This is a genomic window from Pedobacter sandarakinus (genome assembly GCF_026240095.1).
Lineage (GTDB): Bacteria > Bacteroidota > Bacteroidia > Sphingobacteriales > Sphingobacteriaceae > Pedobacter > Pedobacter sandarakinus.
Window position 1 is genome coordinate 173,015 of sequence record NZ_JAPIVG010000006.1, and the last position, 50,008, is coordinate 223,022.

The following is a 50,008-nucleotide window of genomic DNA, read 5'->3' on the forward strand; positions in this document are numbered from 1 at the left end:
TTATCGATGCTACGGGCAAACATATCACTGCAGGAATTATTGATGAGCATTCGCACATAGCAGGTAGTGGAGGCATTAATGAGGGTGCGCAGTCTGTTTCAGCCGAAGTTCGTGTTGCAGATATTATAAACTCTGAAGATGTAAACATTTACCGCCAACTTGCTGGCGGAGTTACAACGTCTCATATCTTACACGGCTCTGCAAACCCAGTTGGTGGTCAGTCGCAATTAATTAAACTGCGTTGGGGCAAATCGCCGGAGGCACTAAAATTTGCAGGCGCTGATGGATTCATCAAATTTGCATTAGGAGAAAACGTGAAGCAAAGTAACTTCGGTACCGGAGCCCGTTTCCCGGTAACACGCATGGGGGTTGAGCAAACTTTCGTGGATGAATTTACACGTGCCAAAGAATACGAAAAAGCAATGAAAGTAAAGGGTAGCAACACCCGCAGAGATTTAGAACTCGATGCAATTGTAGAAATATTAAACAACAAACGCTTTATTACTTGCCACTCTTATGTGCAAAGCGAAATCAACATGCTTATTCATGTTGCAGATAGTTTAGGCTTCAAAATTAATACGTTTACACATATTTTAGAGGGTTATAAAGTGGCTGATAAAATGAAAGCTCATGGTATTGCAGGTTCTACATTTTCAGATTGGTGGGCTTACAAGAATGAAGTAGCAGAGGCCATTCCTTATAATGGAAAAATTATGCACAACGTAGGCGTAACTACAGCCTTTAACTCGGATGATGCTGAAATGGCAAGACACCTGAACCAAGAGGCTGGAAAATCAGTACTGTATGGAAATGTGCCAGAAGAAGATGCTTTAAAATTTGTGACTTTAAACCCGGCAATAATGCTGCATATTGATGATAAAGTAGGCAGTTTAAAACCAGGTAAAGATGCGGATGTGGTTGTTTGGTCGGCAAACCCACTTTCTATTTATGCAAAAGCCGAAAAAACTTTTGTTGATGGAATAGCTTACTGGGACTTAGAAAAAGATGCCCAAATGATTAAAGCCCAACAGGCAGAAAAAGCCCGTTTGATCCAAAAAATGTTAGAAAGCAAAAGTAAAGGCGGGCGTACCCAACGACCAGTTGGCGATGCACCGCGTTTGTATAACTGCGAAACTTTAGAAAATTATTCTGCTGAATTAACCGAAAACGAACATGCACACTAAGATGAAACAGTATTTAATGAGTCTGGCTTTTTCGGCAACAAGCCTGATTTGTTTTGCGCAAGCAAACATTTCGCCAGCAAAGAAACAAAGCAGAACTATTGCTATTACAGGTGCAACGGTACATGTTGGTAATGGAACCGTTATCGAAAATGGAACCATTTTGTTTGGCAATGGCAAGATTATTTCTGTAATGGCAAATGGCCAGGTGCCGCAAGACGATGTACAGCGCATTGCTGCTAATGGAAAACACATTTATCCAGGTTTAATTGCAGCAACCACCACCTTAGGTTTAACGGAGATTGAGGCTGTAAAGGCAACCTTAGATTTCGAAGAAATTGGCGATTTCAATGCGCACATCAGAGCTCTTGTTGCTTACAATACCGATTCGAAGGTGCCAGCCACACTACGTAGCAATGGTATTTTAATGGCACAGCCAACACCCCAAGGCGGAACCATTCATGGAAGTTCATCAGTAGTACAACTTGACGCCTGGAATTGGGAAGATGCAGCCATTAAAACTGACGATGCTATGCACATGACCTGGCCAGTAACACCCCGCTTTCGTGGCGGCTTTGGAGGTTTCGGCAGGGCACAAGTTTCGCCAGAAATGCTGGCTGAACGTACCCAGGCTGCTATTGCGCAATTAACTTCCTTTTTTGCAGAGGCAAAAGCTTATGCTGAAGTAGATAAACCTGAAGTAATTAACACCCGTTTCGAGGCGATGAAGAAAGTGTTTTCAGGAGCTGAGAAATTGTTTATTGCTGCCGAAACGCAAAAGGATATTGTAGCGGCGGTTAATTTCGCAAAGAAATTTGGCGTTACCCCTGTTATAACCGGAGCAGATGAGGCTTACCTGGTTGTTGACTTTTTGAAAGAAAACAATATCAGTTTGGTGGTTAAACAGCCGCATGCATTGCCAAATAATAATGATGATGATGTAAACATGCCCTACAAAAATGCCGCTGTTTTAGCAAATGCTGGATTGAATGTAGTTCTAAGCATCGACGGATACTGGCAACAGCGTAACCTTCCATTTATGGCAGGTACGGTTACTGCCTGGGGTTTAGATAAGGAAAAAGCACTATCAACCATCACCTTAAACGCAGCGAAAGTTATGGGCATTGATAAAACTACCGGCAGTATAGAAGTGGGTAAAGATGCAACTTTCTTCATCTCTGCAGGCGACGCTTTAGACATGAGAACCAATAAAGTTGAACAAGCATTTATTCAAGGCAGGGATATCAATCTCGATAACCTGCATAAACAGTTGGATAAAAAATTCAGCGACAAGTACCAGGCGGATAAAAAGTAAGTAAGCAAAACCTGAACAAAAGCGATCAATATTAATTTATTGGTCGCTTTTTTTAGTTAGGCTACACCAATTTCTTTACATTTTTTAAATCATTTCATCATGTAAAAATTATATCCCCTTAACATGCTAAAGTGAATTTTGCGTCATAAAAATCAAAACCAATTATGATTAGAAATTTACTTATTGCGATAATGCTCTTAGTGTATGGCAGCATTAATATCACTCATGCACAAACTACTCAGGCTTCTATCTCTGGTATTGTGTCAGATCAACAGAAGAAGCCTATTCCTGGTGTATCGGTTCAAATTAAAAATAATGCAACTGGGTTTACCACCAGAACTTCTACAAATGCCCAAGGGGAATATACTTTTAAAGAACTCCCACTTGGGGGGCCTTATACGGTAACAGCAGTTTATGTAGGTTTCGGCGAACAAAACCGAACCGGCTACATACTGAATCAAGGCGATGCCGTAAGGGTTGCTATCACTATGCAGGAGGCTTCACAAAACCTTGAAGCAGTTCAAGTGGTAGCTTCAGGTTTAAAAAACAAAGTTAAGAACTTTGGCGCTTCGACTGAGATTTCCGCTAAAACCATGACACAACTCCCTGTAAATGGAAGAAACTTCTCTAACCTGATGGATTTATCGCCACTTACGCGTGGAGGCGGAATTTCTGGTCAGCTTGGCTCATCAACCAATTATACCATAGATGGAATGGGTGCTAAAAACCCAACTTCAGCAGGCGCTACAACCAGCAGAAGCGGTGCGCCGTATTCAATTTCAATGGAGGCAGTAAGAGAGTTTAAAGTAATCACCAATCAATACGATGTTACTTACGGCAGAGCAGGTGGTGGTACTGTAAGTGCCGTAACGAAATCAGGAACCAATACTTTAAGCGGAAGTGCTTTCATGTATGGAAGGGCAGACTGGTTAGCTTCACGTTATGATATCAGAGGTGTAAAAAGGGATAACGATTTCTCAACTTACCAATATGGCTTTACTTTAGGCGGACCCATCATTAAAGATAAATTACATTATTTTGTAGGCTGGGATCATCAGCGGGATGCACGCCCTTTAATTATCGCTGATATAAATGGCGCTACCGATGAAGCTAGGTTCCGAATTACCAATAATACGTTGCAACAATTTGTAGATATCGCCAGAACTAAATATGGTGTGGGCAACACGCCACAATATGGTACATTCGATAAAAAGCGTGGTTCTGATGCTGCCTTTGCTCGTTTAGATTGGCAAATTAACGATCGTAACTTACTTACGATTCGCGATAACTACACTAACGATAGAAACCCACTGGGTTTGGCCGACAACACCGCTATCAATTTTTTCGAAAGTTACGGAAATGATAAAAATGTCGATAATAATTTATTGGCAACATTGCGGTCTACCATCACCAGTAAAATCACCAATGAGTTAAAACTTCAGCATTTATATACTTACCAAGCCAGCACCCAAAATGAACAGCTAACAGGTGCCATCCCAAGAGCAGTTGTAAATAATATTGTATCTACTTTAACGGATGGTTCCACTGCTGCAACGGCTATTCAAATTGGCGGGCACCGTTTTGGTCAGGAGGGATTTACGAATAATGTTGTGCAACTGGTAGATAATCTGTACTACAATACAGATAAAGTTAAGTACACTTTCGGTATTGATTTACAGTACACCAATGCCAAATCTTTATATGGTAGTGAAGTTAACGGTCGCTTTGAGTACACTAGTGCAGGTACTACAACTGCCTTGCAAAATTTCAACAACTTGGTTCCAAACCGTTACTATCGTGAAGTTCCACTAATTTCCGATCCAAGTGTAAAAGCTGCTATTTGGAATACAGCAATATACGGACAAATGCAGACCAAGCTGGCCAAAGGTTTAGATTTTATAGGCGGCTTACGTTTAGATTACAGCTCATATCCAAAATCGCCTCTAAACCAACAACTGTTTGATGCAATTGGCGTGAGAACAGATCATGAGTTGAAACAATTTTTAATTCAGCCAAGGATCCAATTCGACTGGGACATCAATGAAAACCGAACCGATTTTGTTCGCCTCGGGGCAGGGATTTTCGGATCGGATGTAAACAACTATGTTACCATCAACAACCTTACTTTCGATGGAAAGCATCTGGCTACTGTTGATGTTTTTGGTGCAAATGTACCAACGCCAGATTTTATTGGCTACAGAAACGGAACGGTACTGGCGCCAAATCTGGCATCGCAACAGGTGCCAACCATTAACACATATGCAGAAGATGCGAAGATTCCTGTGGTATATAAAGCAAATCTATCCTATAGTAAATTAATAACAGATAAATTCAAAGTAGGTATAACTGGGTATGCAACTTTCGGACGGAACAATTACATGTACGTAGATCGCAATATGGCTGCAAATCCGTTTTTTACCTTGCCAAACGAAGCTAATCGTGGTGTTTTCGTACCTACTACAAGTATTACGGCAAATAACGGCGTGGCTGATTGGAAAGGCGGTAGGTTGACAAACCAATTTGGGAGGGTATTGGAATTGAATAGCCAGGGCAAGGTAAACCAGTTTGCAGTGGTGCTTGATGCAACCTGGAACTATTTTAAAGACGGCGAAATAACGGCAAGCTTCACCTATAACGATTCAAAAGATAATACTTCCTTTAACGGAAACGTGGCTAACTCTGCTACGCTATCGCTTCCTGTTAAAGATGATCCAAGGGATTTAAGCAAAATGTCATATTCAGATAACCAGTTCCATAACAAGGTAGTGATTTATGGAACGCTACCAACATTCTATGGGATAACTGTTGGGGTGCGCTACTCGGGTATTGGCGGCACACGGTATAGCTTGCTTGCAGGTGGCAATATCAATGGAGACTTTGTTGCCACCAACGATTTAGCTTATGTGTTTGATAGAAACAATCAAAGCGTTCCGGCAGCTATTCGTAATGGTATCCAGACCATTCTAGATAACCCATTGGCCAGCCAAAGTTTAAAAAACTACATTACGAAATATTCAGGCCAAATAGCAGAAAGAAATGGAGGGGTAAACGATTTCTTTGGTATTGTAGACCTAAGGATTAGCAAAAAATTCAAACTTTATAAAAACCATAATTTCGAATTATCTGGCGATGTGTTTAACCTAGGCAATTTGCTCAACAAAAAATGGGGCGTAAATGAGACGCTGGGTAACCAGGCGTTATATGCGGTAACTGCATTTGATGCCACCAACAGGGCCTACACTTACCGGGTAAATAATGCAGGCGTGGTAACTCCGTCTGGAAATCCATGGCAGATGCAGATTGGGTTAAGATATGGGTTTTAGTCATAGAAACATACGGCGTATCTTTCTAAAAAGTCATAAAAAAAGGGAATGGATTTTTATCCATTCCCTTTTTTTATGTTTGCACTTACAAACTACAAAACTTTAATGGGATTATTATTAAACTACCTGAAGAGCCACAAATGGATTGTGGCCTTAGCATTATTGCTTGCAGGCTTAAATATTGGTTTTTCTCTAATGGACCCGCTCATTACCGGTAAAATTTTAGATCGTTACATCAACAAAAAGGATAACCTAACTTATGCCGAATATCTTTGGGGATCTGTTGGTTTAATCGGATTAGCAATCGGGGCGGCAATGATTTCCCGTATTGCCAAAAACTTTCAGGATTATTTTACCAGTGTAATTGTGCAAAAAGTTGGGGCCAAAATGTATGCCGATGGATTGCAACATTCCCTAAAATTACCTTATCAGGTATTTGAAGACCAGCGTAGCGGAGAAACTTTGGGAATTTTACAAAAAGTTAGATTAGACTCTGAAAAATTCATCACCGCATTTATTAGTATTTTGTTTGTAAGCCTAATCGGGATGGTTTTTGTAATTGTTTATTCCTTTACTGTAAGCTATAAGGTTACGCTGGTTTATTTCTCTGCCATTCCGATTATCAGTTTCGTTAGCTGGTTTTTAAGTAGAAAGATTAAAACGATCCAACGATCTATTGTTGGTGAAACTACGGCATTAGCTGGCTCAACAACAGAATCATTAAGAAACATAGAACTGGTTAAGAGTTTGGGCTTGGCCGACCAGGAAATTGACCGTTTGAATAAAACAACGTATAAAATATTAGGGCTTGAACTTAAAAAGGTGAAATATGTTCGCAGTATGAGTTTTGTACAAGGCACTACCGTAAACTTAGTACGCAGTACGATGGTATTGGTGCTGTTGCTCTTAATTTTTGACAATACAATATCTGCTGGCCAGTATCTTACATTCTTATTTTACTCATTCTTCTTATTTGGACCATTGCAAGAACTTGGCAACGTAATTTTAGCTTGGCGTGAGGCTGAAGTTTCATTGGGTAATTTCAGAAAAATCTTAAGCAAACCAATTGACCAAAAACCCGTTAATCCGGTTTCCATAGAGAAAATTAAAGATTTAACCTTTGATTCCGTTGGTTTCAAACACCAAACCGCAAACAGAAACGCATTAGAAAACATCTCATTTAAAACATCTAATGGCCAAACCATCGCTTTTGTTGGCCCATCTGGGTCGGGGAAAACTACCTTGGTAAAGCTATTAGTTGGATTATATCAACCAAAAGACGGCCAGATTTTATACAATGGAACGCCAAGCGATAATATTGATCTGGATGCGCTGAGAGAAAAAATTGGCTTCGTAACGCAAGATACGCAGCTATTCTCTGGCACAATAAGGGAAAACCTATTATTCGTGAATCCAGCGGCTACAGATGAAGAATGTTTCAAAGTACTTAACCAGGCCGCTTGCCAAACACTTTTGGCCCGAGCCGAAAAGGGCTTAGATTCTCTGATTGGCGAGGGCGGTGTAAAGGTATCTGGCGGAGAGAAACAACGCCTATCTATTGCAAGAGCTCTACTTCGCCAACCAGATATTCTAGTGTTTGATGAGGCTACATCCTCTCTAGATTCCATTACAGAGGAAGAAATTACAAACACCATCAGGAATGTTTCTGACTTGACGGATCATATTACTATTTTAATCGCACACCGTTTATCGACTATAAAACATGCCGATGTTATCTACGTATTAGAAAAGGGGCAGATTATAGAGCAAGGTAAACATGAAGCCCTTATCGCACAAAATGGCCTATACCAAGCCATGTGGCGCCAACAAATTGGCGAAAGGATTGTTGAGGTTTAATAAACTTCATATTTATGTTAATGGCACAGATAGATAGTAATCAAATTGGTATTGTAATCATCATTGCAGGAGTGCTCTGGCTTGCCCTTATTTTAACAGCGCTATACCATCTTTCCCGGAGTACCTCGATGAGTTTTTTGGTGAAGCTGCTCTGGTTTATTATTATCTTAATGGCACCCTTCCTGGGTTCTATTATTTACCTTTTCTGGGGGAAGAACAGAAATTTTTAAGGCATAACTGCTACTCTAACAGAACTGTTTGTTTCGAGGGGCTAGCAATATTGCCAGGCGTTAAATAGCGTATTGTTATCAAAGTTTTACAGCCTGTTCGTTAATATCCTGCAAGCTGAGTTTGGTTAATGATTTGGTTTTCATCCAAGTGATAAAAGCAATTCCGATGGTCATGCTCCCCCCAAAAACCACCGCAGGAACTAAACGCATATATTTTGCTGTTAACCCAGATTCGAATTCTCCAATCTCGTTAGAGGAACCAATAAACATGCTATTTACTGCCGAAACTCGTCCACGCATTTCATCTGGTGTAAGCAGTTGCATAATGGTTTGTCTTATGACTACACTCACACTATCGAATGATCCCTCTAAAAACAAAAAGAATAAGGTTAGGTAAAAGTTTTTAGATAGGCCATAGCAGATTATACTTAATCCGAAACCGGTTACCGCTATTAGCAAGTTGCGCCACGGCTTACCCATTGGCGAAAAAAGAGTCATCAGTAACATGGTTAAAACAGCTCCAAAAGATGCTGCACCACGCATCATCCCCAAACCAAAAGATCCCAGGTGAAAGACGTCTTTAGCAAAAATGGGCAAAAGCGCTACGGCGCCGCCAAAAAACACTGAAAACAAATCCAGGCTCATTGCCCAAACCATCATTTTCGTTTTAAAAACGAAATTTATTCCTTCCTTCAAACTATAAAAAATATTTTCCTTTGGGATAAAAGTTGAAGGGTGCTTTTTAAGTGTGAGGATGCACAACAATGACACAGTAAGCAAACAAACAATCACCGCATACGCAGCTGTTATGCCATAACGCCAGTTTACTATACCCCCTACCAGCGGGCCAATAATAGTGGCCAATTGCCAGCTGCTGCTACTCCAGGTACTGGCATTTGGGTATAGTGATTTAGGTATAAGCTTCGCCATTAGTGAAAAGGTTGCCGGACCGAAAAACCCCCTGGCTAAGCCGATACAAAATACCAAACCATACATTAATAAAACAATCAGATCTTCCTTTAAGTGTAAATATTTGCTGGTGATAATCAGCATGATTACAGAAGCCAACCAAACTCCTGAAAATATTTTGATCAACAGCCCTCGCTTTTCACTCTTATCAGCAATATAGCCTCCGTACAATGCTATTCCGATGGCCGGAATGGCCTCACATAAGCCAACTAAGCCTAGTTTTAATGCGTCATGTGTAAGATCGTAGATATGATATCCTATTACTACAGCCTGCATCTGATAGGCGAGGGTAAAGAAAAAGCGCATTCCTAAAAAAGAGCGGAATTCTTTAAAACGTAAAGCTGCTAGTGGATCGGCGTTTCCGCTTAAGTGGTTTGATGATGAAGCTGACACAAGTTTTTTTCGCAAAACTAAGGCTTAGAAAAGAATTTATACTGTCGATTTTGGCGAACCACGATAAACCTTACGCATAAATGATATTATGAGATTTTATCTAAAGAAATTCCACGAGCTAATTTTTGCAAATGCGCCTTTAAAACGGCATGTTCTGGTTTTTCCAATTGGGGATCAGACTCAAAAATTTCAATTACGGTGTTACGGGCCTCCGACAAAATAATTTGGTCAGTTGCCAGGTCTGCCAATTTCAAATCAAGCACCCCACTTTGCTGCGTTCCCGAGATATCGCCTGGTCCACGAAGTTGTAAGTCGATTTCCGAGATTTCAAAACCATTGTTTGTTCTTACCATGGTTTCCAGGCGCACTTTGCCTTCTTTGCTTAGTTTGTTTCCGCTCATTAAAATGCAGAAGGATTGTTCAGCGCCCCTACCTACACGTCCACGCAGCTGATGAAGCTGAGACAGACCAAATCGTTCAGAATTTTCGATTACCATAACCGATGCATTGGGAACGTTTACACCTACCTCGATCACCGTGGTAGCCACCATGATCTGACTTTTGCCATCGATGAATTGCTGCATTTCAAATTGCTTATCAGCATTGGGCATTTGACCGTGAACAATGCTAATCTGGTAATCAGGCCGGGGAAACTGGTAGCTTAGTTGTTCTACTCCTGCTTCCAAATGCAGAAGATCTAGTTTTTCGCTTTCTTTAATAAGCGGATAAACAATATAAACCTGCCTTCCTTTAGCAATCTCCTGCTTCATAAATCCGAACATCCTTAGCCGTTGGCCTTCGTATAAGTGACGTGTTTCTATGGGTTTTCTTCCGGCAGGCAACTCGTCAATCATAGAAACATCCAAATCTCCATACAATGTCATAGCCAGCGTTCGCGGAATTGGGGTAGCAGTCATCACCAAGATATGTGGCGGAATAACATTTTTACGCCATAGTTTTGCCCTTTGTTCTACGCCGAAGCGATGTTGTTCATCTATAACCACTAAGCCAAGGTTCTTAAACTTCACTTTATCTTCAATAAGTGCATGCGTGCCGATTAAGATGTCAATCTGTCCATTCTCTAATTGTTCGTGCAAAACAGTTCGGTCTTTCTTTTTGGTACTTCCGGTAAGGATGGCCACTTTAACCAAATCATCATTAACCAATTCTGTTATCGAGGCATAGTGTTGTCTTGCTAAAATTTCGGTTGGCGCCATCATACAAGCCTGGCAGCCGTTATCATTGGCCAAAAGCATGCTCATCAACGCTACGGCAGTTTTACCGCTACCCACATCACCCTGTACCAGTCTATTCATTTGTATACCACGTTGCGTGTCTAATCGAATCTCTTTAACCACACGTTTTTGGGCATTAGTAAGTTCAAAAGGTAAAAACTCCTTATAGAAGCGGTTAACTTTCTCGCCAACTTTGTCGAAAATCATTCCTTTAAACTTCAATTGCCGCAATTGTTTGTTATGAAGCATTTGCAGTTGAAGGAAAAACAATTCCTCAAATTTTAACCTTCTTTGCGCAGCATTTAAATCTTTTTGGTTTTTAGGAAAGTGGATGTTGAGTAAAGCCAACCTGCGACCTGGCAGCTGATACTTATCCAAAATATAGGGCGGCAAATTTTCTTCAACCTGTGCAACTACCTGGTCTAGCAAACCCGCAATTAATCGCTGGATACCCTTAGAATCTAAAGTAAATTTTTTAAGCTTCTCTGTTGAATTATAAACCGGCTGTAAGGTTAAATTCCCTCTACCAACTGGTCTGTTTTGATACAATTCCATTTCTGGATGAGAAATGCTAAAAGTGCCATTAAATAAACTAGGCTTACCAAAAGCAACGTAGGCTGTTCCAATAGTAATATGATCATCAACCCATTTCAAAGATTGAAACCAAACCAATTCCATTTGCCCGGTTTCGTCTTTAAATACGACAACGATTCTTTTCGCCCGCTTATCGCCAACAACTTGTTTACTAACAACCCGGCCTATAATCTGAATATAGGAAGACTCTAAGCCAATCTGGTTTATTTTAAAGTATTTTGTTCGGTCGATATACCTGAAAGGATAGTAAGTGAGCATATCCTGAAAAGTGAACAACCCCAGGTCTTTTTTCAAAACATCTGCACGACTTGGCCCTACGCCCTTTATAAACTCAATAGGTGTATTTAATATCGAATTATACAAAATTTATGCTTTTTTGTAAACAACACGTTTTAGCAATTGTACATTAAAAATAACGATCGACAATAGCAAAAGCAAATAAGCAAAAAGTTGGTGCATATCTATCACTTCGCCAAAGTAAAAAAAGGCAACTGCAAACGCCACAATCGGATTTAAATAGATTAAGATGCCAAGTGCTGAAGACGGCATCCCCAGCAAAGCATAAGCATTTAGAAAAAGTGGAATGATGGTGAAGAAGATAGCAATTAGAAAAATATGAGTCCAAAACACACCATCCATTGGAAATGGTTTCGCGTTGATGAAATACAAAGGTAACATTAATATGCCAGACAGGATTAACTGCACCCCAAGGAAGTTAAATTTATCTACTCCCTTAATTACTTTGAGTACAATAACATACACAGCATAAAATGAAGCGATTAAGATGGCCCATAAAACTTCGTGTAATGATCCGGTGGCCAACCAAATTATGCTGATTAATGCAATACAAAGTGCAGTTACCTTATATCTTGTCAGCGATTCTTTTAAGATGATAAATCCGCATAGGGCGGTAAGTAAAGGGCAAACCATATAAGCAAATGCCGCAGCTTTTAAACTTACACTATTAACGGCATAAATATAGGTAAACCAATTGCCAGTAATAAGGAAAGCTGCCAGGATAGTCAATAATAGTAATTTCGTACGCTCTGGCTTGGAAAGCGCTTTAAAAAAATCTACATCATTACGGAAAGCAGATCTTCTAAAAAGCAGAATGGTAGCCCATACCATTATAATGGAAATAAATATCCGGTAATAGAGAATTTCTTGAGGAGGAAAGCCTTTAATGTTTCGTAATGGGATAGACATTGTTCCCCAAATAATATACGGAATAATGCCCGCTAGGAAATACCTGCTTTTACTGGCTGCCAAAATTATGCTACAATGGCAATAACCGAAATTTCTACATTAACATTTTTTGGGAGTACCGAAACCTGAACAGTCTCTCGAGCTGGAAATTCAGCTGTAAAATACTGTCCGTAAATCTCATTTACCTGAGCGAAAGTACCCATATCGCTCAAAAAGATGGTAGACTTTACTACATTGTCAAAACTTAATCCAGCCTCTAGCAATACAGCTTTTAAATTGCGCATTACCTGGTGTGTTTCTTCTTCTATATTTCCAATGTTCAATTCGCCACTTTCTGGGTTAATAGCTACCTGGCCAGATACGAATAAGAAATTCCCAGCTTGCACAGCCTGGCTATATGGCCCGATTGGTGCAGGCGCATTGGTTGTTGTAATAATTTTTTTCATAATAGATCTGATTATTTAGCCAACCATTGGATGACCTTATATATAATTCCGGCTAGAAAAATAGTTATGGCTAATGCATTAATAAAATGCATAATTTTTAAGTTGATATTACTTGGCCTATTTGGATCTTTTCTACGGAAGAAGTACATGATACAAACTTAGCTAAAAAGCGCAACAATGGAAATAAGGAGCAAAAAAAAAGTCTCGATTTGCATCGAGACCCTTTATATTTTATATTGAAATACTAGTTTCTAGCAGTTTCAACACGACGGTTTTGGATACGACCTTCTTCAGTATCGTTAGAAGCGATTGGATTTGCTTCACCATTACCTTTAGTAGCAACTTGACTAGCGTTAACGCCAGAGTTTACTAAGTAAGTTTTAACAGAGTTAGCTCTGTCTTTAGATAATTTCATGTTATATGCAGCAGTACCTTCGCTAGAAGCATAACCGTTTACAGTTACTTTACCACCGTTTTCACGTAACACTGAAGATAATTTATCTAAAGTTGGATAAGATTCAGTTTTTAATACTGATGAGTTGAAGTCAAAACCGATTTTCTCGAAACCTGTCATGTCAGTACCCATAGCTGGAGCTGTTTCCATTTTAGGAAGTGGACAACCAGAACCATCAACAGCTGTACCAGCAGGAGTACCTGGGCATTTGTCGAATTGATCAGCAACACCGTCACCATCAGTATCTTTTTTCAAATCTTCAACAGATTTCTCTACGTTAGATACACGATTTTTTAAAGCTTCAACTTCTTGACGTAAAGTTGGATCTTTTAACTCATCATACATTGTAGCTAATGGGTTAGACCACTCTAAGCTTGGTTTTGCAGAAGAACCTAAAGAGAACTCTAAACCAGCATAACCGTAAGAGAATTTATCTTTAGTAGTACCTTTTGCATAAACACCATCAAAGTTATCAGCATCAACAAAGTTCATAGTGTAACCTAAGTTAAAGTTAACACGCTCAGAAACTTTGAATTTAACACCAGCACCAACTGGGATATAGAAACCTTTGATATAATCTTTAGCTTCGTGTCTATCATCAATCGGACCAATTGCTTTACCTTTCCAGTCGATTACAGTTCCGTTAGTCATTGTAACTTTTGGAGCATAAGCTAAATAACCAGCACCAGCAGTTAAGAAGAAACCAACAGCATTCTCACGACGTAAGAAATCGATAGAACCAACGTTAACAACACCGCGTAAATCTACTGCATATTGTAATTCAGTTTCGAAATCTCTAACAGTACTTGTAATACCTTCGTTAGATCCAGAAATTTTACCACGTACACCAGCTAATTCCAATGCAAATGAGTGACCTAATTGTTTACGGATGTTTAAACCGTAACCTAAGTTAACATCCCATTTGTTGAAGTCGTTAGAACCGCCAATAGCAACAACCGGAGCTAGAACACCACCGTTAACACCAATTGACCAAGTTCTGTACTGTCCTCTTCCACCAAATACCTTGGTTGAAGAAGTAGTTGCAGGAGCGTCTTGAGCGACAGCAAGAGTAGCAACTCCTGTTAATGCCACTAAAGAAAGCGCAACACTTTTCTTTAAAGTAGAATAATTCATAATTTTTTTTCTTTTTTAAGGGTTAAACAATTTTAATTGATTAATTTTTTAGTAATCGCAAAATTAAACAAAAATTTAAATTTTCAAACTTTTATACAAACTCCGTTCCAAACTTCTATACAATTAATCATTTTCTTACATTTGGCCATTCCCTCGTATAAAATACAATTAATATGAAATACCCTCAAATTGATCAGTCACTTTTCATCTTAAACAGAAAAAACTTCAGCAAAATGCTAAAGCGCAATTCGTTAGCTATATTTAATGCCAACGATGAGTTTCCTAGAAGTGGCGATCAAAACTTTATTTTTAAGCAAAACCCCGACTTATTTTATTTAACTGGTATCGATCAAGAAAAAACGATCTTATTGCTATATCCTGATTGTCCTAATCCCCTGTACAGGGAAGTCCTATTTTTAAGACAGACCAATGATTATATAAAAGTTTGGGAGGGATATAAATACACCAAGGAGCAAGCTAAAGGCACATCTGGCATTACCAGCATCTTTTGGTTAGAAGATTTTGATAACATTTTACACAGCATAGTTCATTACGCAGATTTCATCTACCTAAACACGAACGAAAATGATAGATATGCACACACTGTGCCTTATTCCGATATTCGCTTCATAGATCAAATGCGTAGTAAATATCCGTTGCACCACTATGAACGTTCTGCCCCAATAATGCGTGGTTTAAGGGCCGTAAAATCTGACATTGAGGTAGAACTTACCCAAAAAGCCTGCTCAATAACGAATGATGCTTTTAAGAGAGTGCTTAAATTTACAAAACCTGGCGTTAAAGAATACGAAATTGAGGCCGAAATTATTCATGAATTCATTCGTCAGGGTGGAACTGGCCATGCCTATACGCCAATTATTGCATCAGGACATAACGCCAATATCCTGCATTATAATGACAATAACCAAACCTGCCAGGCAGGTGATGTTATACTGTTCGATTTCGGTGCAGAATATGCCAACTATAATGCAGACATGTCGAGATCAATTCCCGTAAGTGGTCGCTTCACATCAAGACAAAAAGATGTGTATAATGCTGTGTTAAAAGTAATGAAAGAAGCTACCAAGTTATTGGTTAGCGGAACCATCTGGAATACCTACCATGAGCAGGTGGGCGAAATCATGACCGAACAACTTGTGAACCTAGGTTTAATTTCTACCAAAGATGTACAAAACCAGAATGAGCAATACCCTGCATATAAAAAATACTTTATGCATGGCACTTCTCATCATTTAGGGATCGATGTACATGATTTCGCAGGCAGATATACTCCTTTCGAAGCAGGAAATATTCTAACGGTAGAGCCGGGAATTTATATTCCTGAAGAAGGTTTGGGAATCCGTTTGGAAAATAACATTTTGATCACTTCAACTGGCAACATCGATTTAATGGCAGATATACCACTGGAGGTAGATGAAATAGAAGATTTTATGAATACATAAAATATTTTAGAATAATGTAGGCCCTTTCCATAGAGAGGGCTTTTTTTTATCTCATTTTTTGTGAAACTGTTCATGTTTTAATTGGTTGATTTAAAAAACGCTATCACTATTGTTAACTAAATAACCAACCTTATGGAAAAGCGAAATTATCAATCATTAATCCAAACGCTGCTAAATTGCGCTATGGCGTGCGAGCACTGCGCCACTTCATGTTTAAAGGAAGACGATGTAAACATGATGGCAAACTGCATAAGGCTTGATAGGGACTGTGCTGACCTTTGCCTATTGGCCGCTAGATTATTGGAAAGGGATTCGGCAATTGGAAAGCAATTTTTATTGCTTTGCGAAGAAATTTGCAGGCTTTGTGCGGAAGAGTGTAGCCAGCACCAGCACGAACACTGCAAGCAATGCGCCAGCGCTTGTATCACTTGCGCAGATGCTTGTCACAGCGAACACGAGCCAATCGACCAAAACTAAAATCAAAAGGGTTACAATAAAAATTGTAACCCTTTTGATATTAAATAATTGCTTTATCTACTGCGCTGGAAAACTGAAATTAAACGTTCCTTGCTCGCTCACTCCCGACATGTAAATCATGCCATTCCTGGTTTGAGGTAGTGCTTTCTGAACATCTGCTACACTACTAACAGGTTGTCCATTAATTTTAGTGATAATTAGTCCTTTCTCAACACCAATATTGTCAAACGCCTTTCCGGTGGTCACAGAAGTCACCACAACTCCGCTATTAATACCCAGCTTAGTTTTTTGAGCTGGAGATGCTGGTGCAAAGGTTGCACCTAATTTAGAAACTTCAACGCTTTTTGCTGTAGTGTTATTAGCGGTTAAACCCACGCTAGCTTCTCCCTTAAGTGTTACAGTTACATCTTTTAAAGCTCCTGCTCTTAAAATACTCAACTTAACCTTATCTCCAGGATTTAGTCTACCAATTCTTTCTTGTAAATCTGGCGAATCGTTAATCACGTTCCCATCAACCTTTTTAATAATATCTCCTTTTTGTATCCCTGCAGCAGCAGCACCGCCACCTGCAACAACATCACTCACGTATAAACCGCTTACCTCTGATGTTTGGATTCCTTCTGGTTTATCCTCACCACTTAAAGGGAAGAAGTTAACTCCAATATATCCTCTTTTCACGGCGCCATATTTCATAAAATCGTCTACAATTTTACGTGCTAAGTTAACAGGTATTGCAAAACCATAACCTTGGTTGTAGCCACTTTGCGATGCAATTGCTGAATTAATCCCTACCAATTCCCCATTTGCATTTACCAAAGCACCCCCACTATTTCCTGGGTTAATAGCTGCATCTGTCTGTATAAATGATTCGATACTTGTATTAGCTGGTGCCTGAGGTCTTTTTCCTGTACGTTGGTACTCTCTGTATTCCTCTTCGGTAATTTCGTTGCCTTGCTGTTCTCTGCCAATGATTCCAATACTCCTATTTTTCGCACTCACAATACCAGCTGTTACCGTAGTTTGCAAATCCAAAGGAAAACCTACTGCCAAAACCCACTCACCAACCTGCACATTATCAGAATTACCCAACTTTACTACTGGCAAATTGGTAGCATTAACTTTAATAAGCGCTAAATCAGTATTTGGGTCTCTACCAATCACTTTGGCTTCTACCTTGCGTCTGTCTGTTAATACCACTTCCACTTTTTCGGCGTTTTCTACCACGTGGTTATTGGTTACAATGTACCCATCCTGACTAATGATTACTCCAGAACCAGACGCTGCTCTTGGCTGGCGTTGCATTTGGCGACCACCGCCTCCAAAAAAGTCATCAAACATATCGAATGGCGAAGAACCTTTACTGCTACCACCAGAAGATGCGTATGTAGTTTTAATGTGAACAACACCGGGCGCCACTGCTGCTGCTGCTTGTGTAAAATCTGCTGTACCTGCAGATGAAATCTTAAGTGGATTATTCGCAAAATACAAATCCTGTTTTTCAGAAATAGTACTGCCTACTTGGTTACGCTCAAATAGTTTGTAACCTCCAATTGCAGCTGCTCCACCTATAAAAGCAGCTAACATGGTAATTCCTAATATTTTTTTCATGTGTTTAAATATTGTTTTAAATACCCGATTAATTATAAGCCCGTTTGCTAGCGAATTGTTTGGGTTACTATAATCTTTCGTGTCTGTTTAAATATAAATTTGCAAGAGCATCATATTCCTTTGTTTTAAGCAGAACGCTCCAGCAGTTTTTTCTGCTTAAATATTCTTTTGTAATTTTAGTCAAAATTAATACCATATCAACGATATTTGCATAACTAAAGCATCTACATCCTTGTTAAAAAATGTTAAATGAAATAACATCGGACGTTTCAAAAGCTTAGCAAATCAAATATTGCATAAATAAATGAAGTTTGTATGAACATCAATTTCTTCAAGTATCAAGCCAACGGAAACGATTTCGTGTTAATCGATCATACCAAAAAACCAATAGAAGACATTGATAACGAGGTTATTGCAAAATTGTGCGACAGGAGGTTTGGTATTGGAGCAGACGGGCTAATGTTTATTACCAGCCACCAACAATACGATTTCGAAATGCTGTACTTCAATTCCGATGGCAATCTTGGTAGCATGTGTGGCAATGGTGGCAGGTGTATCGTTGCTTTTGCAAAGCATCTCGGACTTATCAATCGCGAAACAAACTTTTTGGCAGTAGACGGCCCGCATTATGCCAGAATTTCAGAAACTGGCAACTGGGTAGATCTACAAATGATTGATGTAGATAGCATTACACAAGACGGACATGCATATGTCTTAAACACAGGTTCGCCCCACTACGTTACATTGCAAAATCAAGTGAAAGATATAAATGTATTTAACGAAGGAAGAAAGATTCGCTACAACCACATTTACAACGATAAAGGAATTAATGTAAACTTTGCTGAAGAAAAGGACGATCATCTTTTCGTTCGCACTTACGAGCGTGGCGTAGAAGATGAAACGTTCGCCTGTGGAACGGGCGTAACTGCTGTTGCCTTAGCAATGGCCAAACATAAAAACCTAAATGGCCATATTAAAACTGCGCTTAAAGTATTGGGTGGAGATGTTCAGGTAGAATTCGATTACAACCAGAACCAGTTTACCAATGTTTTTTTATGCGGACCAGCCAATTTGGTTTATCAAGGACAAATAAAATTATAACGTTAAGCTTCTTTTTGGAAATGAGCAGACTGCTGTATATCGCGGCCTGCAGCCCCGCTATTTGCTCCAATCTTTTTATAAGCAATTAAGTGCAACTTGGTACGCAAATATCTCAAATTAAAATGCTACGAGCATCAGTATCAGTGCTAAACAAAACATTGCTATAAAAAGTATTTCCACACTATCGGGTTTATCATCAAAGGTCTTTAGCCTTTTCCAAAACCCCAAACTGCTAAAAGCCTAAATAGTGTAACTTATACACTAATGCTCGCTATTTTTGGAGATTTTTAAACACACTTTTACCTAACGAGTGTACATTATATCGAAGAAAATATCGCCTCTTTGACTCTGTCGCAATTAATTTACACATCTTCATAACGATAGGCGAACTTGCAAAAAGTCTATCTATCAGTCAATTAAGTCACATTTTGCCAAATCTTTTAGACTAAAATAAATCAATCGATTGATTAAATGACAGAAATTGGACAGTCTGCCCTTTTATTAGGCGCTATTTTTGGGCTCAGATCCGATCATTGATATCGTGTTCGATATTGGTTAACCAGAAAAAAATTAATACACAAATACCCCCATGAGAAAAGTTACAACTCTCTATTTCGGCATAGGCATGGCGCTACTTCTAGCATCTTGCGGAAATAATGATGAAGCAAAAAAAGCTGCCGCTGCAGCAGCTGCCGGTCCGCAGGCATACCCCGTTTTTACTGTGCAAGCACAAACAACAGAACTAAATTCCGATTATCCAGCAACCATAGAAGGTATTCAAAACATCGATATTCGTCCAAAAATTGATGGCTTTATTCAGAAGATTTTTGTTGATGAGGGTGCGGTGGTTAAAAAAGGGCAGCTGTTGTTTACCATTATGGCCCCACAATACGAACAGGAAGTTAGAACAGCAAGAGCAGCTATCAGCAGCGCTGAAGCCGATGTTAATGCTGCCCAGCTTCAGGTAAATAAAACCCGTCCACTTGTAGAAAAAGACATTATTAGCAAGTATGATTTAGATGCAGCGGTGCTAACCTTACAAAGCAGAAGAGCAGCATTGGCACAGGCTAAAGCTACACTTGCAAATGCGCAGGTAAATTTGGGCTATACTTCCATAACAAGTCCTGTTGACGGTATTGTTGGCAGTATCCCATTTAGAACAGGTAGTTTGGTTAGTGGTTCTAGCACCGAACCGCTTACTACGGTTTCAAATACATCAAAAGTTTATGCTTACTTCTCATTAAACGAAAAGCAATTACTAGATTTTTCTAAAACTTACCAAGGAAATACTTTAGCGCAGCAGATGAAAAACATTCCCCCTGTTAGTTTGGTATTGGCCGATGGAAGCGTATATGCATCCAACGGAAAAATAGAATCTATCAATAGCCAGATTAACACTAACACAGGTTCTGCAAGCCTAAGGGCAACATTCCCAAACCCAGTGGCCCTATTAAAATCTGGCGGAAGTGCATCCGTTAGGGTACCTCAAAAAGTAGAAGATGCCATATTAGTACCGCAAAAGTCGACAATCGATCTTCAGGGTAAAAAATTCGTTTACGTGCTAGGCGATTCTGCGAAAATCGTTAGTACAGAAATCGAGATTATGGATTTGGCCAAAGATAAATTCTACGTCGTAACTAAAGGAATAAAAGCTGGCGACAAAATCGTATTAGAAGGATTTCAATCGCTAAAGGATGGTGTAAAAATCAAACCAGAAGAAAAAAGTGCCGACTCGATTTATGCTGACATTAAAAAATAAATAGGCCCATTAGCGGCGTATTCAAATCGTAATTAAATATTATGTTTAAGAAATTTATAGAAAGGCCGGTTCTTTCAACAGTTATATCCATCATCATTGTAATACTTGGTGTGTTAGGTTTAGCTACACTACCGGTTTCGCAATATCCAGAAATTGCACCACCTACGGTTCAGGTTTCTACATCTTACCAGGGTGCAAATGCCGATGTGGTAATGAGTAGCGTAATTGTTCCGCTAGAAGAACAAATAAATGGTGTAGAAGACATGACTTACATGACTTCGAGTGCAAGTAATGATGGTACAGCCACCATTACGGTAAACTTTAAACTTGGCACCAACCCAGATTTAGCTGCCGTTAATGTGCAAAATAGGGTTGCAAGGGCTACTAGTTTATTACCGGCAGAGGTTACCAGGTCTGGTGTAATTACCGCGAAAAGACAAGCAAGTAATGTTTTAATCTTTGGCCTTTATAGCGACGATCCATCATACGATCAAAAGTTTTTACAAAATTATGCCAACATTAACATCATCCCCCAAATTAAAAGGATTAATGGCGTGGGTGATGCCAGTGCATTTGGTACGCTGGATTATACCATGCGTATCTGGCTGAAGCCTGATGTAATGGCTACTTATGGGTTGATTCCAAGCGATGTAAGCACTGCTCTTGCAGATCAGAACGTGGAAGCAGCTCCCGGACAATTTGGAGAATTAGGCGATCAGGCCTTTCAGTACACCATCAAATACACGGGAAGATTAAAAGACGAAGCCCAATTTGGAAATATCATCATCAAAACAGATGAAAATGGCCAAATACTTCGACTTAAAGATGTTGCCAGAATCGAACTTGGTGCTCAAAGCTACGCCAGTTCTGTAAAGTTTAATGGTAAGCAGGCATTGGGTATTGCAATTAACCAAACTGCAGGTTCGAATGCGAAAGAAGTAATTGAAAATTCAATAAAAACCTTAGATGAGGCGCAGAAATCGTTTCCAAAAGGTGTGCATTATTCAACGTTAGTAAACGTTAACGATTTCTTAGATGCTTCTATTGAGAAAGTAATTCATACGCTTATCGAAGCATTTATATTGGTGTTTCTAGTGGTGTTCATTTTCTTACAAGATTTTAGATCTACGCTAATACCAGCTATTAGCGTTCCCGTTGCTATTATAGGTACATTTTTCTTCCTAAGCCTTTTTGGGTTCACCATTAATTTACTTACGCTTTTTGCGCTGGTGCTTGCCATTGGTATTGTGGTTGATGATGCCATTGTAGTTGTAGAGGCTGTGCATGCCAAGCTTGATGAAGGCTATACCGATGCAAAGAAAGCTACTGTAGATGCAATGGATGATATTAGTGGCGCCATCATTTCGATTACCCTTGTAATGGCGGCAGTATTTATCCCGGTAAGTTTTATCCAGGGATCTTCTGGTGTATTCTATAAACAATTTGGTTTAACACTGGCTATCTCTATTATTCTATCGGCTATAAATGCACTAACGTTAAGTCCGGCTTTATGCGCCTTATTTCTGAAACCACACCAGGATGATCACAAGAAAAAGAAAAACTTTCTTCATCGTTTTTATGATGCCTTCAATACTTCCTTTGACGCTGTTACAAACAAATACAAACGTTCTGTTAGCTTTTTATCTCACAAAAAATGGATAGTGGGTTTAGGGATTGTATTTTTCACGGGGCTATTGGTTTGGACAATGAATACGACACCAAAAGGATTTGTGCCTAACGAAGATTTAGGTACAATCATGTCAGATATTTCGCTTCCTGCAGGTACATCACAAGAAGAAACCAACATCATTATTACTAAGATAGATAGCGTTGCGCATAGTATTCCAGAAATCAAAAACACTTTGCGTATTGTAGGCCGAAGCATGATCAGTGGTTCAGGAAGTTCTTATGGTATGGTTATTTCACGTTTATCTCCTTGGGATGAGCGTAAAAGAGATGTTAAAGCCATTATTGCTGATTTATTTGCGAAGACAGCCGGTATTAAAGGTGCCAAGATTATTTTCTTTGCGCCACCAACAATTCAGGGATTTGGTACCAGTGGCGGTTTCGAATTTCAGTTGCAAGATAAGACTGGTGGAGACATCAAAAAATTTAACGACGTGGGTAATGGATTTTTAGCTGAATTAAGTAAAAGGCCGGAAATCCAGTACGCCTCTACCTCTTTTAACCCGAACTTTCCTCAATATCAAATAGATGTAAATGTTGCCAAAGTAAAACAGGCAGGTTTAAATGTTGCCGATGTTTTAGGTGTAATGCAAGGCTACTATGGTGGTGTGTATGCATCAAACTTCAATAAATTTGGTAAACAGTTTAGGGTAATGTACCAGGCAGATGCACAATATCGTGCTAACGAACAAACTTTAACCCGAATCTTTGTCCGCAATAATAAGGGTGAAATGGCACCAGTTTCCGAATTTATTACTTTGAGTAAAGTGTATGGCCCGCAGGCTATATCTCGTTTCAATCTCTTTACTTCTATCTCAATAACCGGGAATCCAAATGCTGGATACAGTTCTGGAGATGCCCTTAAAGCTGTGCAGGAAGTTGCTGCCAAAAGTTTGCCTGCCGGATATGGTTACGAATTTTCAGGTTTATCTCGTGAAGAAATGAGCAGCGGAAGTCAAACCATTTTCATCTTTCTATTGTGTGTTATATTTGTTTACTTCCTACTTGCCGCACAATATGAAAGCTATATTCTTCCGCTAGCGGTACTCCTTTCGTTACCTGTAGGTTTAGCAGGTGTATTTGTTTTCGATAAAATATTTGGCGTAGACAATAACATCTATACGCAAATCACCTTAATTATGTTAGTGGGCTTATTGGCAAAAAATGCAATTTTGATTGTAGAATATGCTGTAGATCGGCGAAGGAAGGGTATGAGCATTGTTAACGCAGCTATAGATGGTGCTACAGCACGTTTGAGGCCAATTCTGATGACATCATTTGCATTCATCCTGGGCTTGTTGCCATTGATGCTTTCATCTGGAGTAGGTGCTTCCGGTAATAAGTCGATTGGTACAGGGGCAGTAGGCGGCATGCTTATCGGTACGATATTCGGCCTGTTTGTGATCCCCGCATTGTTTATCGTTTTCCAAAGTTTGCAGGAAAGGGTAAGCAACAAATCGCCATTTGATGAGGGAATTGATCACGAGCAAACGCCAGAAGAATACGAGCTTGCTACGGCTAAGCAAAAACATTAATTTAAAAGAAAAATGAATTTCAAATATAAATATTCGGTTTTAATTGGCTTAGGCATTTTAACGCTGAGCGCATGCGTAACTAAAAAATATGAGCGCCCTGAGGTAAATAGCCAAGATTTATACCGTGACCAAAACACTACGGATACGGCAACAATGGCTAACCTGCCATGGAAAAGCCTTTTTTCTGATACAACGCTGCAATCTTTAATTCAGAAAGGTATTAATCAAAATCTCGATTTAAAGCAGGCTATTGAGCGCATAAAAATTTCTGAAGCCACATTGCAGCAGAGCAGGGCGGCCTTTTTACCTAGTTTGCAGGCAGACGTGTCTGTTACAGATGCCAAGCAGTCTGCTGCGGCGTTAAACTTTCCTGCCGGGATCAATATCAATCTGGAAACACAAACTTACCGTGCGCAACTTAGTACGGCCTGGGAGGCTGATATATGGGGTAAATTAGGAAGCGCAAAGCGGTCTGCATTGGCTACCCTTTTACAAAGTGATGCAGCGAGGCGTGCAGTACAAACTCAACTAATTGCTAGCATTGCAAATAGCTATTATACCCTTCTGGCTTTAGACAAGCAATTAGCCATCACCGAAGAAACCATTAACATCCGTACTAAAGATGTGGAAACAATGAGGGCCTTAAAAGAGGGTGCTATTGTAAATGGCGCTGCAGTGGTGCAAAGTGAGGCAAATTTATATGCTGCACAGGTAACACTTCCAGATTTAAAGCAAAGTATAAAAGAAGCAGAAAATGCATTAAGCGTACTGGTTGCGAGTGCACCGAACGCGATTGACCGAACAACGCTCGATCAACAAATCCCTTACGCTAATTTGCAAACCGGAATTTCTGCACAGCTTTTACAAAACAGGCCTGATGTGATTGCAGCAGAATTTGGTTTCAGGGCGGCCTTTGAAAACACCAATGTAGCTAGAACATATTTCTATCCTGCACTAACCCTAACTGCATCTGGTGGTTTAAATACACTACAAATTCAAAACTTTTTTGATAACTCCATTTTTTACAACCTGGTTGGTGGGTTAACGCAGCCTATATTTGCAAAAGGTGCGAACAGAGCAAGGCTAAAAACAGCTCAGGCGAATCAGCAAATTGCCTTTTATGATTTTCAGCAGGCACTCTTAACCGGTGGTCAGGAAGTGTCGAATGCGCTTTACGCTTATCAAACAGCGGCAGAAAAGGAAGAAACCAGGGCAAAACAAATTGCATCTTTAACCAAAGCGGTAGATTATACTAAAGAACTTTTAAGATACAGTTCTGCAACAAACTATACTGATGTGTTAACTTCCGAGCAAAGCTTATTAACAGCACAATTGAACGGAATTAACGATAGACTGCAAAAACTTCAGTCGGTGGTTAACCTCTATCGTGCCTTAGGTGGCGGGTGGAAATAATCTAGTTTAACTCAAATTAAAAAGAGGCAGCAGAAAATATTCTGTTGCCTCTTTTGTTATCTATACATATTCTTGCCATCTATAAAATCTATCACTTTATCTGGTAGAAAGAACTGTACATTTTTCTTTTCCTTTATTGCTTTACGTATAAATGTTGATGAGATTTCCATCAAGGGTGTATTGGTAAAAGTTATCGAAGGATGGTTTTCCCACTCAGATACATCCGATCCGGGGCGTGGATAAACGTATATTTCATAATTTTTAAGCAGGACTTCATAATTCTTCCAGCGTTTAAACGAAACTAAGTTGTCAGCTCCCATTATCAGCACAAAATCTTTCTCAGGATATTTTTCATGCAGATAAGCCAAGGTATCAATGGTATAGGATGGTTGAGGCAATGAGAATTCGATATCGCTTACGCGGATGTGTTCAACGTTTTCAGTAGCCAGTTTTGCCATCTCTAACCTATCGTACATATTAGTTAAACCGCTTTTATCTTTCAGCGGATTATGCGGAGATACTACAAGCCATACCTCGTCTAAAGCAGTATGGTTGGCCATATAATTAGCAATAATTAAATGCCCGGTATGTATGGGGTTATAAGAGCCGAAGAAAAGACCTATTTTCATCAGTTGTTGAATGAAATTTACTTACTCAGGAAATCATTAACCAATTGCTCTGCCTCTGCACATGCTGTTTCTAGGTCGAAGTTCTTTAAAATCACATCAAACTTATCTGCGTAAAGTAATTCCTTTTCTGCCTTTACAAAACGTTCCTGTAATTTCTCCTGGCTATCTGTGCCCCTACCACTCAAACGTTCTTTTAAAACTTCAAGCGACGGCGGCTGTACAAAAATTGCTAAAGCATCTTTCTCGTATTTTCGCTTTAATCTAATCCCACCTTCTACATCAATATCGAAAATAACATGTTTATCGTCATTCCAAATTCGCTCGATTTCAGACCTCAGCGTACCGTAAAAGGTACCGTTGTATACCTCTTCAAATTCAACAAATTCCTGGCGTGCAACTTTATGTAAAAACTCCTCTTTCGAAATAAAATAGTAGTCGTTCTCATGGGTTTCAGCTCCTCTTAACTCTCTTGTTGTGGCAGAGATTGAAAAGCTCAACTGCGGAAACTTTTTTAACAAATGGTGTACGATGGTGGTTTTACCCGCCCCCGATGGAGCTGAAAATATAATTAGTTTACCTTGTTTCATGTTGCAAGCTGAAAGCTGAAAGCTGAAGACCAAAGTTGTTTTTCGATTTAGTCTTTAGCTTTTTGGCTTATAATACGTTTAACAATTGTTCTTTAATTTTTTCTAATTCTTCTTTCATTCCAACCACAAACTGTTGCATTTGTGCATCGTTGGCTTTGGCTCCCATCGTATTTATCTCCCGGCCTATTTCTTGCGAAATGAAGCCAAGTTTTTTACCATTTGCTTCTTTGCTATTTAAGGTTTGTAAGAAATAGTCACAGTGACTTTTTAATCGTGTTTTTTCTTCGGTAATGTCTATTTTATCGATATAGTAAATTAACTCTTGCTCGAAACGATTCTGATCGATATTGACCTTACCCACGGCATCGTCTAAAAATTGAGCAAATTTATCGCGAATAGCAGTGATTCGTTTTGGCTCTAGAACTTCTACCGATTTGAAATAACTTAATATATTGGTAATTCTCAATTCTAAATCAGCTTTTAACACTGATCCCTCATCAATTCTGAATTTATTGAAATTGGAAACCGCTTCGGTAAAAACTTTAAATAAATGATTCCACTCGTCTTCACTTACACTTTCTTCTTTATAGCTGATTACATCTGGAAAGGTTAACGCAGTTTGCAATAAATTGCTACTTTGCGCATTCAAATCGCTATTTACGGCAACTAATTGATTGTAATAATGCGCTAGTAATGCTGTGTTAATTGTAGCGCCCGTAACTTCACCATTAGACCGTTCTACATTGATACTTAAGCTTACTTTGCCGCGTTCTATATCCTTGCTACAGATATTGCGTAAGATTAACTCTTTATCCGAAAATGATTTTGGATATTTTAAGTTCAGTTCTAAAAACTTACTGTTAAGCGACTTGATTTCGACACTATATTTCGCATTCGCATAATCGGCTGTTGCAAGGCCGTATCCTGTCATGGATTTTATCATGCGCAAAGATAGAAAAATTAGTTAAGAACTAACGGCCAAGTAAGGTTGTTTGAGTAGGCCGTTTACTTTTTCAGTTGTTGCAAAATTTCGTGATACACCTGATCTTTAAGTGCTGGTAAATCGTCTAAAGTAAGCCCATTAACAGAAATAGGCTTACTGAAAATCATTTTTACCTTACCTGGCTTAAGTGCAAATGGATTACCTTGAGGCAAGTGAGCTTTACTATTTAAGATAGCAAACGGTATTAATGGCGTTTGAGTTTCAATGGCCAACCTAAATGCGCCATCGAAAAAAGGCCTTAAAGTTTCGCTTGTCTTATTTATTGTTCCTTCTGGAAACAGGAGAATAGACTGGCCGTTAACTAAGTTTTCCCGAAGAACCGCAAGTGATTGATCTCTACTTTCGCGACTGCTGCGATCGATAACGACAACCATCCGTTTGTAAATCCAACCAAAAATTGGAACCTTTAACATCTCAATTTTTCCTAACGGACTAAAAGGTTGAGGGATACATACCACAATGGCAATGGCATCTAAATAAGAACTGTGGTTACCAACATAGATATATGATTTAGAAGTGTCTATATCTTTTCCAGAGCTAGATACAAACCATAGAAAAGTTAAAAAACTAAAAGACCAAGCCCAGATTTTCAAGAATAGGAAGGAGATTTGCCTCGCTGGTTTTGCCCTGAAACTTGCCATAGCAATTAGAATAAACGGACAAACCATGACCATTAAAACAATGAATACAATTGCAGAATATAATAAATAAAAAAACCCAACAAACTTTAGCATACGTATTAACGTTCTTTTAACAATTTACTTTGGCAACATTTGTTAATTTTACAAAATATCTATTGCAAGATGAACTTTCGGAAATTCTTTTTTTTAACTATTCTTTATCTCATTGGAAATTCAATTTCTGGCAAGGCGCAAGACTTCATTTTGAAAGGGGTAGTATTTGAAAAAGGAAGTAACATTAGAATAGCGCTGGCAGAAATAACAAATCAACGTACTAGGCTGGGTGTTGGCAGCAACGATCTGGGGTTTTTCCAGATTAAAGCCCGGGTTGGCGATACGCTTCTGATAACGAAACGAAGTTTAAACGACCAAAGGATTGTAATTAAAGGTACCCAGGATGTATTAATCTATCTTATACGCAGCAGCACTTTGCTTGATGATGTAACAATTGTAGGAAACACAAAAAAACAAGACCTGGCAGATATACAAAGAGAGTTTAGGAATAAAGGTGTGTATAAAGGTGGCAAAACACCTTTCCTATCCATCTTTTCTAATCCCTTAAATGCGCTTTACAATCTATTTGGGAAAGATCCTAAGAATGCCCGAAGATTTGGTCGTTACGCTGATAACGAGATTAAGCAGTCGCAAATAGACGTTTATTTTAACCAGACAATCATAAAAAACAATACTGAATTAAGAGGTGATACCTTGGAACGGTACATGTTAAACTACCGGCCAGAATTTGATAAAGCGCAATATTGGAATAGCTATGATTACATTAAATACATAAAGGAGTCATCTAAAAAATTTACCGACACACTTGGTAAAGGCAAATAGAGGTATATAAACCCGCTCTTTTACTGGAGTTTAAACAAGATTCGGCACCAACAATAACCAATGGGAATAGAGTCAACTAGTAACATGCTTGCTTCTAAGAAAGAGATTTTTAAAGATAAACATTTGGTTTAGCCATTTGGAATGAAGCTTTATTTTATCAAATCTACAGAATCGAAAAATCTTATTTTTTACTAGGGGATGAAACAAAGGCTCTGTACTAGATTCAGTACTCTGTATCCTAATAGCTAATGGAGGAGTGAATTAATCACTTAGAAAACTGGAAACCAATCTAAATGCTAAGCGCTTCGCAAGCTTTTTCTGCTGCTAACTTCTCTGCATTTTTTTTATTATAATCTCTGCCAGTTCCACATTTCTCCCCGTCTACAATGGCACTTATGGTAAAAAGCTTTGCGCTTTCACCCTCACCATTCTCTACCAGCTCAAACATTACATCTTTGCCATGTCTTTGGCACCACTCAATTAACTTACTTTTAAAATTGGTTTCTGTAAGTTCAAGCGTGTGAATATCGATATGTGGTTTAACAATTCTACGCAGCAAAAATTCTTTGGTAAAATTATATCCCTTATCCATATAAATGGCGCCCACAATGGCCTCAAATGCATCACCTAACATGGAGTTATGTTTGGTTTGAATGCTTACCGAACGCTGATCGAACTGAATGAGTTTATCAAAGCCGATTTTTTTTGCAAGTTGGTTTAGGTTAGCCCGATTTACAATTTTAGAGCGCATTTCGGTTAAAAAACCTTCTTCCTTGTATGGATAGTGCTTAAAAAGCAGTTCGGCAATTACCGATCCAAGTACGGCATCACCCAGAAATTCCAAGCGCTCATTGCTACTTCTGCTCCCATTCTTTAATACCTTTGCCACAGAGCGGTGCCTGAACGCCATTTTATAGAGCGTTACATTACCTGGTACGAAGCCTAAAATATTCCTCAGCTTTTTTACAAACTCCTTTTCAGGAGAGATGTAAAGTTTATATAATTTTAATATCGGCATTAAATAAATAACACAATTAACGGCTAATTAGCATATTTAACTAAGTTATCTATTTTTAATTAGCATGCAAAATTATATAGCTGGCAGATGAATTAATCTTCGTATTTCTTGAAAATAACAGAAGCGTTATGGCCGCCAAATCCGAACGTATTACTTAATGCAGCTCTAACTTCGCGTTTCTGGGCCTTGTTAAAAGTAAAGTTCAATTTAGGATCGAAAGCAGGATCGTCTGTAAAATGATTAATCGTAGGTGGTACGATATCATTTTTTACAGAAAGTACCGCTGCAATGGCTTCGATAGCTCCAGCAGCGCCAAGCAAATGGCCAGTCATCGATTTTGTAGAGCTGATGTTTAAACGATAAGCATCTTCACCAAAAAGATCTGCAATGGCTTTAGTTTCACTAATATCGCCAAGTGGCGTAGAAGTGCCATGCACATTGATGTAATCAATATCTGAAGTGGATAAACCTGCATCTCTCAGCGCATTGGTCATTACCATTCTAGCGCCCAAACCTTCTGGATGTGGTGCAGTAATGTGATTAGCATCAGCACTCATTCCACCACCAACAAGTTCGGCATAAATTTTTGCACCTCTTGCTTTAGCATGTTCAAGCTCTTCTAAAATAATAGTTCCAGCGCCTTCACCAGCAACAAATCCATCACGGTCTTTATCAAACGGGCGGGATGCTGTAGTAGGGTCATCATTACGTGTAGATAATGCATGCATGGCGTTAAAGCCACCCATACCTGCCTCATTAATGATTGCTTCAGAACCACCACTAATAATTACATCAGCCATACCCAACCGGATATAGTTAAATGCATCAATCATGGCATTGGTTGATGAAGCACAAGCTGAAACAGTTGCAAAATTTGGCCCACGCAAGCCATATTTGATTGAGATATGCCCAGGAGCAATATCAATAATCATTTTCGGAATAAAAAATGGATTGTATCTTGGCGTACCATCTCCCTTAGCGAAATTCGAAATCTCATCAAGAAAAGTTTTCAATCCACCTATGCCTGCACCCCAAATTACACCGATACGGTTGGTATCTAATTTCGTGAAATCAAAACCACCATCCTTAACGGCCTCATCTGTAGCTACAAGAGCATATTGTACAAACGGATCAAGCTTACGAGCTTCTTTCTTTTCCAGAAAATCTTCCGGATTAAAGTTTTTTACTTCGCATGCGAATTTGGTTTTGAACTTTTCAGTATCAAAACCCCTAATAGGAGCAGCGCCACTCACCCCGTTAGTCAATCCTTCCCAAAAATCAGGAACATTATTGCCTATAGGAGTGAGCGCACCCAACCCTGTTACTACTACTCTTTTTAATTCCATTTATACTGAAAAAGCGTAATTCTATTTAACGTTTTTTTCCAAATAAGCAATAGCTTGACCAACTGTACCGATGGTTTCAGCCTGATCGTCAGGAATAGCTACATTAAATTCTTTTTCAAATTCCATAATCAATTCTACGGTATCTAAAGAATCTGCACCTAAATCGTTGGTGAATGAAGCCTCTGGCGTAACTTCGCTTTCGTCAACACCTAGTTTTTCTACGATAATAGCCTTAACTCTTGAAGCAATATCAGACATAATTTTATAATTTAATGGTTAAATAATTCTGTGCAAAGAAAAATAAATTCTTACAATTTTCAAATGTTTTTATTTCGACACCACATTTTAGCTCTCAAATAACAAGCGAATATAGAATTAGTTTTTTAATTTCGTTGGCAAAATAATTTATTTCGATTTGAATAGAACTTACTTAAAATTAACCTTAGACCTTGATTTTATACTTATTGCGATCACTGCGCCGCTTAAAGACTACGTACTTTGCCACAAAATTAATACGCGTTTAAATACACAATTTGAAAAAATAGAAGACCACGAAATTTTTTTTAACATCGACGAACCAGCGTGGTCTTTCTCTAAATATTACTTTTTTGTAGAACAAGGAGAGGTAGAATATTACTTAATTAGTAATAGAAGTAGCGATGGCCTCCTGATACCCGAAATGGCCAACGTAGATTTTTTTATCATTATCAAAGAATTTATCGATAAGGAAGATTTGAATTATCTCATTAATGGACTTAACAAACTGCCTGATATTCAGGTGGCTGCAAAAATTGATCCCGCTAAATTGAAGAATAAAGAAAACTTGGTAATATAAAAATTATATACTTGGTGTATTAAATACACTATATTTGAGGGTTATAAACGACGAAACAACAAACAAAATATATAAAATTTAATGCAGTTTGATTATTTTAGATGATAATTAGCGCAATAAAAACTGCATTTCCTAAATCAATTAATTAAATGAAACCTTTTCATTCGAGAACTAAAATTGTTGCCACGCTTGGGCCTGCATCAGCAAAACCAGATGTATTATATAGTATGTTTAATGCTGGTTTAGATGTTTGCCGTCTAAATTTTTCACATGGATCACAAGCAGATCATCAGGCGGTTTTGGATACCATCCGCGATTTAAACAAAAAATACGATTATAATGTTGGGATTCTGGCAGATTTGCAAGGACCAAAAATTAGGATTGGCTTAGTTAAAGAAGGTGGAATTAACCTGATTAATGGCGCTAAAACCGTTATTACTACCAACGAGTGTATCGGTAATGAAGAACGTATTTATATTACCTATCAAAATTTTCCCCAAGATGTTCAGGCGGGTGAGATTATCCTTTTGGATGATGGAAAACTGCAAATGAAGGTTTTGGAAACCAACTTCAAGGATGAAGTGGTTTGCGAAGTGGTACATGGTGGTATTTTAACATCCAGAAAAGGTGTTAATCTTCCAAATACCAAAGTTTCCATTCCATCTTTAACACCAGAAGATCGCGAAAACTTAGAGTTTGTGCTTGAAAATGATGTTGAATGGATAGGCTTATCTTTTGTGCGTAAGGCTGAAGACATCATCGAACTCAAAAAAATAATTGCAGATCGTGGTAAAACTGCCCGCGTGATAGCTAAAATTGAGAAACCAGAAGCCATAGCAAATATCGATGAGATTATTGCTGCTACCGATGGAATTATGGTTGCTCGTGGCGATTTAGGCGTTGAATGTCCGATGGAAGAAGTGCCATTGTTACAGAAAATGATCGTTGCGAAGTGCAGAGCCGCTTCGAAACCGGTAATTGTAGCTACGCAGATGTTAGAAAGTATGATTACTACACCTCGTCCGACTCGTGCAGAGGTGAATGACGTTGCCAACTCGGTTTTAGATGGTGCAGATGCCGTAATGCTAAGTGGTGAAACGTCTGTTGGAGAATTTCCGCTGATCGTAATCGAAACCATGCAGAAAATTATCCAGAACATCGAACAAAACAACTACCCTTTTAATCCTGATAAGTTTTTGAAACCAAAGTCACCATCGTTTTTAAGTGATGCCATTTGCGATTCTGCTTGTTTTCTAGCGAAACAAACCAATGCAGTAGGTATTGTTTCTATGACATTGAGTGGTTACACCGCTTTTGAAATTTCGAGTCATAGGCCAGAGGCTTTAACATTCATATTTACCAGTAACCGTGCATTGTTAAATGCAGTTAGCCTACTTTGGGGTGTAAGGGGTTTTTACTACGACAAATGGGAAAGTACAGACAATACCATTATCGAGGTGAATGATTTCTTAAAAGGCAAGAAATTAGTTAAAGCAGGTGATATTTTAATAAATACTGCTGCTATTCCTATCGAAGCTAAAGGAAAAACCAATATGCTGAAAATAACTGTTGTAGATTAAATAGTTAACTTTAAATATAAAATGCCCTGGCTTTTTGCCTGGGCATTTTTGTTAATAAACAAAAAATTATATTTTTGTGCCCCCACTGGAGAGGTGTCAGAGTGGTCGATCGAGCACGCTTGGAAAGCGTGTGTACTGCAAGGTACCGCGGGTTCGAATCCCGCCCTCTCCGCTAAGTATAATATTCAAAGACAGAGCGTCAATCATGGCGCTTTCGTTTTTTGGAGACAAAAATCATTGATTTTGAACGGGTAAAAAAAAAAGTTTGGATCTCGCCATCGTAGCAGATTAGTACATCACTAGCTTAAAAAGCCTGCAAATTCAACATGCGCAGGCTTTTTTGTTGTACTTGGATACCAAAATTTACATAGTTTTACAATAATTATCAGCGTCTTTCGTAGCGTCTTTTTTTTGAAAAAAAGACGCTTTTTTAAGACCTTAAATTATTGATTTGCAGCATATTCAATTCGTAATACATCTTGATAAAAGATCGTCGCTTATCGAGTTTTAATCATTCAAAACTGAATCAATATGTTCGAGATAAGTTACTGGTTCATGTTTTTCTTAAACAGCCCAAAATGCAGAAAAAAGCAAGGGCTGCTACATCAACCTAAGAATTACCGTAGATGGTATTTCAAGGGAGTATTTCATCAAACGACAGTGGGAATCTGAGCGCTGGATACAGAAAGCTGGGCGGGCTTATGGGAATAAGGAGGATGAGAAAAGCTTAAACAGTTATCTCGATTCCATAGTGCAAACGGATAATAAAGCAAGGCATTACTGGTGGAAAAGGGCCGTGAAATAACGGCAGAGGCACTAAAAAAAGTTTTGCTTGGCGAGACGGATGATTGGCGAATCATTATCAAGATATTTCATCAGCACAACGTGAAAATGGAATCACTGGTCGGTACCGAATATGCCCCTGGGATATTACAACGTTTCAAAACCTCACTCGATCAGACAAAGAATTTCATCTGTACATTTTATGGCAAGGAAGATCTTGCAATTTCTGAGTTCATTTATCAGTTCATCAATGAATATAACTCGTCCTGATTTTACTTGTCGTTTTAGAGTTATAATACTAGAATTAGGTTACATTTACTTTTTGTTGCCATTTTTCAGTTTTTAATGACAAGCTATAGCAGGACGAGACAATACGGTTATCACCTCAAATTAGAGTTCAATGCGGGAAAGTGCCATCAGGCCGTTGAACATTCAGATTAGTTTTACCAAATGTTTTAACATTTCTAATTTCAATGCCACTGATATATCGCTTTCTTTTTCATTTAAGATTTGTGCTTTAAACTTATTAATATTATTGTGCACAAAAAATTTCATTGATAACACTTGCGACAATTAATCTTAATTAACATTTAATTATTTTAAGCATTATGCAAATCCTACCAAAATGAAAAAAAGTTCCCTAAATATGGTAGCGAGGAAATGTATTGGGGGGAACCACCCGTTCAATAATATTTGCGCTGAGATCAAATATCTGCAACCAAATACGTTAATTCATACCTATAATGTTTCTTAAGGAGCAGTGAAAAACTGTTTATTATTTGAAATATTTGTATTTCCATCTTTGACCAACCTCTCAAAAAACTCATCGAAGCTTTGGTAATAGGACTTTCCGACAGATACGACTAAGTTATTTTTCAATCTCACTATGTAGCCTTCTATTTTTTCTACGTGCTTCGAGGAGATGATAAAGGATCTACTAATCCTGATTAGGAAGTTATAGGGTTGTAGTTCCTTTTCCATATTCGCCATTTTCCCATAGGGAACATAAATTTTATTGGCAGTATGTATTTTGATATAATTTGAGGCACCCTCAATCATTATGATGTCATCAATATACAATTTGAGGATCTGGTTCTTTCCACTCAGTTTAACCATTATAAATGGGTTTTCAGGTAACAATCTGCTTATCAACCCCTTGATTACGCCTTCAAACTTCTTCAAATTGAATGGCTTATGTAGAAAGTATTTTGCGTTAATGGCATAGCCATCCATCGCGTGATGTAGGTGCCCACTAACCAGAACTAAACAATTAACCCTTGTGATGATCAAAGAAGCTAATTCCAGTCCATTCATCTGTGGCATTTCTACGTCAGTAAATAGAAAATCAATTCGCTGTTCTAACTTGTTTATTTCTGCTAAGGCAGTAACAGGATTAGAGTAAGCTTTTAGAAGCCTTAATTCAGGCATGTAGCCAATATATTCAACAAATTGTTCGATGGTGTGTAAATCATCGTCAATAACAATACAAGAGAACTTCATCAAAATAACAATAAAATATAGTTGCTATCGGGATGAGTACATAGCGTTTAGAAAAAATTGCTCAAATATATAGCTTATTAATTAATACGATATATATAATGTTAATATACTTCACATAAAATTTTAGAGGTGTTCGCATAAAATTTTAAAATCTGTTTTAAATTATTTACACATTTGATCGTCAACAATCAACGAACGGTTCAATGTTGATATTTAATGTCCCTTTTGCTCAAATCTCCCTCATCCCACTATGCCAGAGATGGAATTTCTGTAATGAAATTCATTGAGGCCTGAAAGTTTGTATTTAGAAAAACTAAATATCAGGAGATGATACGAACCTGAATGAAAAGAGTAAATATTTAAATTAATGTTACAATGGAAATTAACAAACTAGAATTGAAAACCAAAACGATCTCAGTTCTTTCAAACAGTGATTTGAGTCAATTGAATGGTGCGGAAGGTGATGCATTAACGACATCATTCGGTGATTGCACAGGTTTTCTTTGCTGTGGTAGTGATTCAAAATGGGAACGTGCAGTAGCAAGTGTTCTTTTGATGAGCGTAGCTTACACCATTTTTGGTTAATCAAAAGAGGCTATTTTTAGCAGACTCTTTTTTATCTGTATATGAATTGAAAAAATACCTTATACTCACTTCGTTGTTTTTGCTGGCAATCCTGCCTTCTGTTGCCCAAATCAACCAAAAGAAAAATGCAGTTTACTCAAAAAACGCTCAGGACCTTTCAGCCCTTTGTAAGCTATGGGGCTTTCTAAAATATTCGCATCCTTCTATCACAAAATCTGATAGAGATTGGGATTCAGATTTGATTAAATTTTTACCAGCTTACAGAGCAACAAAGACGCTAACAGATAGAAACGACCTTTTATGGTCTTGGATGCAAGCATTGGGGACAGTAAATACATTTCCCCAATCTACCGATTCCAATAAATTCACGGTAAAGCAAAGGCCTGATTTTAAATGGATGGAGCAATCTGGTTTTAACGATAAAATCACTGGCTTACTTGCAAATCTTAAAAACAATCATGATCCCGGCAACCAGAACTATATAAAATTCAATGGTCAGGATGGCATATATCTTCCAAGCATCGTAAATGAAAAAAGCTATCGTGATTCTATTTACCCAAGTGCCGATTACAGATTGCTTGCCGTATTCCGCTACTGGAACATTATAGAATATTGGTATCCCTACAAACACCTCTTGAAAAATTTTGGCGATTCCAATCTACAAGACTATTTGCAACAGGCTATAGAGGTCAAGGATCAGAAGCAATACTTACTTCTAGTAAGTAAAATGGTTGCAAATATCCAGGATAGCCATGCAATCATTGCATCCAAGGACCTGGATAACCTGATTGGAAAATGGCAAATGCCGATCACCATTAAGTTGTTGGGGAAAGATGCAGTAATAACAGACATAGATAACAAATCACAGATCCCACCACAGGTAAAAATAGGTGACATTGTGAAAAAGATCGGGAATATTACCATCGAAAGCTTGGTTGCAAGCAGGCGGGAATATACGTCGGCATCAAATACTGCAAGCCTAGCAAGAGAGCTTTCTGCCGACCTCACCCGAACCAATGATTCTACGGTACCAATTTCCGCAATACATTCAACGGGATCGGCTTACACAGCCATGCTGAAAAACAAGCCTTACAAGAAGAGCGAAAACGTTATTCCGGCTTTATCCGTTTATCAAAGGGACTCCTCTGTCTTCCACATCAACAACAAAATACTTTACGTAAACATAGGCAACCTAAAGAGAACCCAGATTGGACTGATATCCTCAGCCCTGAAAAGTGTGAAAGGGATTATTTTAGATTGCAGACAGTATCCAAAATACAACACTTCAGGAGATTTGATTGCAAACCTTCTCTTGCACGGCAAAAAGGAACTGGCTGTTTTCTCAAGTGCTAAGCCTGGTTACCCTGGTACTTTCATTCTTAGTAAACCGATGAGTATCGGAAGCGATACCACAGCTGGCTATTCTGGTAAAGTGATTATTCTCGTTAACGAGGAAACACAGAGTACTGGAGAGTTTTTAGCCATGTCCTTTAAACTCGCTACCAACAGCATTATCCTCGGTTCTATGACAGCTGGTGCGGACGGTAATGTTGCTCCGGCATTTCCATTGCCTGGAGGAATTTTCACTACCATCACAGGTTTAGGTGTGTATTACCCCAATGGCAATGATGTCCAACGTATCGGTATTGTTCCCGATTCAATAGTAAATCAAAGTTTAAATAGCATTCGTAGCGGTAAAGATGATCTTTTGCTCAAAGCAATTTCTTTAGTGCCGTAATCTGGTCTCAGCGCTATAGTTTCCTTCTAAAATATGAGAAAATAAGTATAACCTCTTTAATCATTTCGTTTACCGTACCCCTCTTCTACCAAATCAAAATCCGGATGTAGCCTTTATTGAAACCCCTGTTTTCAGGGAAGCGGTCTATCTCGCCTCCAGAGATTTATTCGATTCCCTGCCCGAAGGATCTGCTTTTGCCGACCTATCTGAGCGACAAAAGCTTTCAGTTTGGAAATACCTCCTTAGAAAGAGCGCCCATTGTACTCTCTTTAGTCGTTTTGCAGGTTGTGGCACCGATGTCTTTTCAGAGAATAATCAGCTGAATCAAATTGTTGTTGATGGTTTGAATGGTTTTCAGACGGTTACACGTCTTGACATGGATTTTATCACCATCATCACCCAATTTATTACACTTCCAGCACAACCTGGAAAATGATTGGCGACAAAATAATATTTCTTTGTTGTGTGGACGCAGTGGTATGGTACTGTATTTTTTAGAACTCTACAAAAAAACCACGGTCTTTGTGAAAAAATTCTTCACCATTTGATCGACACCGATGTAAACGAAGGAAACGAAAGCAAGTGGATCAGGTACGATTTTCAGAAAAAAAACGACTATGTGTACGATCTGGGATTACCTCATGGAATGGTAGGCGTATTATACTTTATAGGTAAATGTTACGAAGCAGGCATTAGGAAAAAAGATTGCGAGCGATTGGTAAAACAAGGAAGTCAATTCTTCCTAAACAGCATCCAAGATCCGATTCAATCAGGTTCCTATTTCCCCAATAAGATAAGCGCACGGGAGTATGCTAACGGTGCAGTAAAAAAGTCTATTTCTAGAATGGCATGGTGTTATGGTGACTTAACGATTCTATATTCCCTATACAGAAATCTGAAGTTAGTAGGCGCGGATACAACTTCAATTATCCAGATCTTACTTAGCCTGTGCCAGAGAATCAACCCTATACAAACCTCCGTATCCGACCCCGGATTATGTCATGGTTCAAGTGGTGTTGCCCACCTATTTCATAAACTATACAAAGAAACCAATCACAATGATTTTAGCAATGCTTCTAAATATTGGCTAAACGAAACGTTTCAGTACGGTGGCAAAGATGGCTATGGTGGTTTTTTGTTTGAAGCAGGCAACGATGAAAAAATGGTACTCTTACCAAGTTCGGCCATTTTGGAGGGAATTGGCGGAATTGGCTTAATACGCTCATCATTTATCTACGAAGATTCAACTAATAACTGGGATGAGTGTATTTTTTTATCATGATTCCAGCTTTGAAAATTGATCGTAATTGCTTATCCTTAGAGTAATTAATTGATAAGCAGTTCTTTCATTACAGACAATATAATTGAGCAGGCACTAGTGCCTAATCTGAATATATTTTACAAAGCATCATTCGTGGCACTTTTGCGAAGCTAAGGGTAACCACCTCGTTTACAGACCGTTTTAAGTAAGGTTCATCTCCCAACTCTCCGCAGTCAATCAAGCCTGCTAACCCTTAGCAGGTTTTCTTTTTCCATCTCTTGCTCCCAACTGCTGGTTACAACCATTTGCGACGAACAAAATCTATTCTAAGTTAAAGGGCAAGTCTATAACTGCCTCCAGAAATTTAATAGCTATTTATCTATATTAAATAAAAATGAGAAAACACTTGCGCAACCAAATAGTTGCATGTATATTTGCAACCTAATGGTTGCAAATTACCAGTTATTATGAAACAAGATATTTTTCAGGCTATTGCCGACCCTACCCGCAGAGCTATTTTGACGTTACTGGCGATACAGGCATTAACGCCAAATGCAATGGCCGAAAAATTTGATATGAGCAGACAGGCAGTATCTAAACACATAAAGGTGCTTCACGATTGTGAACTAATTAAACCTGAACAAAGTGGGAGGGAAATTTATTATCACTTTAATGCAAAGAAAATGCAGGAGTTAGACAAGTGGTTAGCCCAGTTTAGACAGCAATGGGAAAAGCAATTTAACCAACTCGATCAATTATTAACGACTTTAAAAAAATAACTAATGAACGAAGATTTGCTATTTAATTTTGATGTTGACAAAGGAGCCAAGACCGTTTACATCACCCGGGAATTTAATGCTAGTTTATCACTTGTGTGGGATGCATTTACCAAACCCGAACTGTTAGACCAATGGGGAGCACCAGCCCCGATGAGGGCTGAAACTAAATATATGAATTTTGAGGTTGGTGGAAAGCGATTTTATGCCATGATAGGACCTGATGGAACAGCACGCTGGTCAGTACAGGAATTTACTTCCATTACTCCAAAAACCAACTTCAAAATGTATAATACCTTTGCAGATGAGCATGAAAACCGTGAGTTGCCCGGTTCTGATTGGAATTATAGTTTTAGTGAACAAGAAGGTATTACAAGAGTAGACATCATTATATACAATGAATCGTTTGAGCGATTAGAGAAATTATTAGCAGGATTTAAGATAGGATTCTCTTTAACACTCACAAACCTAGAGTACTTCTTAGCAACGTTGACACAACCAAAATAACAAACCATAACCTTAAATTAAACAACAATGAGAACTATTAACCTATGGATCAACTTCAACGGCAATGCCGAAGAAGCCTTTAACTTTTACAAATCTGTTTTTGGGGGAGAATTCACCAAAATTACCCGTTTTGGAGATTTATCAAGCGAAGAATTTCCTGTAGCGGAAAGCGAAGTAAATAAGATTATGTCCATCGCATTGCCTATTGGCAAGCATAACGTATTGATGGCAAATGATGTTCCTGAATTTATGGGACCGGTAAATGAACGAGAAAATAGATCGAAAATCGTGTTAAGCACGGAAAGCCGCGAGGAAGCAGACCAAATTTTTGCGGCCCTATCTGCCGGTGGAGAGGTTGAAGGACCAATTGGTGATAGTCCTTGGGGAACTTATGCGGGGATGTTTAGAGATAAATATGGAATTGAATGGTTTATAGAGTTTGATCCTAGCTATACTAGCGGTTAACAAGTGTGTTGCTTTTTTCTTGAAGCTGAAAATTGCAAAGTCCATAACTACGGGTCAATGCGATGTGCAGCTGATGTGCTCGTAAAATATCAGTTTCAGCGTCAGGTGGTTACCATTGCCTGAAACAAAAAAGACAATACTTATAACAGGAAGCCAGATTTAGTGCTTATGTTTGCATCCCCGAAAGGGAGCGAAAGCTAAACGGAGTGGTAGTTCAGCTGGTTAGAATGCCTGCCTGTCACGCAGGAGGTCGCGGGTTCGAGTCCCGTCCATTCCGCTAAAGCCCTGATTTAAGATCGGGGCTTTGGTATTTTATCCACCCTATCCTTTTATTCATTCTCATTTCCAAAGTGCTTCGGAGGTTAGGTTAGTTGTGGTGGCCTTTAGGAACCCTTAGATTAATAATTGAGCTGCCTCACATTATCCCATTAAAACCGAATGTAAAGTTCTAAGCAAAAAATGTATCATCATTAATACTTCACAATTGCTAAAACAGTGTTAATTTTATCAGCAGAGATTAACTAACAATTATGAATAAATACTGGCTTACGGTAACGGCTTGCTTTCTAGCTGTTGCTGCGAATGCTCAACAAAAAATGGTTACTGCCCAAGATTACGAAAGGGCAGAGAAGTTTATGAGCTATGGTACCGCAAAATTTATAGACAATACCACTTCACAACCTAATTGGTTAGATGGAGATAAATTCTGGTATAGCAAGAAAACTGAAAAAGGAACAGAAACCTATCTGGTAGATCCGGCAAAGAAAACTAAAACACTTACTACCGAATACAGTAATCCTACATCGCCTGCGGGCGGACGAAGAAGAGGCGGTGGAGATGAAGTGATTTCACCAGATGGTAAAAAATCAATTTTAATTAAAGATTTTAACCTTTTCGTTAAGGATATCGCTAGTGGAAAATTAACCCAACTTACTACAGATGGAATTAAAGATTATGGATATGCCACAGATAATGCTGGCTGGAAACATAGCGACGCTCCGATTTTAAGGTGGTCGCCCGATTCGAAAAAAATTGCCACCTTCCAGCAAGATCAAAGGAACAGTAAAGACATGTATTTGGTTACTACAAACGTAGGCGCACCAAAGCTCGAAGCCTGGAAATATCCTTTACCAGGTGATAAGCAGATAGCAACCATCAGGCGGGTTGTAATTGACGTTGAAAACCCAAAAGTAGTTTCTTTCGATATTGCGCCAGATCCACACCGTGCTACTTTAAGTGATGACATTTCGAGCAGTGGAACTTTCGATGATATCGATTGGAAAGCGGATGGAACGGAAGTAGCCTTTGTTTCTACATCTCGCGACCATAAAAACGAGAAATTCCGTATTGCCAATACCGCCACTGGAGCAGTACGCGAAGTATTTGAAGAAACCGTTAAGACACAATATGAATCTGGGCAGGGCGCAATTAATTGGAGATATTTGCCTAATACAAAAGAGATAATTTGGTATTCGGAACGCGATGATTGGGGCCACCTTTACCTCTACGATGCAACAAGCGGAAAATTGAAAAACCAGATTACTAAAGGCAATTGGGTGGTAACGCGTCTGGTTAAAGTAGACGAAAAAACCCGCACGCTTTACTTCATGGCAAATGGACAAGATAAAGCTAACCCATATTTCGGGCACTTTTATAAGATTGGTTTTGATGGTAAAAAATTAACCGATTTAACTCCTGAAACCGGCAACCATATGGTAAGCCTATCCCCATCAGAAAAATATTTTCTTGATAACTATTCCCAACCCGATGTACCAAATACAACTGTCTTTAAATCATTAGATGGCAAACTTATTTCGCAAATTGAAAAAACGGATGTTTCAAGGCTGCAGGCAACAGGTTGGAAAGCGCCGACACCAGTTACAGTAAAAGCCGCTGATGGAAAAACAGATATTTACGGGTTAATTTTCACACCAACCAAGATGGATGCAGGAAAAAAATATCCTGTTATCGATTACATTTATCCGGGTCCGCAAGGTGGAAGCGTGGGCAGCTGGTCTTTCTCGGCATCCCGTGGCGATCATCAGGCCCTGGCCGAACTGGGCTTTATAGTGGTATTAATTGAAGGAACTAGTAATCCCGATCGTTCTAAAAGTTTTCATGATATGAGTTATGGAAATATGGCTGAAAACACATTGCCAGATCAAATTACTGCGATCAAACAATTATCGGCAAAATATCCTATCGATACCGCTAAAGTCGGTATATGGGGTCACTCGGGCGGCGGTTTCGCAACAGCAACGGCTATGTTCCGATACCCAGATTTCTTTAAAGTGGGTATTTCAGAATCCGGTAATCATGAAAATAGAAATTATGAGGATGACTGGGGCGAAAGATACAATGGCCTGGTAGAGAATGCTGATTACGAAGCGCAAGCCAATCAGAACTACGCAAAAAACCTAAAAGGAAAATTAATGTTGGTACACGGCATGATGGATGACAATGTACCGCCATACAATACTTTATTAGTGGTTGAGGCATTGGAGAAAGCAAATAAGTCTTTCGATTTAGTAATATTTCCAAATAGCGCCCATGGTTACGGCCCGTACAGCCCATATATGATGCGCAGAAGATGGGATTATTTTGTACAACATCTTTTAGGTGCAGAGCCGCCAAAAGACTATAAAATGCAAGGCACGGTAATAAAATAATCATTAAGGGTAGCTACAATAGCTGCCCTTTTTTTATTATTAAGCTTGAAACCAATTTTCATTACATTCGTTTAGTTGAATAAAGTACTATGCCATGGGAAAATCAAGAAGTATAAACAAGGTTATCATTACCGGATCGACTGGGATGGTTGGCGAAGGAGTTTTGATACGCTGTTTGGAAAGTCCTGAAATTGACGAAATTTTAGTGGTAAACCGTAAGCCTTGTGGATATTCCCATCCTAAATTAACGGAGGTTATCCATCTTGATTTTTTCAACTTATCCGCTATTGAAGATAAGCTTTTAGGTTACAATGCTTGTTTTTTCTGCTTAGGAATCACATCAGTAGGCGCTAATAAGGAAACCTATTATAAAATGACTTACACCTTGACCATGCATATGGCCGAAACCCTTTGCAAAATTAATGATGGAATGACTTTTTGTTACGTATCGGGCAGTGGAACCAACCCTAACGGTCGGTTAACTTGGCAGAAAGTAAAAGGTAGAACAGAAAATGATTTAATGAAACTGCCTTTTGCACAAGTATACAACCTTCGCCCTGGCTTTATAAAGCCCTTAGCCCAACAAAAGTTTGCACACAAATTTTATAAATACATTAACTGGATGTTTCCGATTGGCCGTATAATTTCTAAAAATGGATTTTGTACCATGCAAGAACTTGGCGATGCGATGATTAATACATTAAGCCACAACGACGAAAAAACAATTTTAGAAGGAAGTGATATTATAGCTCTCGCTCATGAGCCTATTTAAATTATCCATTTTTTTGATTAGCATTGTCCTATTAAACCAACTAAAACCATGGACTTTTACATCGGAGGGATCACCCTTTTTGCAGGAACATTTATACCATTAGGATTTGCAGCTTGCGATGGAGCACTATTGCCCATTACCCAAAACCAAGCTTTGTTTTCCATTTTAGGAACAACATATGGCGGAGATGGAATTAATAATTTTGCCTTACCCAAAATTGCTGACTTGGAAGGCGCAAGGTACATTATCGCTGTCCAGGGGATTTATCCCTCAAGGGCTTAAAACCCACAGAAGCAAAAAAGCTGAAGGAAAATACCTTCAGCTTTTTTGTTACTTTTTATTGTCGTATTTCCGCTGATTATCCTTATTGGATGTTTGATCAGAGCGCTGACCGCCGCCATTGGTAATACCTTGTATTTTTTTATCTGTTTTTACATCGTGGTTAGCCCGGTCAGCAATTGAACCACCTTGTACGGTCGGATTGTTTTTTGGAGTGCTCGTATTTTTCATAACATTAAAAATTAAGTAAATATCTGATCGAGGCGCTGTAATATACAACCCGATAGAATTAAATATGTTTTATTTTTTTAACGCCCATAGCTCAAATATTGATCCTGATTATCTATAAATCACAAAGGACACATCAACCTCCAAACTTTTCATCAACATGGTGAAAGGTAATTAGGAAATTATCGCTCATCCCTAAGACAATTAAATTGTATTATCTCGATTACTTGGATTGGTTTTTGTTTAATTCGGTTTTTGATTGTTAATTTCGTAATACAAATACAATAACACATACGTGAAAACAAAACTCTTTCTTTTGCTAACCTGCTGCATTGCGGCAATTTCTGCCCAGGCACAAAAACCAACTTACATCGAAATGCTAGCCAATCAGCCTAAATGGGTTGATTCGGTTTTTAAAAAACTAAGCCGTCACGAAAAAATTGCGCAAATGTTTTTTGTAAGGGCCCACACCAACTTAGGTCAAAAATATACCGATTCGGTTGGTATGGTAATTAAAAAGGAACAACTGGGTGGGGTTATTTTTTTTCAAGGCGGCCCCGTAAGACAAGCCAGGGCAACTAATGCCTATCAAAAAGTAAGCAAAGTACCATTAATTGTAGCCAGCGATGGTGAATGGGGTTTAGGAATGCGCCTAGACAGTACCATTTCTTATCCATATCAAATGACTCTCGGTGCCATACAAAATAAAGATTTGATCTATAGAATGGGCCAAGAGGTGGCCAAAGATTTTAAGCGTTTGGGAATGCAAATGAATCTGGCTCCAGATGCAGACATCAATAACAACGCAAAAAACCCGGTAATTAATTATCGTTCCTTTGGAGAAAATAAATATAATGTAGCTAACAAAACTGCATCATACATGAGGGGAATGCAAGATGGTGGGTTACTTACCTCACTAAAACATTTCCCCGGACACGGCGATACTGACGTAGACTCACATTACGATTTACCACAACTACCTTTCAATTTAGCCAGATTAGATTCACTGGAGATGTATCCCTTTAAGGAATTAATTAAACAAGACGCGTCGGGTGTGATGATTGCGCACATGAACATTCCTTCGCTAGATAACACACCCAATCTGCCTTCTACCCTATCCAAACCCATTGTAACTGGAATTTTAAAACAGAAAATAGGTTTCAAAGGGCTAATTATTACCGATGCGATGGACATGAAGGGTGTTGTTAAATACTTCAAAAATGGCGAAGCTGATTTGCTGGCAGTTGTGGCCGGAAACGACATTTTGGAATTGTCTGAAAATAGCGATCGGGCCATCCACTTGATTCGTAAGGCAATACGTCAAGGCCGTGTTGATATGAAAACGATTGATGCCAGTGTACGCAAAATTTTAACCGCTAAATATTGGGCGGGTTTAAATAAACGAGACACCGTTTCAACCAATAATATTGTGGCAGAAGTAAATCGCAGCCAAAGTACTGCACTGGTTCAAGAGCTATCAAATGCATCTGTTACGTTGTTAAGGGGAAAAGATTTTATCAAAAATATGATTCCGATTAGGAGAACAGCGATCATTAGCATTGGTGTTCCTTCTGTTACGCGGTTCCAAAAGGAGATCTCAAAAGGTTACTATAATTCTGTTTATTATGTTTTAGATAAAGACGCTACAGCTGCCCAGATTTCTAACGTAGCCAGAGAAATTGGCGCATTCGACCAGGTAATTGTCGGGATTCACGATTCCAGATCAAGACCAGGTAATAACATACCACTTAATGCCGGCGTAAAAAACTTCATTAATGAGTTGTCTGGTAAAAATGCTGTGTTTGCATTGTTTGCTAATCCTTATAATTTAGCAGGTTTACCTGGCTTAGAGCGAAGTAAGGGGCTAATTGTTGGCTATCAAAAAGAAGACAGTATGCAGGTTTCTGCCGCAGCAGTAATCAATAACAGGTTGGTCCCTAAAGGCAAATTGCCTGTAAGCATTTTACCTAATTATAAATTCGGCGAAGGGTTATAGACATCAGTTCGCCTGTTTAATCGATAGCTGTAGGTCTTCAAAACAATTTTGCTATTTATTGCATTTATCTAATTATAAATTAAAATGTTATGATAGACCCAAAAGATGAGGATTATGCAACAGATCCTAACGATGCCTTAAGAAGAGAAGACGAAACCGAAAATATCAATGAATTAGCTGGCGATAACACAAATATTGCCCATGATCGGGATTTATTACAACAAGCAGACGAGGCTTCGAGACCTTCCTTTGAGCTTAATGTAGACGACATCGATTCAGAAAAAGGCGATTAACAAAAAGCCGCAATGTTTCGGGTTTTGTAACCTAAAACATTGCGGCTTTTTAACAGGAAATTCCTGCCTATTTTGTTTTATAAGTTTCGGGGTTTACCGCTGTAACAGTCCATCCTTTTAAGAAAGAGATTGTTTTCTTCACATCGTGCCCAACTTGCTTCTTACCATTAGCACCAACTTCATCGGTTTCTAAATATGCAGAATTTTCGATGTGCAATACTTTTCCCTTTCCATCCAATACCACAAAAACCGGATAGCCAAAACGATTGGGATAACCCAAATACTTCATAGCCTCATCATTGTGATGATCTTTATCCCAATTAACCAATACAAACTCATAATTATCGTTTATAGTTTGTTTTAAGCTGGGCGTATTATTTACAAGATTATGGAAGGCTATGCACCAGGTGCACCAATTCCCACCTACTTGAACTAATACGTGTTTATTGGCTTTAGCAGCCTTTTGAGTGGCCTCCTTTAAATCAGCCATGGCATTTGCTTCCGGATTATAAATATGAACTCCTTCTGTTTTCTCTTGAGCGAAGGCAACCGTGCAAATTAAAAGCACAGCAAAAAATGACGTTATTTTTTTCATGTTTTAAATAATGATTTTCAAAATTAATAAATACTACTAATTTTATAGACAATAAGCTAATTCTTTACAGAAGAAATACATTTTACTAAGTCCCTATATTTACCCCCATTAATGGATTTTTTAGATTTACATACCCATAAAGCCAATCAGAAAACAGGTGTATTTAGCATCCAAAGTTTATCACTTACCAGTGATATTTTTTTGGCTATGCCTAAAACCAGATTAATTTCTATCGGCTTACATCCCTGGTATGCAACGTTTCAGCAGACGGATTTACAAATGAGATATTTGGAAGTCTTAGCAAAACAAAGTAATGTTAAACTTATTGGCGAATGTGGCTTAGATAGGCTTAAGGGCGATAGTTTGGATAACCAAATCATAATTTTCGAAATGCAAATTAAACTAGCCATGCGATTTGGGAAGGCAGTAATCATCCATTGCGTTAAAGCTTTTTCTGAATTAATTGAGATAAAGCAAAGGATGCGGGTTGATGTACCGATGATTATCCATGGCTTTAATAAAAGTGAAATTCTTGGCAGGCAATTGCTGGCGAAAGGGTTTTATCTATCGTTTGGTGCGGCAATCTTAGACCCTGATTCTAACCCTGCGGTTTTATTAAGAAAAACAGATTTCTTCTTTTTGGAAACCGATGATGCAGATATAGAGATTGAAGATATTTATTTGGCAGCGGCTAATTTGAAAAATTGTTCGGTTGATGAACTTAAAGCACGTATTTTTGCCAACTGGAAAAAATTGAATTTAATATAGCATTGATTAACCTTACCTGTCGGTAAATAATACGGCGTAAACATGACAGATCTTTCTTGGCTTTCTCGCTCGGCGCTACTTGTTGGCGATGAGGGCATCAATAAATTACAACAAAAACATGTACTTGTTATTGGCTTAGGTGGAGTTGGTTCTTTTGCTGCGGAGTTTATTTGCCGAAGCGGTGTTGGGGAAATGACCATAGTAGATGGCGATGTTGTTGACCCTAGCAACCGAAACAGACAGTTGCCTGCGCTTGCCACAAACCACGGTGAAAGCAAGGCAGAGATTATGCAGGAACGCTTGCTTGCCATAAACCCATCGCTTAAACTCAATGTTGTTAAAGCCTTCCTTACCCCCGATAAATGCAAGGAAATTCTAGCAAATGATTATGATTACCTAATGGATTGCATCGATAGCGTGATGCCCAAAATAACCCTACTGGCGACCGCATTAGAGCGCAACATCCCTGTTGTTAGTTCAATGGGTGCTGGTGGAAAAATGGACCCCACAAGATTAAGAATAGCCATGTTGCCTGATACTTACCAATGCGTATTTGCGAGTTACATTCGTAAGCGATTAAATAAATTAAAAGATTCGAACAAAATAAAAGCGGTTTTCTCTACCGAAGAGGTTAAAAGAGACTCGCTTATTTTAACGGATGGATCAAATTTTAAAAGATCTGCTTACGGCACTATTTCATATCTGCCCGCAGCCTTTGGTGGTGCTTGCGCATCTGTTGTACTACGAGATTTGTTAGGTTATCCTATAGAAATAACAGCCCGACCTAAAAGAATTAGCAAAAAAACTAAAGTAAAGAAATAATTAAACACCACGTTCCATTACAAATTCCCCTGCTCTGAAGGGGTGCCAGAAAGGCGGGGGAGAAAACCCAATAAAAG

The 50,008-nt window shown here is 38.7% G+C and carries 45 protein-coding genes and 2 tRNA genes (1 of these 47 only partly in view); 30 read left to right on the forward strand and 17 right to left on the reverse strand.

Annotated features, from left to right (window positions below):
- The 5 genes from OQ268_RS16250 to OQ268_RS16270 all read left to right on the forward strand — a co-directional run.
- Positions 1-1,184: the end of an amidohydrolase family protein gene (locus OQ268_RS16250; RefSeq protein ID WP_265857679.1), read on the forward strand. It extends 1,837 nt beyond the left edge of the window; the window shows 1,184 of its 3,021 coding nt (coding positions 1,838-3,021); its start codon lies off the left edge, out of view; it ends in the stop codon at positions 1,182-1,184.
- 1 nt (position 1,185) lies between these two features.
- Entirely contained in the window at positions 1,186-2,496 is a 1,311-nt protein-coding gene (locus OQ268_RS16255; RefSeq protein WP_265857681.1) for an amidohydrolase family protein, read from the forward strand.
- Positions 2,497-2,660: 164 nt separating this feature from the next.
- Entirely contained in the window at positions 2,661-5,819 is a 3,159-nt protein-coding gene (locus OQ268_RS16260; protein ID WP_265857683.1) for a TonB-dependent receptor, read from the forward strand.
- Between the two features lie 105 nt (positions 5,820-5,924).
- Positions 5,925-7,676: an ABC transporter ATP-binding protein gene (locus tag OQ268_RS16265; protein ID WP_265857684.1), complete on the forward strand. Its 1,752-nt coding sequence runs from the start codon at positions 5,925-5,927 to the stop codon at positions 7,674-7,676.
- Between the two features lie 20 nt (positions 7,677-7,696).
- Complete coding sequence (locus OQ268_RS16270) at positions 7,697-7,906, forward strand: PLDc N-terminal domain-containing protein (protein WP_265857685.1); 210 nt, start codon at positions 7,697-7,699, stop codon at positions 7,904-7,906.
- Between the two features lie 78 nt (positions 7,907-7,984).
- On the opposite strand, the gene OQ268_RS16275 is transcribed toward OQ268_RS16270, so the two are convergent.
- From OQ268_RS16275 to OQ268_RS16295, 6 genes are all read right to left on the reverse strand, one after another.
- Positions 7,985-9,268, reverse strand: a complete 1,284-nt coding sequence (locus OQ268_RS16275; RefSeq protein WP_265857687.1) for an MFS transporter — start codon at positions 9,266-9,268, stop codon at positions 7,985-7,987.
- Positions 9,269-9,354: 86 nt separating this feature from the next.
- The gene (gene recG / locus OQ268_RS16280; RefSeq protein WP_265857689.1) at positions 9,355-11,460 is read right to left on the reverse strand and encodes an ATP-dependent DNA helicase RecG; all 2,106 of its coding nucleotides are present in this window, start codon (positions 11,458-11,460) and stop codon (positions 9,355-9,357) included.
- 3 nt (positions 11,461-11,463) lie between these two features.
- A complete protein-coding gene (locus OQ268_RS16285; protein WP_265857690.1) occupies positions 11,464-12,366 on the reverse strand; it encodes an EamA family transporter in 903 nt (300 codons plus the stop codon).
- A gap of 2 nt (positions 12,367-12,368) precedes the next feature.
- Positions 12,369-12,749: a RidA family protein gene (locus OQ268_RS16290; protein ID WP_265857692.1), complete on the reverse strand. Its 381-nt coding sequence runs from the start codon at positions 12,747-12,749 to the stop codon at positions 12,369-12,371.
- A gap of 11 nt (positions 12,750-12,760) precedes the next feature.
- Positions 12,761-12,898 (reverse strand): DUF6728 family protein, encoded by a 138-nt coding sequence (locus OQ268_RS17895; RefSeq protein WP_323670599.1) that lies wholly within the window; start codon positions 12,896-12,898, stop codon positions 12,761-12,763.
- Between the two features lie 95 nt (positions 12,899-12,993).
- Positions 12,994-14,337, reverse strand: coding sequence for an OmpA family protein (locus OQ268_RS16295; protein WP_265857694.1), 1,344 nt, complete (start codon positions 14,335-14,337; stop codon positions 12,994-12,996).
- Positions 14,338-14,510: 173 nt separating this feature from the next.
- Between OQ268_RS16295 and OQ268_RS16300 the strand changes: the two genes are divergently transcribed.
- The gene (locus tag OQ268_RS16300; RefSeq protein WP_265857695.1) at positions 14,511-15,800 is read left to right on the forward strand and encodes an aminopeptidase P family protein; all 1,290 of its coding nucleotides are present in this window, start codon (positions 14,511-14,513) and stop codon (positions 15,798-15,800) included.
- Between the two features lie 183 nt (positions 15,801-15,983).
- Positions 15,984-16,277: a four-helix bundle copper-binding protein gene (locus OQ268_RS17900; protein WP_265857754.1), complete on the forward strand. Its 294-nt coding sequence runs from the start codon at positions 15,984-15,986 to the stop codon at positions 16,275-16,277.
- 57 nt (positions 16,278-16,334) lie between these two features.
- On the opposite strand, the gene OQ268_RS16310 is transcribed toward OQ268_RS17900, so the two are convergent.
- Entirely contained in the window at positions 16,335-17,885 is a 1,551-nt protein-coding gene (locus OQ268_RS16310; RefSeq protein ID WP_265857696.1) for a trypsin-like peptidase domain-containing protein, read from the reverse strand.
- A 315-nt stretch (positions 17,886-18,200) separates the two neighbouring features.
- Here OQ268_RS16310 and dapF point away from each other — a divergent pair, with 315 nt between their 5' ends.
- From dapF to OQ268_RS16330, 4 genes are all read left to right on the forward strand, one after another.
- The gene (gene dapF / locus OQ268_RS16315; RefSeq protein WP_265857697.1) at positions 18,201-18,986 is read left to right on the forward strand and encodes a diaminopimelate epimerase; all 786 of its coding nucleotides are present in this window, start codon (positions 18,201-18,203) and stop codon (positions 18,984-18,986) included.
- A 589-nt stretch (positions 18,987-19,575) separates the two neighbouring features.
- The gene (locus OQ268_RS16320; protein ID WP_265857698.1) at positions 19,576-20,745 is read left to right on the forward strand and encodes an efflux RND transporter periplasmic adaptor subunit; all 1,170 of its coding nucleotides are present in this window, start codon (positions 19,576-19,578) and stop codon (positions 20,743-20,745) included.
- Between the two features lie 41 nt (positions 20,746-20,786).
- Complete coding sequence (locus tag OQ268_RS16325; RefSeq protein ID WP_265857700.1) at positions 20,787-23,966, forward strand: efflux RND transporter permease subunit; 3,180 nt, start codon at positions 20,787-20,789, stop codon at positions 23,964-23,966.
- A 12-nt stretch (positions 23,967-23,978) separates the two neighbouring features.
- Entirely contained in the window at positions 23,979-25,379 is a 1,401-nt protein-coding gene (locus tag OQ268_RS16330) for an efflux transporter outer membrane subunit (RefSeq protein WP_265857702.1), read from the forward strand.
- Positions 25,380-25,435: 56 nt separating this feature from the next.
- On the opposite strand, the gene nadD is transcribed toward OQ268_RS16330, so the two are convergent.
- The 4 genes from nadD to OQ268_RS16350 form a co-directional block, all read right to left on the reverse strand.
- Positions 25,436-26,008: a nicotinate (nicotinamide) nucleotide adenylyltransferase gene (gene nadD / locus OQ268_RS16335; RefSeq protein ID WP_265857705.1), complete on the reverse strand. Its 573-nt coding sequence runs from the start codon at positions 26,006-26,008 to the stop codon at positions 25,436-25,438.
- 17 nt (positions 26,009-26,025) lie between these two features.
- The gene (gene gmk / locus OQ268_RS16340; protein ID WP_265857707.1) at positions 26,026-26,595 is read right to left on the reverse strand and encodes a guanylate kinase; all 570 of its coding nucleotides are present in this window, start codon (positions 26,593-26,595) and stop codon (positions 26,026-26,028) included.
- Positions 26,596-26,662: 67 nt separating this feature from the next.
- Positions 26,663-27,526, reverse strand: a complete 864-nt coding sequence (locus OQ268_RS16345; RefSeq protein ID WP_265857709.1) for a YicC/YloC family endoribonuclease — start codon at positions 27,524-27,526, stop codon at positions 26,663-26,665.
- Positions 27,527-27,600: 74 nt separating this feature from the next.
- Positions 27,601-28,332 (reverse strand): lysophospholipid acyltransferase family protein, encoded by a 732-nt coding sequence (locus OQ268_RS16350; protein WP_265857711.1) that lies wholly within the window; start codon positions 28,330-28,332, stop codon positions 27,601-27,603.
- Between the two features lie 69 nt (positions 28,333-28,401).
- Here OQ268_RS16350 and OQ268_RS16355 point away from each other — a divergent pair, with 69 nt between their 5' ends.
- Positions 28,402-29,115: a hypothetical protein gene (locus tag OQ268_RS16355; RefSeq protein WP_265857713.1), complete on the forward strand. Its 714-nt coding sequence runs from the start codon at positions 28,402-28,404 to the stop codon at positions 29,113-29,115.
- A gap of 289 nt (positions 29,116-29,404) precedes the next feature.
- Here the strand turns inward: OQ268_RS16355 and rnc are convergent, their stop codons facing one another.
- The 3 genes from rnc to OQ268_RS16370 all read right to left on the reverse strand — a co-directional run bounded on the left by rnc (position 29,405) and on the right by OQ268_RS16370 (position 31,737).
- The gene (gene rnc / locus OQ268_RS16360; RefSeq protein WP_265857715.1) at positions 29,405-30,133 is read right to left on the reverse strand and encodes a ribonuclease III; all 729 of its coding nucleotides are present in this window, start codon (positions 30,131-30,133) and stop codon (positions 29,405-29,407) included.
- A gap of 92 nt (positions 30,134-30,225) precedes the next feature.
- Entirely contained in the window at positions 30,226-31,479 is a 1,254-nt protein-coding gene (gene fabF / locus OQ268_RS16365) for a beta-ketoacyl-ACP synthase II (RefSeq protein WP_265857718.1), read from the reverse strand.
- Positions 31,480-31,500: 21 nt separating this feature from the next.
- The gene (locus OQ268_RS16370) at positions 31,501-31,737 is read right to left on the reverse strand and encodes an acyl carrier protein (RefSeq protein ID WP_008508386.1); all 237 of its coding nucleotides are present in this window, start codon (positions 31,735-31,737) and stop codon (positions 31,501-31,503) included.
- A gap of 157 nt (positions 31,738-31,894) precedes the next feature.
- On the opposite strand from OQ268_RS16370, the gene OQ268_RS16375 reads away from it, so the two are divergent.
- From OQ268_RS16375 to OQ268_RS16385, 3 genes are all read left to right on the forward strand, one after another.
- The gene (locus OQ268_RS16375; protein WP_265857720.1) at positions 31,895-32,314 is read left to right on the forward strand and encodes an IPExxxVDY family protein; all 420 of its coding nucleotides are present in this window, start codon (positions 31,895-31,897) and stop codon (positions 32,312-32,314) included.
- Positions 32,315-32,463: 149 nt separating this feature from the next.
- A complete protein-coding gene (gene pyk, locus OQ268_RS16380) occupies positions 32,464-33,894 on the forward strand; it encodes a pyruvate kinase (RefSeq protein WP_265857722.1) in 1,431 nt (476 codons plus the stop codon).
- A gap of 87 nt (positions 33,895-33,981) precedes the next feature.
- Positions 33,982-34,066, forward strand: a tRNA-Ser gene (locus tag OQ268_RS16385).
- Between the two features lie 1,361 nt (positions 34,067-35,427).
- Here the strand turns inward: OQ268_RS16385 and OQ268_RS16390 are convergent.
- Positions 35,428-36,177: a LytR/AlgR family response regulator transcription factor gene (locus OQ268_RS16390; protein WP_265857724.1), complete on the reverse strand. Its 750-nt coding sequence runs from the start codon at positions 36,175-36,177 to the stop codon at positions 35,428-35,430.
- Between the two features lie 375 nt (positions 36,178-36,552).
- Between OQ268_RS16390 and OQ268_RS16395 the strand changes: the two genes are divergently transcribed.
- From OQ268_RS16395 to OQ268_RS16440, 11 genes are all read left to right on the forward strand, one after another.
- The gene (locus OQ268_RS16395; RefSeq protein ID WP_265857726.1) at positions 36,553-36,762 is read left to right on the forward strand and encodes a hypothetical protein; all 210 of its coding nucleotides are present in this window, start codon (positions 36,553-36,555) and stop codon (positions 36,760-36,762) included.
- A gap of 46 nt (positions 36,763-36,808) precedes the next feature.
- Entirely contained in the window at positions 36,809-38,500 is a 1,692-nt protein-coding gene (locus OQ268_RS16400) for a S41 family peptidase (RefSeq protein WP_265857728.1), read from the forward strand.
- A 115-nt stretch (positions 38,501-38,615) separates the two neighbouring features.
- Positions 38,616-38,936, forward strand: coding sequence for a lantibiotic dehydratase (locus OQ268_RS17995; RefSeq protein ID WP_407674016.1), 321 nt, complete (start codon positions 38,616-38,618; stop codon positions 38,934-38,936).
- A gap of 27 nt (positions 38,937-38,963) precedes the next feature.
- On the forward strand, positions 38,964-39,782 hold the full coding sequence (locus OQ268_RS16405) for a lanthionine synthetase LanC family protein (RefSeq protein ID WP_265857730.1): 819 nt from the start codon (positions 38,964-38,966) through the stop codon (positions 39,780-39,782).
- Between the two features lie 446 nt (positions 39,783-40,228).
- Positions 40,229-40,540: an ArsR/SmtB family transcription factor gene (locus OQ268_RS16410; RefSeq protein WP_265857733.1), complete on the forward strand. Its 312-nt coding sequence runs from the start codon at positions 40,229-40,231 to the stop codon at positions 40,538-40,540.
- Between the two features lie 3 nt (positions 40,541-40,543).
- Entirely contained in the window at positions 40,544-41,044 is a 501-nt protein-coding gene (locus tag OQ268_RS16415; RefSeq protein WP_265857735.1) for an SRPBCC family protein, read from the forward strand.
- 27 nt (positions 41,045-41,071) lie between these two features.
- The gene (locus OQ268_RS16420) at positions 41,072-41,509 is read left to right on the forward strand and encodes a VOC family protein (protein WP_265857736.1); all 438 of its coding nucleotides are present in this window, start codon (positions 41,072-41,074) and stop codon (positions 41,507-41,509) included.
- Positions 41,510-41,712: 203 nt separating this feature from the next.
- Positions 41,713-41,786: transfer RNA gene (locus OQ268_RS16425), tRNA-Asp, on the forward strand.
- A 253-nt stretch (positions 41,787-42,039) separates the two neighbouring features.
- Positions 42,040-44,178, forward strand: a complete 2,139-nt coding sequence (locus tag OQ268_RS16430; protein ID WP_265857738.1) for a S9 family peptidase — start codon at positions 42,040-42,042, stop codon at positions 44,176-44,178.
- 94 nt (positions 44,179-44,272) lie between these two features.
- The gene (locus OQ268_RS16435; protein ID WP_265857739.1) at positions 44,273-44,950 is read left to right on the forward strand and encodes an NAD-dependent epimerase/dehydratase family protein; all 678 of its coding nucleotides are present in this window, start codon (positions 44,273-44,275) and stop codon (positions 44,948-44,950) included.
- A 48-nt stretch (positions 44,951-44,998) separates the two neighbouring features.
- A complete protein-coding gene (locus tag OQ268_RS16440; RefSeq protein WP_265857741.1) occupies positions 44,999-45,232 on the forward strand; it encodes a phage tail protein in 234 nt (77 codons plus the stop codon).
- A gap of 48 nt (positions 45,233-45,280) precedes the next feature.
- Here the strand turns inward: OQ268_RS16440 and OQ268_RS16445 are convergent, their stop codons facing one another.
- Entirely contained in the window at positions 45,281-45,460 is a 180-nt protein-coding gene (locus OQ268_RS16445; protein WP_205057784.1) for a hypothetical protein, read from the reverse strand.
- Positions 45,461-45,752: 292 nt separating this feature from the next.
- Here OQ268_RS16445 and OQ268_RS16450 point away from each other — a divergent pair, with 292 nt between their 5' ends.
- Entirely contained in the window at positions 45,753-47,453 is a 1,701-nt protein-coding gene (locus OQ268_RS16450) for a glycoside hydrolase family 3 protein (protein WP_322974031.1), read from the forward strand.
- Positions 47,454-47,542: 89 nt separating this feature from the next.
- Positions 47,543-47,746, forward strand: a complete 204-nt coding sequence (locus tag OQ268_RS16455; protein ID WP_265857744.1) for a hypothetical protein — start codon at positions 47,543-47,545, stop codon at positions 47,744-47,746.
- A gap of 67 nt (positions 47,747-47,813) precedes the next feature.
- Here the strand turns inward: OQ268_RS16455 and OQ268_RS16460 are convergent, their stop codons facing one another.
- Positions 47,814-48,341 (reverse strand): thioredoxin family protein, encoded by a 528-nt coding sequence (locus OQ268_RS16460; protein WP_265857746.1) that lies wholly within the window; start codon positions 48,339-48,341, stop codon positions 47,814-47,816.
- Between the two features lie 111 nt (positions 48,342-48,452).
- Between OQ268_RS16460 and OQ268_RS16465 the strand changes: the two genes are divergently transcribed.
- Positions 48,453-49,109 (forward strand): TatD family hydrolase, encoded by a 657-nt coding sequence (locus OQ268_RS16465; protein WP_265857748.1) that lies wholly within the window; start codon positions 48,453-48,455, stop codon positions 49,107-49,109.
- 42 nt (positions 49,110-49,151) lie between these two features.
- The gene (locus tag OQ268_RS16470; protein ID WP_265857750.1) at positions 49,152-49,931 is read left to right on the forward strand and encodes a tRNA threonylcarbamoyladenosine dehydratase; all 780 of its coding nucleotides are present in this window, start codon (positions 49,152-49,154) and stop codon (positions 49,929-49,931) included.
- Positions 49,932-50,008: the final 77 nt, after the last annotated feature.

What these genes read in the sequence shown, in the direction of transcription:
- gmk (WP_265857707.1), bottom strand. Translation starts at nt 26,595, where the DNA reads ATGAAACAAGGTAAACTAATTATATTTTCAGCTCCATCGGGGGCGGGT.
- OQ268_RS16420 (WP_265857736.1), top strand. Translation starts at nt 41,072, where the DNA reads ATGAGAACTATTAACCTATGGATCAACTTCAACGGCAATGCCGAAGAA.
- OQ268_RS16390 (WP_265857724.1), bottom strand. Translation starts at nt 36,177, where the DNA reads ATGAAGTTCTCTTGTATTGTTATTGACGATGATTTACACACCATCGAA.
- OQ268_RS16265 (WP_265857684.1), top strand. Translation starts at nt 5,925, where the DNA reads ATGGGATTATTATTAAACTACCTGAAGAGCCACAAATGGATTGTGGCC.
- OQ268_RS16455 (WP_265857744.1), top strand. Translation starts at nt 47,543, where the DNA reads ATGATAGACCCAAAAGATGAGGATTATGCAACAGATCCTAACGATGCC.
- OQ268_RS16270 (WP_265857685.1), top strand. Translation starts at nt 7,697, where the DNA reads ATGGCACAGATAGATAGTAATCAAATTGGTATTGTAATCATCATTGCA.
- OQ268_RS17895 (WP_323670599.1), bottom strand. Translation starts at nt 12,898, where the DNA reads ATGTACTTCTTCCGTAGAAAAGATCCAAATAGGCCAAGTAATATCAAC.
- OQ268_RS16445 (WP_205057784.1), bottom strand. Translation starts at nt 45,460, where the DNA reads ATGAAAAATACGAGCACTCCAAAAAACAATCCGACCGTACAAGGTGGT.
- OQ268_RS16255 (WP_265857681.1), top strand. Translation starts at nt 1,186, where the DNA reads ATGAAACAGTATTTAATGAGTCTGGCTTTTTCGGCAACAAGCCTGATT.
- OQ268_RS16290 (WP_265857692.1), bottom strand. Translation starts at nt 12,749, where the DNA reads ATGAAAAAAATTATTACAACAACCAATGCGCCTGCACCAATCGGGCCA.
- OQ268_RS16440 (WP_265857741.1), top strand. Translation starts at nt 44,999, where the DNA reads ATGGACTTTTACATCGGAGGGATCACCCTTTTTGCAGGAACATTTATA.
- OQ268_RS16370 (WP_008508386.1), bottom strand. Translation starts at nt 31,737, where the DNA reads ATGTCTGATATTGCTTCAAGAGTTAAGGCTATTATCGTAGAAAAACTA.
- OQ268_RS16345 (WP_265857709.1), bottom strand. Translation starts at nt 27,526, where the DNA reads ATGACAGGATACGGCCTTGCAACAGCCGATTATGCGAATGCGAAATAT.
- OQ268_RS17900 (WP_265857754.1), top strand. Translation starts at nt 15,984, where the DNA reads ATGGCGTGCGAGCACTGCGCCACTTCATGTTTAAAGGAAGACGATGTA.
- OQ268_RS16325 (WP_265857700.1), top strand. Translation starts at nt 20,787, where the DNA reads ATGTTTAAGAAATTTATAGAAAGGCCGGTTCTTTCAACAGTTATATCC.
- OQ268_RS16435 (WP_265857739.1), top strand. Translation starts at nt 44,273, where the DNA reads ATGGGAAAATCAAGAAGTATAAACAAGGTTATCATTACCGGATCGACT.
- rnc (WP_265857715.1), bottom strand. Translation starts at nt 30,133, where the DNA reads ATGCCGATATTAAAATTATATAAACTTTACATCTCTCCTGAAAAGGAG.
- OQ268_RS16415 (WP_265857735.1), top strand. Translation starts at nt 40,544, where the DNA reads ATGAACGAAGATTTGCTATTTAATTTTGATGTTGACAAAGGAGCCAAG.
- OQ268_RS16300 (WP_265857695.1), top strand. Translation starts at nt 14,511, where the DNA reads ATGAAATACCCTCAAATTGATCAGTCACTTTTCATCTTAAACAGAAAA.
- OQ268_RS16260 (WP_265857683.1), top strand. Translation starts at nt 2,661, where the DNA reads ATGATTAGAAATTTACTTATTGCGATAATGCTCTTAGTGTATGGCAGC.
- OQ268_RS16470 (WP_265857750.1), top strand. Translation starts at nt 49,152, where the DNA reads ATGACAGATCTTTCTTGGCTTTCTCGCTCGGCGCTACTTGTTGGCGAT.
- OQ268_RS16295 (WP_265857694.1), bottom strand. Translation starts at nt 14,337, where the DNA reads ATGAATTATTCTACTTTAAAGAAAAGTGTTGCGCTTTCTTTAGTGGCA.
- OQ268_RS16355 (WP_265857713.1), top strand. Translation starts at nt 28,402, where the DNA reads ATGAACTTTCGGAAATTCTTTTTTTTAACTATTCTTTATCTCATTGGA.
- OQ268_RS16320 (WP_265857698.1), top strand. Translation starts at nt 19,576, where the DNA reads ATGAGAAAAGTTACAACTCTCTATTTCGGCATAGGCATGGCGCTACTT.
- OQ268_RS16430 (WP_265857738.1), top strand. Translation starts at nt 42,040, where the DNA reads ATGAATAAATACTGGCTTACGGTAACGGCTTGCTTTCTAGCTGTTGCT.
- dapF (WP_265857697.1), top strand. Translation starts at nt 18,201, where the DNA reads ATGAACATCAATTTCTTCAAGTATCAAGCCAACGGAAACGATTTCGTG.
- nadD (WP_265857705.1), bottom strand. Translation starts at nt 26,008, where the DNA reads ATGAAAATAGGTCTTTTCTTCGGCTCTTATAACCCCATACATACCGGG.
- OQ268_RS16330 (WP_265857702.1), top strand. Translation starts at nt 23,979, where the DNA reads ATGAATTTCAAATATAAATATTCGGTTTTAATTGGCTTAGGCATTTTA.
- OQ268_RS16410 (WP_265857733.1), top strand. Translation starts at nt 40,229, where the DNA reads ATGAAACAAGATATTTTTCAGGCTATTGCCGACCCTACCCGCAGAGCT.
- pyk (WP_265857722.1), top strand. Translation starts at nt 32,464, where the DNA reads ATGAAACCTTTTCATTCGAGAACTAAAATTGTTGCCACGCTTGGGCCT.
- OQ268_RS16395 (WP_265857726.1), top strand. Translation starts at nt 36,553, where the DNA reads ATGGAAATTAACAAACTAGAATTGAAAACCAAAACGATCTCAGTTCTT.
- OQ268_RS16465 (WP_265857748.1), top strand. Translation starts at nt 48,453, where the DNA reads ATGGATTTTTTAGATTTACATACCCATAAAGCCAATCAGAAAACAGGT.
- fabF (WP_265857718.1), bottom strand. Translation starts at nt 31,479, where the DNA reads ATGGAATTAAAAAGAGTAGTAGTAACAGGGTTGGGTGCGCTCACTCCT.
- OQ268_RS16310 (WP_265857696.1), bottom strand. Translation starts at nt 17,885, where the DNA reads ATGAAAAAAATATTAGGAATTACCATGTTAGCTGCTTTTATAGGTGGA.
- OQ268_RS16460 (WP_265857746.1), bottom strand. Translation starts at nt 48,341, where the DNA reads ATGAAAAAAATAACGTCATTTTTTGCTGTGCTTTTAATTTGCACGGTT.
- OQ268_RS16350 (WP_265857711.1), bottom strand. Translation starts at nt 28,332, where the DNA reads ATGCTAAAGTTTGTTGGGTTTTTTTATTTATTATATTCTGCAATTGTA.